At 66.4% G+C, this 55,407-nt stretch carries 57 protein-coding genes (1 of these 57 only partly in view); 24 read left to right on the top strand and 33 right to left on the bottom strand.

All coding sequences use genetic code 11. The features are described 5' to 3' along the window. Window positions 1-740 carry the 3' portion of a glycosyltransferase family 2 protein gene (locus ACMX2H_RS05630; RefSeq protein ID WP_414959611.1) on the top strand. Its footprint begins 43 nt before the window's first position, so only the last 740 of its 783 coding nucleotides appear in the window; the start codon falls outside the window, past its left edge; the stop codon is at window positions 738-740. Here the strand turns inward: ACMX2H_RS05630 and ACMX2H_RS05625 are convergent. Next, window positions 706-1,017 (bottom strand): MerR family transcriptional regulator, encoded by a 312-nt coding sequence (locus ACMX2H_RS05625; RefSeq protein ID WP_414959501.1) that lies wholly within the window; start codon window positions 1,015-1,017, stop codon window positions 706-708. The two genes, ACMX2H_RS05630 and ACMX2H_RS05625, sit on opposite strands and share 35 nt — an antisense overlap. A 117-nt stretch (window positions 1,018-1,134) precedes the next feature. Between ACMX2H_RS05625 and ACMX2H_RS05620 the strand changes: the two genes are divergently transcribed. From ACMX2H_RS05620 to ACMX2H_RS05610, 3 genes are all read left to right on the top strand, one after another. After that, a complete protein-coding gene (locus tag ACMX2H_RS05620; RefSeq protein WP_414959500.1) occupies window positions 1,135-1,557 on the top strand; it encodes an Hsp20/alpha crystallin family protein in 423 nt (140 codons plus the stop codon). Window positions 1,558-1,720: 163 nt separating this feature from the next. Further along, the gene (locus ACMX2H_RS05615; RefSeq protein WP_414959498.1) at window positions 1,721-2,257 is read left to right on the top strand and encodes a J domain-containing protein; all 537 of its coding nucleotides are present in this window, start codon (window positions 1,721-1,723) and stop codon (window positions 2,255-2,257) included. 31 nt (window positions 2,258-2,288) lie between these two features. Next, the gene (locus ACMX2H_RS05610; protein WP_414959496.1) at window positions 2,289-2,678 is read left to right on the top strand and encodes a hypothetical protein; all 390 of its coding nucleotides are present in this window, start codon (window positions 2,289-2,291) and stop codon (window positions 2,676-2,678) included. A gap of 75 nt (window positions 2,679-2,753) precedes the next feature. Here the strand turns inward: ACMX2H_RS05610 and ACMX2H_RS05605 are convergent, their stop codons facing one another. Continuing rightward, on the bottom strand, window positions 2,754-2,957 hold the full coding sequence (locus tag ACMX2H_RS05605; protein ID WP_414959494.1) for a YegP family protein: 204 nt from the start codon (window positions 2,955-2,957) through the stop codon (window positions 2,754-2,756). Window positions 2,958-3,110: 153 nt separating this feature from the next. Here ACMX2H_RS05605 and ACMX2H_RS05600 point away from each other — a divergent pair, with 153 nt between their 5' ends. Together ACMX2H_RS05600 and ACMX2H_RS05595 are read left to right on the top strand one after the other, a co-directional pair. After that, window positions 3,111-3,335: a hypothetical protein gene (locus ACMX2H_RS05600; protein ID WP_414959492.1), complete on the top strand. Its 225-nt coding sequence runs from the start codon at window positions 3,111-3,113 to the stop codon at window positions 3,333-3,335. A gap of 1 nt (window position 3,336) precedes the next feature. Further along, on the top strand, window positions 3,337-3,516 hold the full coding sequence (locus ACMX2H_RS05595) for a hypothetical protein (RefSeq protein WP_414959490.1): 180 nt from the start codon (window positions 3,337-3,339) through the stop codon (window positions 3,514-3,516). 67 nt (window positions 3,517-3,583) lie between these two features. Here ACMX2H_RS05595 and ACMX2H_RS05590 read toward each other — a convergent pair whose 3' ends face one another. From ACMX2H_RS05590 to ACMX2H_RS05565, 6 genes are all read right to left on the bottom strand, one after another. Next, on the bottom strand, window positions 3,584-4,207 hold the full coding sequence (locus ACMX2H_RS05590; protein WP_414959488.1) for a class I SAM-dependent methyltransferase: 624 nt from the start codon (window positions 4,205-4,207) through the stop codon (window positions 3,584-3,586). A gap of 113 nt (window positions 4,208-4,320) precedes the next feature. Beyond that, window positions 4,321-5,430: a CapA family protein gene (locus tag ACMX2H_RS05585; RefSeq protein ID WP_414959486.1), complete on the bottom strand. Its 1,110-nt coding sequence runs from the start codon at window positions 5,428-5,430 to the stop codon at window positions 4,321-4,323. Between the two features lie 194 nt (window positions 5,431-5,624). Further along, complete coding sequence (locus ACMX2H_RS05580) at window positions 5,625-7,037, bottom strand: NAD(P)-binding domain-containing protein (RefSeq protein ID WP_414959610.1); 1,413 nt, start codon at window positions 7,035-7,037, stop codon at window positions 5,625-5,627. A gap of 415 nt (window positions 7,038-7,452) precedes the next feature. Then, a complete protein-coding gene (locus tag ACMX2H_RS05575; protein WP_414959484.1) occupies window positions 7,453-8,262 on the bottom strand; it encodes a gamma-glutamyl-gamma-aminobutyrate hydrolase family protein in 810 nt (269 codons plus the stop codon). A gap of 139 nt (window positions 8,263-8,401) precedes the next feature. Next, on the bottom strand, window positions 8,402-9,871 hold the full coding sequence (locus tag ACMX2H_RS05570) for an aldehyde dehydrogenase family protein (RefSeq protein WP_414959482.1): 1,470 nt from the start codon (window positions 9,869-9,871) through the stop codon (window positions 8,402-8,404). A gap of 39 nt (window positions 9,872-9,910) precedes the next feature. Then, on the bottom strand, window positions 9,911-11,083 hold the full coding sequence (locus ACMX2H_RS05565) for an acyl-CoA dehydrogenase family protein (protein ID WP_414959480.1): 1,173 nt from the start codon (window positions 11,081-11,083) through the stop codon (window positions 9,911-9,913). Between the two features lie 280 nt (window positions 11,084-11,363). Between ACMX2H_RS05565 and ACMX2H_RS05560 the strand changes: the two genes are divergently transcribed. Next, on the top strand, window positions 11,364-12,938 hold the full coding sequence (locus ACMX2H_RS05560) for a PucR family transcriptional regulator (RefSeq protein ID WP_414959478.1): 1,575 nt from the start codon (window positions 11,364-11,366) through the stop codon (window positions 12,936-12,938). A gap of 3 nt (window positions 12,939-12,941) precedes the next feature. Here ACMX2H_RS05560 and ACMX2H_RS05555 read toward each other — a convergent pair whose 3' ends face one another. Beyond that, window positions 12,942-14,072: a CaiB/BaiF CoA transferase family protein gene (locus ACMX2H_RS05555; protein ID WP_414959609.1), complete on the bottom strand. Its 1,131-nt coding sequence runs from the start codon at window positions 14,070-14,072 to the stop codon at window positions 12,942-12,944. A 544-nt stretch (window positions 14,073-14,616) separates the two neighbouring features. Between ACMX2H_RS05555 and ACMX2H_RS05550 the strand changes: the two genes are divergently transcribed. The 8 genes from ACMX2H_RS05550 (at window position 14,617) to ACMX2H_RS05515 (ending at window position 22,787) form a co-directional block, all read left to right on the top strand. Then, window positions 14,617-16,122, top strand: a complete 1,506-nt coding sequence (locus ACMX2H_RS05550; RefSeq protein ID WP_414959476.1) for an APC family permease — start codon at window positions 14,617-14,619, stop codon at window positions 16,120-16,122. Between the two features lie 80 nt (window positions 16,123-16,202). Further along, complete coding sequence (locus tag ACMX2H_RS05545) at window positions 16,203-17,402, top strand: cytochrome P450 (protein ID WP_414959474.1); 1,200 nt, start codon at window positions 16,203-16,205, stop codon at window positions 17,400-17,402. Between the two features lie 61 nt (window positions 17,403-17,463). Then, window positions 17,464-17,655, top strand: coding sequence for a ferredoxin (locus ACMX2H_RS05540; RefSeq protein WP_136784494.1), 192 nt, complete (start codon window positions 17,464-17,466; stop codon window positions 17,653-17,655). A gap of 2 nt (window positions 17,656-17,657) precedes the next feature. Continuing rightward, window positions 17,658-18,908 (top strand): NAD(P)/FAD-dependent oxidoreductase, encoded by a 1,251-nt coding sequence (locus ACMX2H_RS05535; RefSeq protein WP_414959472.1) that lies wholly within the window; start codon window positions 17,658-17,660, stop codon window positions 18,906-18,908. Window positions 18,909-18,944: 36 nt separating this feature from the next. Continuing rightward, complete coding sequence (locus ACMX2H_RS05530) at window positions 18,945-20,372, top strand: glutamine synthetase family protein (RefSeq protein ID WP_414959470.1); 1,428 nt, start codon at window positions 18,945-18,947, stop codon at window positions 20,370-20,372. Next, complete coding sequence (locus ACMX2H_RS05525; RefSeq protein ID WP_414959469.1) at window positions 20,369-21,100, top strand: ABC transporter substrate-binding protein; 732 nt, start codon at window positions 20,369-20,371, stop codon at window positions 21,098-21,100. The genes ACMX2H_RS05530 and ACMX2H_RS05525 overlap by 4 nt, the downstream gene beginning before the upstream one ends. Then, window positions 21,097-21,834, top strand: a complete 738-nt coding sequence (locus ACMX2H_RS05520) for a gamma-glutamyl-gamma-aminobutyrate hydrolase family protein (protein WP_414959468.1) — start codon at window positions 21,097-21,099, stop codon at window positions 21,832-21,834. Before ACMX2H_RS05525 ends, ACMX2H_RS05520 begins: the two co-directional genes overlap by 4 nt. 134 nt (window positions 21,835-21,968) lie before the next feature. After that, window positions 21,969-22,787, top strand: a complete 819-nt coding sequence (locus tag ACMX2H_RS05515; protein ID WP_414959466.1) for a gamma-glutamyl-gamma-aminobutyrate hydrolase family protein — start codon at window positions 21,969-21,971, stop codon at window positions 22,785-22,787. A 12-nt stretch (window positions 22,788-22,799) separates the two neighbouring features. Here the strand turns inward: ACMX2H_RS05515 and ACMX2H_RS05510 are convergent, their stop codons facing one another. The 3 genes from ACMX2H_RS05510 to ACMX2H_RS05500 all read right to left on the bottom strand — a co-directional run bounded on the left by ACMX2H_RS05510 (window position 22,800) and on the right by ACMX2H_RS05500 (window position 25,220). Further along, the gene (locus ACMX2H_RS05510; protein ID WP_414959464.1) at window positions 22,800-23,516 is read right to left on the bottom strand and encodes a cache domain-containing protein; all 717 of its coding nucleotides are present in this window, start codon (window positions 23,514-23,516) and stop codon (window positions 22,800-22,802) included. Beyond that, window positions 23,513-24,274, bottom strand: a complete 762-nt coding sequence (locus ACMX2H_RS05505) for a FadR/GntR family transcriptional regulator (protein ID WP_414959462.1) — start codon at window positions 24,272-24,274, stop codon at window positions 23,513-23,515. The genes ACMX2H_RS05510 and ACMX2H_RS05505 overlap by 4 nt, the downstream gene beginning before the upstream one ends. 322 nt (window positions 24,275-24,596) lie before the next feature. Continuing rightward, the gene (locus ACMX2H_RS05500) at window positions 24,597-25,220 is read right to left on the bottom strand and encodes a LysE family translocator (RefSeq protein ID WP_414959460.1); all 624 of its coding nucleotides are present in this window, start codon (window positions 25,218-25,220) and stop codon (window positions 24,597-24,599) included. Window positions 25,221-25,335: 115 nt separating this feature from the next. Between ACMX2H_RS05500 and ACMX2H_RS05495 the strand changes: the two genes are divergently transcribed. After that, the gene (locus ACMX2H_RS05495) at window positions 25,336-25,791 is read left to right on the top strand and encodes an Lrp/AsnC family transcriptional regulator (RefSeq protein ID WP_414959458.1); all 456 of its coding nucleotides are present in this window, start codon (window positions 25,336-25,338) and stop codon (window positions 25,789-25,791) included. Window positions 25,792-25,827: 36 nt separating this feature from the next. Here the strand turns inward: ACMX2H_RS05495 and ACMX2H_RS05490 are convergent, their stop codons facing one another. From ACMX2H_RS05490 to ACMX2H_RS05480, 3 genes are all read right to left on the bottom strand, one after another. Beyond that, window positions 25,828-26,739 (bottom strand): cation diffusion facilitator family transporter, encoded by a 912-nt coding sequence (locus ACMX2H_RS05490; protein ID WP_414959456.1) that lies wholly within the window; start codon window positions 26,737-26,739, stop codon window positions 25,828-25,830. After that, on the bottom strand, window positions 26,736-27,113 hold the full coding sequence (locus tag ACMX2H_RS05485; RefSeq protein WP_414959454.1) for an ArsR/SmtB family transcription factor: 378 nt from the start codon (window positions 27,111-27,113) through the stop codon (window positions 26,736-26,738). Before ACMX2H_RS05485 ends, ACMX2H_RS05490 begins: the two co-directional genes overlap by 4 nt. A 134-nt stretch (window positions 27,114-27,247) precedes the next feature. Next, the gene (locus ACMX2H_RS05480) at window positions 27,248-28,585 is read right to left on the bottom strand and encodes an MFS transporter (protein WP_414959452.1); all 1,338 of its coding nucleotides are present in this window, start codon (window positions 28,583-28,585) and stop codon (window positions 27,248-27,250) included. A 71-nt stretch (window positions 28,586-28,656) separates the two neighbouring features. Here ACMX2H_RS05480 and ACMX2H_RS05475 point away from each other — a divergent pair, with 71 nt between their 5' ends. The 3 genes from ACMX2H_RS05475 to ACMX2H_RS05465 all read left to right on the top strand — a co-directional run bounded on the left by ACMX2H_RS05475 (window position 28,657) and on the right by ACMX2H_RS05465 (window position 30,319). Beyond that, window positions 28,657-29,151, top strand: a complete 495-nt coding sequence (locus tag ACMX2H_RS05475; protein ID WP_414959450.1) for a winged helix-turn-helix transcriptional regulator — start codon at window positions 28,657-28,659, stop codon at window positions 29,149-29,151. Between the two features lie 213 nt (window positions 29,152-29,364). Further along, window positions 29,365-29,895 (top strand): isopentenyl-diphosphate Delta-isomerase, encoded by a 531-nt coding sequence (gene idi, locus ACMX2H_RS05470; RefSeq protein WP_136784481.1) that lies wholly within the window; start codon window positions 29,365-29,367, stop codon window positions 29,893-29,895. A 43-nt stretch (window positions 29,896-29,938) separates the two neighbouring features. Next, window positions 29,939-30,319 carry a DUF1801 domain-containing protein gene (locus ACMX2H_RS05465; protein ID WP_414959448.1) on the top strand — a complete coding sequence of 127 codons (381 nt, stop codon included), beginning with the start codon at window positions 29,939-29,941 and terminating at the stop codon, window positions 30,317-30,319. Between the two features lie 72 nt (window positions 30,320-30,391). On the opposite strand, the gene ACMX2H_RS05460 is transcribed toward ACMX2H_RS05465, so the two are convergent. The 14 genes from ACMX2H_RS05460 to ACMX2H_RS05395 form a co-directional block, all read right to left on the bottom strand. Beyond that, a complete protein-coding gene (locus ACMX2H_RS05460) occupies window positions 30,392-32,707 on the bottom strand; it encodes a putative bifunctional diguanylate cyclase/phosphodiesterase (protein WP_414959447.1) in 2,316 nt (771 codons plus the stop codon). 310 nt (window positions 32,708-33,017) lie between these two features. Continuing rightward, entirely contained in the window at window positions 33,018-33,356 is a 339-nt protein-coding gene (locus tag ACMX2H_RS05455; RefSeq protein ID WP_414959445.1) for a PRC-barrel domain containing protein, read from the bottom strand. Next, window positions 33,343-33,717, bottom strand: coding sequence for a hypothetical protein (locus ACMX2H_RS05450; protein ID WP_414959444.1), 375 nt, complete (start codon window positions 33,715-33,717; stop codon window positions 33,343-33,345). The genes ACMX2H_RS05455 and ACMX2H_RS05450 overlap by 14 nt, the downstream gene beginning before the upstream one ends. Further along, window positions 33,714-34,940 (bottom strand): Nramp family divalent metal transporter, encoded by a 1,227-nt coding sequence (locus ACMX2H_RS05445; RefSeq protein ID WP_414959608.1) that lies wholly within the window; start codon window positions 34,938-34,940, stop codon window positions 33,714-33,716. Before ACMX2H_RS05445 ends, ACMX2H_RS05450 begins: the two co-directional genes overlap by 4 nt. A 56-nt stretch (window positions 34,941-34,996) precedes the next feature. Continuing rightward, window positions 34,997-35,440, bottom strand: coding sequence for a hypothetical protein (locus ACMX2H_RS05440; protein WP_414959442.1), 444 nt, complete (start codon window positions 35,438-35,440; stop codon window positions 34,997-34,999). Between the two features lie 88 nt (window positions 35,441-35,528). Next, window positions 35,529-36,074, bottom strand: a complete 546-nt coding sequence (locus ACMX2H_RS05435) for a hypothetical protein (RefSeq protein WP_414959440.1) — start codon at window positions 36,072-36,074, stop codon at window positions 35,529-35,531. Between the two features lie 46 nt (window positions 36,075-36,120). Continuing rightward, entirely contained in the window at window positions 36,121-36,609 is a 489-nt protein-coding gene (locus ACMX2H_RS05430) for a pyridoxamine 5'-phosphate oxidase family protein (protein WP_414959439.1), read from the bottom strand. A gap of 220 nt (window positions 36,610-36,829) precedes the next feature. Beyond that, window positions 36,830-37,315 (bottom strand): SRPBCC family protein, encoded by a 486-nt coding sequence (locus ACMX2H_RS05425; RefSeq protein WP_414959437.1) that lies wholly within the window; start codon window positions 37,313-37,315, stop codon window positions 36,830-36,832. Continuing rightward, window positions 37,312-37,614 (bottom strand): ArsR/SmtB family transcription factor, encoded by a 303-nt coding sequence (locus ACMX2H_RS05420; RefSeq protein WP_414959607.1) that lies wholly within the window; start codon window positions 37,612-37,614, stop codon window positions 37,312-37,314. The genes ACMX2H_RS05425 and ACMX2H_RS05420 overlap by 4 nt, the downstream gene beginning before the upstream one ends. Before the next feature lie 567 nt (window positions 37,615-38,181). Continuing rightward, on the bottom strand, window positions 38,182-39,819 hold the full coding sequence (gene abc-f, locus ACMX2H_RS05415) for a ribosomal protection-like ABC-F family protein (protein ID WP_414959435.1): 1,638 nt from the start codon (window positions 39,817-39,819) through the stop codon (window positions 38,182-38,184). A gap of 133 nt (window positions 39,820-39,952) precedes the next feature. Next, complete coding sequence (locus ACMX2H_RS05410; protein ID WP_414959433.1) at window positions 39,953-41,809, bottom strand: DUF7800 domain-containing protein; 1,857 nt, start codon at window positions 41,807-41,809, stop codon at window positions 39,953-39,955. 178 nt (window positions 41,810-41,987) lie between these two features. Further along, window positions 41,988-42,803: a hypothetical protein gene (locus tag ACMX2H_RS05405; protein ID WP_414959431.1), complete on the bottom strand. Its 816-nt coding sequence runs from the start codon at window positions 42,801-42,803 to the stop codon at window positions 41,988-41,990. Beyond that, window positions 42,800-43,351, bottom strand: a complete 552-nt coding sequence (locus ACMX2H_RS05400) for an RNA polymerase sigma factor (protein ID WP_414959429.1) — start codon at window positions 43,349-43,351, stop codon at window positions 42,800-42,802. The genes ACMX2H_RS05405 and ACMX2H_RS05400 overlap by 4 nt, the downstream gene beginning before the upstream one ends. A gap of 73 nt (window positions 43,352-43,424) precedes the next feature. Beyond that, a complete protein-coding gene (locus ACMX2H_RS05395) occupies window positions 43,425-44,015 on the bottom strand; it encodes a hypothetical protein (protein ID WP_414959428.1) in 591 nt (196 codons plus the stop codon). A 740-nt stretch (window positions 44,016-44,755) separates the two neighbouring features. Here ACMX2H_RS05395 and ACMX2H_RS05390 point away from each other — a divergent pair. Further along, a complete protein-coding gene (locus tag ACMX2H_RS05390) occupies window positions 44,756-46,351 on the top strand; it encodes an HNH endonuclease (protein ID WP_414959426.1) in 1,596 nt (531 codons plus the stop codon). 111 nt (window positions 46,352-46,462) lie between these two features. On the opposite strand, the gene ACMX2H_RS05385 is transcribed toward ACMX2H_RS05390, so the two are convergent. Together ACMX2H_RS05385 and ACMX2H_RS05380 are read right to left on the bottom strand one after the other, a co-directional pair. After that, window positions 46,463-48,148 carry a thiamine pyrophosphate-dependent enzyme gene (locus ACMX2H_RS05385; RefSeq protein ID WP_414959425.1) on the bottom strand — a complete coding sequence of 562 codons (1,686 nt, stop codon included), beginning with the start codon at window positions 48,146-48,148 and terminating at the stop codon, window positions 46,463-46,465. A gap of 500 nt (window positions 48,149-48,648) precedes the next feature. Then, window positions 48,649-48,927 (bottom strand): DUF3040 domain-containing protein, encoded by a 279-nt coding sequence (locus ACMX2H_RS05380; protein ID WP_414959423.1) that lies wholly within the window; start codon window positions 48,925-48,927, stop codon window positions 48,649-48,651. Between the two features lie 303 nt (window positions 48,928-49,230). On the opposite strand from ACMX2H_RS05380, the gene ACMX2H_RS05375 reads away from it, so the two are divergent. From ACMX2H_RS05375 to ACMX2H_RS05360, 4 genes are all read left to right on the top strand, one after another. After that, on the top strand, window positions 49,231-49,761 hold the full coding sequence (locus ACMX2H_RS05375; protein WP_414959422.1) for a gluconokinase: 531 nt from the start codon (window positions 49,231-49,233) through the stop codon (window positions 49,759-49,761). A 47-nt stretch (window positions 49,762-49,808) separates the two neighbouring features. Then, window positions 49,809-51,215 (top strand): GntP family permease, encoded by a 1,407-nt coding sequence (locus tag ACMX2H_RS05370; RefSeq protein ID WP_414959421.1) that lies wholly within the window; start codon window positions 49,809-49,811, stop codon window positions 51,213-51,215. 62 nt (window positions 51,216-51,277) lie between these two features. After that, a complete protein-coding gene (locus tag ACMX2H_RS05365; RefSeq protein WP_414959420.1) occupies window positions 51,278-52,051 on the top strand; it encodes an SDR family oxidoreductase in 774 nt (257 codons plus the stop codon). Between the two features lie 145 nt (window positions 52,052-52,196). Then, window positions 52,197-53,252, top strand: a complete 1,056-nt coding sequence (locus ACMX2H_RS05360; RefSeq protein ID WP_414959418.1) for an L-idonate 5-dehydrogenase — start codon at window positions 52,197-52,199, stop codon at window positions 53,250-53,252. 188 nt (window positions 53,253-53,440) lie between these two features. Here the strand turns inward: ACMX2H_RS05360 and ACMX2H_RS05355 are convergent, their stop codons facing one another. Then, on the bottom strand, window positions 53,441-54,166 hold the full coding sequence (locus ACMX2H_RS05355; protein ID WP_414959416.1) for a FadR/GntR family transcriptional regulator: 726 nt from the start codon (window positions 54,164-54,166) through the stop codon (window positions 53,441-53,443). 406 nt (window positions 54,167-54,572) lie between these two features. Beyond that, window positions 54,573-55,407, bottom strand: an 835-nt coding sequence (locus tag ACMX2H_RS05350) for a Rossmann-fold NAD(P)-binding domain-containing protein (RefSeq protein ID WP_414959415.1), incomplete at its 5' end; no start/stop codon positions are given.

Raw genomic sequence — 55,407 nt, 5'->3', positions numbered from 1 at the left:
TATCCGTCGTGATTCCCGTACTCGACGACGCGGCCGCGCTCGCCGAGTGCCTGGCGCTGCTGGCCCGGCAGACACGTCCCGCGGACGAGGTCATCGTGGTGGACAACGGCTGCTCGGACAGCTCGGTGCAGGTGGCCCTCGACGCCGGGGCGCGCGTGGTGCGCGAGCCGGGCCGGGGCATCCCGGCCGCTGCCGCCACGGGCTACGATGCTGCCGCCGGTGAGGTGATTGTCCGCTGCGACGCCGATACCCGGCCGCCGGAGGACTGGCTGGCTCGGATCGGCGCGGCGTTCGGCGCAGACCCCGGTCTGGATGCGCTGACTGGCCCGGGCAGGTTTTACGACCTGCCACGGCCGCTTGCCTGGCTGGCGTCTGCCGCCTATTCGTCCGGCTACCGCTACGGGGCCGGTGCTGCTCTGGCGGGCGTTCCGGTGTGGGGGTCCAACTTCGCCATGCGGCGCACTGCCTGGCAGCGGTGTGCCGCAGAAATCCACCGGCACCAGGCGGGAATCCACGACGACCTGGACCTCAGCTTCCAACTGGCACCTTGGGCGACCGTCCGGTTTGACCGCGGGCTGCGCGTTGGCGCGGCCGGCCGCATGTTCAACGGACCCGGAGCCTTTGCCCGCCGCTTCGGCTGGGCCTTCGCAACGCTGAAGCTGAACTGGGCAATCCAGTCACCCGGCCAGCGCTGGCTGGACCGAGTCAACGCTCGGCGGCCCGCCTTTCGGCGGACTTGAGCTTCTGCTGCAGCGCGGCGTTGTCCTCTTCCAGCGCCAGCACCTTGCCCACGCCGGCCAGATTCACGCCGTCGCCCACCAGCTCGCCGATGCGGCGTAGCCGGTCCACGTCATCCCGGCTGTACCGGCGGGTGCCGCCTTCCGTGCGCTCCGGTTCCACCAGCCCTCGCCGCTCATAGAGCCGCAGGGTCTGCTCACCCACACCCACCAGATCGCTGACCACGGAGATGGCGTACACCCCCTGATCGGCCCGGGGCTGCTTCTTTTCTGCGGCCAAAATTCCTCCCACTTCAGACTTGAAAAACATTCTAGCCCGGAGTCATAATATCTGTGCCGCCAGACATAGATTAGCTGAGCGGACAACAAGAGAATAAGACTGAAGGAGGCTGCTGCAATGTTGATGCGAACTGATCCGTTCCGCGAGCTGGACCGCTTGACCCAGCAGGTCTTCGGCAACCAGGCGCGGCCCGCTGCCATGCCGATGGACGCGTGGCGGGAGGGCGACGAATTCGTCGTCGAGCTGGATCTGCCCGGCGTCGATCCGTCCACCATTGACCTTGACGTGGAACGGAATGTCCTGACCATTGGCGCGGAGCGCACATCGAAGATCGGCGACGGCAAGGACGTCGTGGCCGCCGAACGGCCGTCGGGAACCTTTAGCCGCCAGCTGGTCCTGGGCGACACGCTGGATACGGAGAACGTCACCGCCAGCTACGAGGCCGGCGTGCTGGCGCTGCGGATTCCCATCCGGGAGCAGGCCAAGCCGCGCAAGATCGAGATCAGCAGCGGTGACGGCAAGCAGATGATCAACGCCTGATCGGCAACGGCGGGCCGGCGGCTCCGTCAACCCACGGCGGAGCCGTCGGCCACGCCGCATTTTCTGTGGTGCACCAACCGCGGCCTGTCATCGCGCCGCTTCATCAGGCTGCCGCTGAAGGGCACCACCGCACCGGTCACGCAGGGCGGAAGGGAGGGCTATCGTGAACGAAACCGATCTCTATGCCGTGCTGCAGGTTGCCCCGGACGCCAGCAGTGACGACATCCGCCGCGCCTATAGGGCCTTGGTTCGCACTCATCATCCGGACCTGAAGCCCGACGGCGGGGGATCGGCACCGGGTGATGCGGAGTCTCGGGCGGGGGAGCGGACGACGGCGGCGATCCTGCACGCCTACATGGTGCTGGGCGACGCCGGGCGGCGCGCGGACTATGACCGGACCAGCTCCCGACGCGGCACGGTCCGGCATCACCAGCAGCCCGCGGAAGCCGCTGCGGCTGAGTCCGGGGACGTCCGTGCGGCCGATCCCGGGGAAGCCCGTGCGACCGAACCCGGGGAATCCGGGGCACCCAAAGCCGGGACGCCGGAGCCCGCGGACCGCGCACAATCCCAGCGGCGGCCGAACCGCAGGCCGGCCGTGCCCGCCGGCCGCCCGGTGTATCTGGGCTTTGACGAACCACTCTCGCCGGACGCCGTCCGACTGGGTGAGTCTCCGCCGTCGTCCCCAGGGCACTACCGCTGATGGATTGTTCTTGACCGTTAAAGGAGGGCTCATGCCTGCCACCAGTTGGCGCCGCTACGACCATCATCTGTTTCCGGTGTTTCATGAACGGTTCGAGGAGCGGTGGGGGCCGGGAACCGCTCCGTTCCTCGACCCCAGCGTCTTCGAGGAGGGCCAGCCGCGGCCCCGGGCGCAGTGGATCAACGTGGACACCGGCGCGGCCGCGGCCGTGGTTCCGGTCTGGGAGGACCATGCGGAGCACCGGTCCTTCGCGGTTTTCTACTTGCCGCCGGCTGGCGGAATCTGGGTGCTGCGCCCGGGGATCACCGAGTACACGGAGAGCGGAGGGCCCGACCAGTTGGCACTGCGCAACGACTCGTTTAAGAAGGCCGTGGCCCACGCGGAGGAATTCCTGTTCGGCCCGGAAAGCGGCCGTTCCTAGCCGGCGGTCCGGAGGTGCTCGTCTGCTGAACTCCAGCGGGCGCGACCGCTCCTGTACCCCATTTCGCGGATGCCGCTAGGAGTCAGACTGCGCGGCCGCACTCGACCGGTCAACCACGCGACCGGTGCCGGCAATTTCACGGGCTCGTTCGATGCCGTCCAGGGCTTCCCTGACGGACGGAAAGGTCACCGACTCGGCCATCAGCGATCCGTCGCCGTCCAACATCCTGACCCGAAACCCGCCGTCGGGTCCATCAATGAGTTCGAAATGACCAGCCATATTTTGCGCTCCTGTCCGCTCGGAGACGCCACGGCGCTGTGGCGTCCAAACAGTATGCCACCGGGAGCCGCGGACGTCTTGGGGGTTGCCACACTTTGGCCGAGTGAGGAGAGTGGACAGTGCGCTGACCATCAACATGGATCGGAGAACACCATGCAGATCGACAAGCAGCAGATCATCGACATCCTCAAGCAGATGGGCAACCAGGACCAGGCAGCCAAGGCCGATTCCGAACTGCCTGAGAAGGTGGACACGCAGAAGGATGCGGGCCTGCTGTCCAGCCTGGGGATCGACGTCGACGCCTTGCTCAGCAAGATCCCCGGCGGCCTGGGGGAGAAGCTGGGCGGACTGAGGGACAAGCTGGGAGGGTTTGGATAAAATGACCACCGACAACGGCGAAGAGCCCCGCGACCCGCAGGCGAGCGAGGACAGCCAGGAGCAGCAGCAGGATCCAGGGCAGCAGGATCCTCTACAGTCAGGGGCCGGTCCTGACTCCACGGACGTAGACGGCGAAGCCGAGGCTAAGAACGCCGAGGAATCCGGCGGCTACGGCTACTGACCGGCTAACAATCTGGCTCCGCCCGCAGCGGCCAAGCCAGAGCCAAACTCCACGCGCCCGGAGCGGCCTATCGGCCGTCTTCGGGCGTTGCCGTGCCTGTCACCATCGGGTTGACCGGAAGCCAGCCAGGCCCCACCGCGAACTCTTCCTGCACAGTCACGTTGAACCCTGCCGCGGAGATGGCGGCCACGGTATTCCGGTTGAGCTGGCAGCCTTGCGCCGCGAAGGACCACACGGGCCGCAGCAGGTCCTGGAACGTGGCGTGCGCGCCGGTGCCGCGGACATGCTCCAGGAACAGCAGCCTTCCGTCCGGCTTGAGCACGCGCCTGGTTTCGGCGAGAGCGGTGGTCTGGTCAGGGACGCTGCAGAGCACCAGTGTGAAGACGACGGCGTCCACGCTGGCGTCCTCGGCCGGCAGCGCTTCGGCTCCCGCAGCGACCACGCGGACGTTGCCGACTGATCCGACCTTGGCCTGCAGACGCTTGCGCATGTTCGGATCGGGTTCCACCGCCGTCACTTGGCAGGACGGCGGGAAGTGCCGCAGGTTCGCCCCGGTGCCGGCACCGACGTCGTACACAATCCCGTTGAGGCCGGACAGCAGCGACGCGCGGCGCGAGGCGAGTTCCTCATGCTCGGCCTGGCGCATGGCAGCGTCATACTGTGCCGCGAACAGCGCGCTTCTGAGTCCCATGGGCATGATCCTGTCCTCGATCGGGCGGTCGGGCACCACCGTACTGCAGCGGACGGTGAAGCGGGGTGGTTCTTGCGGGCCGGGTGGGCGGGCGGCGGAGTCGCCCGCCGTCGTTACGGCACCCCGACAGTCAGGCTGCCGTCTTCGGCCAGGCTGATCCGGGTGCCGAAGCCGCTGCTGGCGTCGCTGAGCACGTGACCGAGCCACTCGCCGTCGTTCTTGCTGGCCCGCTCGAGGCGCATCCGCCGGGCCTCTACCGGCACCAGGCGCAGCTCGGTCAGTTCCCGGGAACGGGCGTCCAGCGTGGCGAAGTAGAGCAGCCGCAAGCTGTCGCGGAACTCTCGGTAACCGCCGATGCCCTCATAATCGTTGATCAGGTCGCCGCAGCCGTAGAAGATGGGGTGGCCGCGGTAGATCTCCAGCGGGCGCGGATGGTGCGATGAATGCCCGTGCACCACGTCAATCCCGCCATCCACCAGCCAGCGGGCAAAACGTACGTGCCCTGGCGGAACCTCGTAGCCCCAGTTGGTACCCCAGTGCAGCGAGGCCACGGCCAGATCGCCGTCGCGCTTGACCGCGTTGACATGGCCGATGAACCGTGCGGCGGTTTCTCCAGACAGGTCCGGCAGGAAGACCAAACCGGGGCTATCCGGCCCTGCGGTGTTCTTCGGCGAAATGCCGCTGGAGGCCAGCCCGGCGGAGAACACCAGCACCCGCCAGTGGGTTGATTCCACCTGGGCGGGTTGCCAGGCCTGCGCTGCATTGCGGCCGGCGCCCGCGGTGCGCAGGCCTGCGGCGTGCAATACGTCCAGGGTCTCGGCCAGGCCGGCGACGCCGAAGTCCAGCACGTGGTTGTTGGCCAGCACACAGATGTGCAGGCCGGCGGCGGTGAGGCAGCCGATGTTGTCCGGATGCATGCGGTAGTGGATGCCCTTGTCCGGGGCGAAGCTGCCGTCGCCGGTGACGCTGGTTTCCAAATTGACCAGGCGTACGTCCGGTCCAGCCTCGCCGATGATGGCCAAGGCATCGCCCCAGGGCCAGGCCGGGACCACCGGTAGCGGGATGGGGCCGTTGACCGCTTCGGCCAGCGACACGTAGTCGTGGGCGTCGCGGATGTAGCCTTCGCGGAGCTTGGCCGAGCCGGGATGCGGCAGGATTTGATCCACGCCCCGGCCGGTCATCACGTCGCCGGCCAGGAACAAGGTGATCGTGCTGGAAGCCATCGCCGCCACTCGTCTCTTACTGCTGGCTCCACTGTAGACCCGCCAGGCGGCCGCCGGCAGCGGAAGCGGTTTGCACGGATCTCCGCGCAGGCCTGGCGGCCTTTGGCCGACCAACGAGAGCCTAAACGACGGCGGGTGGCAACGGAGACAGCGCTCCGGTGCCACCCGCCGTCGTACGCGGGGTGGGGCTGGCTCTACCGCCGGGCGGCAGCCTGCTCGGCGTCGCCGGTGAGGGCGGCCAAGGCTCCCGTGTCCATGTCCTCGGAGGGGCCATTGAGGTAGCGTTCCAGGCTGTCATCCATGGCATTGATCCAGCGTGTGTGGTGCCGGGTGGCCATGGTGCCGGTCATGACGGAACGGTGGATGCTGTCCCGGTAGCCCAGGATGTTCTCTTCCTTGTCCTTCATCCACTGCTTCAGCAGGCTGCAGACGGTGTCCAGATCGAACTCCGGGTAGTCCGTCAGGCTGATCAGTTCGCGCAGGTACTCGGTCTGGAACTCGGCCTCGGCGTCGTGGTCGGTCAGCGCGGCCTGGCGGTCCAGCCAGGCCTGGATGTCCGCCTCGCGTTCCTCGACCGATGGCAGCTCGATCCGGTCCAGCATCACGTCGCGGGCGAACCATGCCTGCGCGTCGAACATGTTGAAGGTGTAGTACTGGTCCTGCGCGCCCAGGTAGAACAGATTGGTGTTCTGCTGCCAGACCACGCCCTTGTAGAGGTTGCCCGGGTAGAGCAGGTTCGGTGACTGCAGCGACAGTTCGGTAGGCAGGAACGGGTACTTGTGCAGGTAGCCGGTGCAGAGCAGGACGGCGTCGAACTCGCCGGTGGTGCCGTCGCTGAAATGTGCGGTGCGGCCCTCGAAGCGGGTCACCAGCGGGCGCTCGACGGCGGACTCCGGCCAGTCGAAGCCCATCGGGGCACTGCGGTAGCTGAAGGTGACGGACCTGGCGCCCATCTTGTGCGCCTGCATGCCGATGTCCTCGGCGGAGTAGCTGCTGCCGATCAGCAGCAGGTCCTTGCCGGCGAACCGTTCGGCGCCGCGGAAATCGTGGGCGTGGAGCACCTCGCCCGGGAAGCTGTTGATGCCCTCGAACGCCGGCACGTTCGGGTAGGAGAAGTGGCCGGTGGAGACCACGAGCTTGTCGAACACATGGGTTTCGGTGCGCTGCGCCGCGAGGTCCTCGACCGTGACGGTGAATTCCTGGCTGTCTTCGTTGTAGTCCACCCAGCGGGCCACGGTGTTGAACCGGACGTACTTGCGGACGTCGGATTTCTGGACCCGGCCGGCAATGTAGTCGAACAGGACTTCGCGCGGCGGGAAGGAGGAAATGGGTCGGCCGAAGTGCTCGTCGAAGGTGTAGTCGGAGAATTCGAGGACTTCCTTCGGCCCGTTGGACCACAGATGCCGGTACATGCTGCTGTGGACAGGCTCGCCGGCGGCGTCCAGGCCGGTGCGCCAGCTGTTGTTCCACTGTCCGCCCCAATCGGACTGCTTCTCAAAGCACACAATATCCGGGATCTCGGCTCCCTTTTGCCGGGCCGATTCGAACGCGCGCAGCTGTGCCATGCCGCTGGGTCCTGCGCCAATGATTCCGACTCGCATATAAATGCATCTCCTCATCCATTGGATCTGTCCGTCAGGTTCGACGCTCCGAATCCACAGAACGGCCGTAGTGGCGCACCGGTGGCGGTGGAAAGGCGCATGGTGCGCGGCGGTAACACTGGCGGCGCGAGAGCGCGCCGGGCCCTGAGTAATCAATCCCGAGTGGGAGACGGGCACCGTGTCCGCGGGCAGGCGAGGGGCCTGCACGATCGATTCGGAGCGGTTCACCGAAGATCCAGTAACACCGGTGAACCTGCATTCCATGGCAACACCTTAGGGAGATTAAGTCAAAATGCCACCGGGATTTAGCGCTCCTCAACAATTCTGCTACCGAGGGAGAATCCGAGTTCGCCGGCGAAGCCCAAAACGGCCCGAACCGAGCCGGCTCAACGGGCGGCCGGGTTCGTTCAGACGCGGGAAATCAGGCCGCGATCGTCCGCTCGCCGGGAAGCGGAGCCGGAGGCTCGCTGGGCCGGCACTGGTCGGTGAAGGCGCGCATCAGGGCGGCCAGTTGCCCGGGGATCGTGTCAGGATCCTCCGGGTGCCACTGCACGCCCAGGATCCAGCGGTCCTCGTGCTCAATGGCCTCGATAACTCCGTCCGGGGCCGCTGCTGTGGCGAGCATCCCGATGCCCAGCTCCTGGACCGCCTGATGGTGGCCGGAACGCACCGTCGCGCTTCCCGCCCTCAAGGCCGACGCGAGGAGCGTGTCCGGCTGGATCACTACCTCATGGTCGCTCATGCCCGGAGCTTCGGTATGCACCTGATGGATGGACTCCGGACCAAGATCCTGAATGAGTGTCCCGCCGAGAGCCACGTTGATGACCTGCATGCCGCGGCAGATCCCCATCACCGGCAGCCTTGCGGCAACAGCGCTTCGAACCAGGGCAATCTCCGCATCGTCGACGCGCGCATCCACGCCGTAGCCGGGCGCCGCTATCGGGTGCTGTCCGTAGAGCGATGGGTGGATATCCCCGCCGCCGAGGACCAGCAGGCCATCGAATCCCTTGAGATGGGTGGCAGCGTCCATCGTCCAGGATGCGGCGGCGCCCACGTCCAGGAGCTCGAAGTCCGCCTCCTGGGAGTGCAGCTCGCGGCCGATGTTGTCGGCGTAGGCAGTGAGGTCATCAATAAGCCAGGCGTCATTCTCGGGACCGCTGAGCGAGCAACTGACAAGGATGCGGGGGCGGGCGGACTGGGTTGTCAGGACATCCGCGACAGGTGCGGGCACTTTGACCTCATCGTCTCTGAAGGAATGGGACTGTTGGTGCTGGTTGATCTAGATGCTACGTCGGCCACGCAACTTTCCGACGAAGGGGGAAGCAAGGTGTTCTTGGTGGCTCTGAAGGAAACCACGACGGCGGCGGCCGCTACGCGGCCGGGGTGCCGCCGCGCAGGTACACGGTGGTGGTGTGCGTGAAAAAGTCCTTCGCCGCGGCTCCCTGTTCCTTCGGCCCGTAGCCAGACTTCTTCGCTCCTCCGAAGGGCACATGCGGGTCCGCTCCGGCGGTTTCGGAGTTCACATGCAGGATCCCCACGTCGAGATCCTCCATGCCTTCGAGCACACGGCTGAGGTCCTGGGTGAACAGCGCGGCCGATAGCCCGTACTCGCCGTCGTTGGCGAGCTCGAACGCCTGCTCCACGCTGGCGGCGCGCCGCACGGACAGCACCGGGCCGAAGAGTTCCTCGCGCCAGATGTCTAGCTCGCGCCCGGCGGGCAGTTCCAGGATGGTGGGCGGCGCAAAGTACCCGGTGGCGAGGTCGCCGTTGTCGTACGGCTCCCCGCCGGCCACCACCGAGGCGCCTTGGGCCCGGGCGGTGGAGAGGCCTTCCAGAATGGACTTGCGGGCGCTGTCATTGACCACCGGCCCCATCTGCACCGCCGGGTCCGTCGGATCGCCGACCACGAGGGACTCGACGCGTTCTTTCAGCCTGGCCAGGAACTCGTCGGCGATGGATTCCGCCAGCACCAGCCGGGAGGTGGCGGTGCACTTCTGGCCGGTGGATCGGAAGGCACCGAGCATGACCTGTTCGGCGGCGAGTTCCAGGTCCGCGTCCGCAAGGACGATGGCCGGGTTTTTGCCGCCCATCTCCGCCTGCACCGGCACGCCGCGGTTGGCAGCGGCCGCTGCCAGTTGGCGGCCGACGCCGGTGGAGCCGGTAAAGGTCAGGCCGTCCAGCCCCGGGTGGTTCACCAGGGCGTTGCCCATCGAGCCGGGGCCGATCAGCAGGTTCAATACCCCGGCGGGCAGGCCCGCAGCCTCCAGCGCCTGCGCCAGCCGGAGGGCCAGCAACGGCACTGTGCTGGCGGGTTTCCACACCACCGTGTTGCCGTACGCCAGCGCCGGGGCGATCTTCCAGGCCGGGATGGCGATCGGAAAGTTGAAGGGCGTGACCACGCCGACCACGCCGAGCGGTTTACGGGTGACCAGGATCTGTTCGCCGCGCCGCGGGGAGGCGAAGATCTCCCCGGCGCCGCGGTCGCCGTCGTTCCCGTAGTAGTGGAAAATCTGTGCGGCCCGGAGCACTTCGCCGCGGCCCTCGGCGCGCGTCTTTCCCTCCTCGCGGGACAGTTCCAGCCCCCACTCCTCCGCGTGCTCTTCCATCACGACGGCGGCGCGCAGCAGCACGGCGCCGCGGTCGTGGGCAGGCGTGCGCGCCCATTCCCGCTGGGCGGCGGCAGCCGCGACCATGGCCCGGTCCACTTCCGCCGGACCGGCCTGCCGGCCTTCCGCCACCACCTGGTCCGGACGGGCCGGATTAGTGCTGGCGATGCGCGGGCCGTCGCCGTCGCACCAGGTGCCGCCGATGTAGTGCTGCAGTTGAACCGGAGTGCTCATGATGCTCCTTGCTCGGTCGCCGAATGTTTACGCCAATGGTCAGCGGAAGGCGGGGATGCCGGTGATCTTGTTGCCGAGGACCAGGGTGTGGACTTCGTCGGTGCCTTCGTAGGTGCGCACGGATTCGAGGTTGTTCGCATGGCGCAGCGGTGAATAGTCCAGGGTGATGCCGTTGCCGCCGAGGATGGTGCGGCACTCACGGGCAATCTCGATGGCTTCGCGGCAGTTGTTGAGCTTGCCCACGGAGATCTGGTGCGGCTGGAGCTGGCCGGCGTCCTTGAGCCGGCCCAGGTGGAGGGCGAGCAGGAAACCCTTGTTGATTTCCAGCGCCATGTTGACCAGCTTTTCCTGGGTGAGCTGGTAGCCGGCCAGCGGTTTGTCGAACTGCATCCGTTCCTTGGAGTAGTCCACGGCGGCCTGCCAGGCGTCGCGGGCGGCGCCCATTGCACCCCAGATGATGCCGTAGCGGGCTTCGTTCAGGCATTCGAATGGCCCGCGCAGGCTAGTGGCTCCGGGCAGCAGCGCGTCGGCGGGCAAGCGGACGTCGGTGAGTTCGATGTCGCACTGGATGGAGGCCCGCATGGAGAGCTTGGGCTCGATCGGAGTGGCCGTGAAGCCGGCAGTGTCGGTGGGGACGATGAAGCCGCGCACGCCGTCGTCGGTTTGGGCCCAGATGATCGCGACCTTGGCTACCGAGGCAAGGCCGATCCAGCGCTTGGAGCCGTTGAGTACCCAGTCGGCGTCGGGGCCGTCCCCGTCGCGGCGGGCGAAGGTCTTCATGTTGGCGGGGTCGGAGCCTGCGGTGGGTTCGGTCAGGCCGAAGCAGCCGATCGCTTCGCCGGCCGCCATCTGGGGCAGCCATTGCTGCTTCTGTTCTTCGGAGCCGTGCTTGTGGATGGCGCTCATCGCCAGCGAGCCCTGCACCGAGACGAAGGTGCGCAGGCCGGAGTCGCCGGCTTCGAGTTCGGCGCCGGCCAGCCCATATTCCACCGCGGAGCGCCCGGCGCAGCCGTAGCCGTGCAGATGCATGCCGAGCAGCCCCAGCTTCGCCAGCTCCGGCACAATCTCCAGCGGGAACACGGCGTCCTCATACCAGCGGGCAATGTTCGGCTTGATTGCGCTGTCCACAAAGGAGCGGACGTCCTTCTGCAGCATCCGCTCCTCCTCGGTCAAGAGGGAATCAAGGGCGATCAGGTCATGGTCCTGGGACATGTGCTTTCCTTCTGTCAACGACGGGGGATGGGGGACGACGACGGCGGTGCGCTGAGCGTGCCCGGCGTCAGCTCAGAGACGGGGATGCGGCCATGACGCTGTGGTCGGATGCGGCGCTATGCCCGGTCGTGACGATGCGCCCGGAAGTGGCACGGTCAATGGCGGGCACGCTGCCAGCGGAGAGGCAGCAGACGGTCATAACGCAACGCTAATCGCCGGACCTGTCCCGAGTCATCGGATGTTCTGCCCAAAGTGTCGGGACCTGTTGGATAATCAGCCCATGGTTTCCCTTGCCCAGCTCAGCAATGAACTTGGAGAGTCGCTCCGGCCCGCGGTGCCTGGCCCCGTGCCGGGCCTCCAGCTTTCCGGTGTCCACGTCTCCGAGCTGACGGATCCCGGCGCCTATCTGGAGGGCGGGGAGTTGCTGCTAACTACCGGCATACCGCTGGGCGGGACCGCCGATGCGGTGGACGAATACGTGCAGCGGCTGGCTGCCAAAGGGGTGGCTGCCTTGGGGCTGGGATTGGGCGAAGGGCTGGACAGCGTGCCGCCGGAGCTGGTCCGCGCGTGCTCTGCCGCAGGGGTGGAGTTGCTGGTAGTCCCTGACGGTGTGCCGTTCCTGGACGTCTCGAGGATGTTCTGGGAGCTGGCCTCGCGCAGTGATCAGGCCGGGCTCATTGCGAACTTGGGAACGCAGACCGCGCTGGCCCGCGCGACGATGCGCGTGGATGCTTTGCCCTCCGTGGTGCGCGGCTTGGCGCAGGCCTTGGGCGGCTGGGTGGCCTACCTGCCCGCCGGCGACGGCACGGAAGCCACCGTCTGGCCGGCGAATGCGCTCTCGCTGCTGCCGCATCTGAAGCAGGAAACCGCCCGGCTCAACATTGCCGGCACTCATTCTGCCGCCACCTTCTGGCTGCACGGCACACCCGTGGTGGAGTATCCGATCCTCGTCCAAGGGCGGATCGACGGCTTCCTGGCCATTGGCTCCGGCCGGACGCTGACCAAAGCCGACCGGCAGATCATCATGACGGTGTGCGTCTTGCTGGCCTTGAAGGCCCAGCAGCGCGACGAACTTCGGGGCACCACGGCGGCGCTGGGCTCCGTCGTCGCGAAGCTGATTGCCGGAGGCCAAGTGGAGGCCGCACGCCTGGTGGCCGACGACGGGAAGATCGGACCGCTGCCGGAACGCGTCCGCGTCCTGGCACTGCGCAGCCCCACGGCGGACGTTCTCCCTGCGCTTGCCGGCGTGCTGCCCCGGCTCCAACGGGCCGAGGGCAGCCCGCTGCCGGCTGCGGCGGTGACCACCTGCATGCTTCGCTATCACGACGACGCCGTGGGCTACTTCCTCTTGGATGCCCGGCAGGTTGAACTGGCAGCAGGGAGCCAGCAGGAAGCCGGGAAGGAAGATGCGGAGTTCCTGGCCTGGACAGGAGGCAAGGGATCCGCCGGTCCGGCCGCGGCGGATCCGGGGCCTGCGGCGACCGACATCGAGACTGCCGCCGCCTGGACTGAACCGCTGACCTTGGAGGACGTCGCCGGGGCGATGTCAGCGGTGCACCGTGCTGCCGTTGCCGCTCCCGCCGGCACGCTGGTGGATCTGGATGCCGACGACGAGGCGCGCGCCGACGCCTGGGTGGCAGCGCTCGCGGGGTACTCCCGGGCGGAGCTCTTGGAGACGGTGGCAGCCTACCTTCGGCATCAGGGCCGCTGGGAGGATGCCGCCCGCCACCTCAAAGTCCACCGCAACTCGCTGCGCCATCGCATGGCCGTGGCCGAGCGGCTGCTGGGTGTTGACCTCGACGATCCGGATGTTGCCGCGCTCCTCTGGCTGGCCCTGCGCCGGCATGGGCTGTGAGGGCTAATCCAGCGTTCGCAGCCACTCCAGCACGGATTCGGTATGTTCGCCCAGCGCGGGAGGGGCGGCCGTACGCGCTTCAAACGCGGGGCTCCAAGTGACCGGGTGGCGGACCTGTCGGCCGACGGGCCGTCCGGCGGCATCATGGACTTCGATGGTGGGCGACAGCCCGAGTGACTCGGCGAAGTTGATGCCCTCGTCGATGCTGGCGACAGGACCGGCAGGAACACCCACGCCGGTCAGCTTGTCCTGCCACACGGAGGCGGACGACGAGGAGAGAGCCTGCTCCAACAGCGGAATGAGTTCCGTGCGGTGTTGGACGCGCGCGCTGTTGGTGGCGAAGCGTGCGTCGTCCGCCAACCGGGGCACCCCCAGGACGTTGGCCAGTTGGCGGAACTGCCCGTCGTTGCCGCACGCCACCGCCAGCGGACCGTCGGCGCAGGCCAGCAACTGGTAAGGCACGATCGAGGGGTGTTCATTGCCCATCCGCCGGGGAACCGTGGCTGCACCCAGCCAGGCCTGGGCCTGGTTGGCGAGGGCACCCTGCAGGCTGGACAACAGATTGACCTCGAGGCGACGGCCCTGACCGGAGACGGCACGGGCGTTGAGCGCCGCCAGGATCCCGATCGTCGCGTCCTTCGCGGTCAGCACGTCGACCAAGGCGACACCCGCTTTGTAGGGTGAACCGTCGGCGTCGCCGGTGATGCTCATCAGGCCGCCGACCGCCTGGACAATGAAGTCGTAGCCGGGAAGTGAGGCGCCCTCGGCGGAACCGAAACCGGAGATGGAAGCGTAGACCAGACCCGGGTTCGCCGAAGCGAGCTCCTCGTACCCGAGCCCTAGCTTGTCCATCCCGCCGGGCTTGAAATTCTCCACCACTACGTCCGCAGCCAGCGCCAGTTTCTTCGCCAGCAGACGGTCCCCGCTCGCGGTCAAGTCGAGGCAGATCGATTCCTTGTTGCGGTTCACACTTTCGAAGTATGTTGCGCCGGTAGCGGAGTACGGCGGCCCCCAACTGCGGGTGTCGTCACCGGTGCCCGGGCGCTCCACCTTGATGACCCGCGCGCCGAGATCGGCCAGCGTCATGGTGGCCAGCGGGCCGGCCAGCACGCGGGAGAAGTCGGCGACCAGCAGCCCCTCGAGCGGCCTGTCTGCCGCAGCGGGCGCCGAAGCGCTGGATGGGTCAGGCACTGTCGTTCCTCCCTGCGAGCTTGGTGTGCGCTTGAGCTTACGGCAGCGCGGGCAGCCTGGGCAGGGATATTCCATCCGGTACCTTGGCGGTTTCATCCAGCCGTACACGCCGCGGCTTGAGCTGGTTCGCAGGCTCTGGAAAGTATCCGCCGTGGCGAACGTGGATCCGCAGCGGTCCCAATGGCCCGGCATGCTCCCGAGTGCTTCCTGCAAAAGCTGTGCCGCTGAAGCTTTTTTCGACAGCGCACGGCGGGCAGGACGGACGAAGGGTCCAGCGCGGACGTCCGGCCGACGCCTCTGTCAATAGATGAACCAGGCAGGCATCTGTAGGGCGGGCCGGAAGCGGGCCGGAAAAAGCCCTTGCCAAATAAAACATTCATTTGTAGGGTTTTTCCGAGATCGACTAGATGTGATCTCAATCACAAGCGGGGGCAGCAGACTCCTGTGCAGCGTCCACCGCACGGACTATCCGTTTTGAAGGAGCGCAATGTCAGCCGAAATGACGAGACCCGCTGGCGGTCCGGGCGTCGATGAAGACGCCGAACACCTTGCCAGCCTTGGTTACTCGTATGAGAAGCAATTCAAGCGCGAAATGACTTTTTGGGGGAACGTCTCCCTCGGGTTCACCTACCTCTCCCCGGTCGTGGGGATCTACTCGCTCTTCGCTGCATCGCTCGGCATGGCCGGACCGCCGATGTTCTGGTCCCTGGTCATCGTTGGCGTCGGGCAGTTGCTGGTCGCCACCGTGTTCGGCGAGATTGTTTCCAATTACCCGGTGGCCGGTGGCGTCTACCCGTGGGCCCGCCGCCTCTGGGGCCGCAAGTGGGGATGGATGAACGGGTGGATCTACCTCTGCGCGTTGCTGGCAACCATCGCCAGCGTCTCCTACGGGGCCGGGCCGTTCCTCAGCTTGCTCTTGGGGATGGAAAGCACCGTTGACTCGGTGATTATCTCCGCGCTCGTGGTCATTGCCCTCGCTACCGTGTTGAACCTTGGCGGCACCAAGGTGCTGAGTAAGGTTGCCATGCTCGGTCTCTTGGCGGAACTGGGCGGAGCGATCGCCGTCGGCGTTTGGCTGATGACCACTGCCCGCGAACACGACCTCAGCGTGCTGTTCCAGACCTTCGGGGCAGGAGAAGGCAGCAACTACTTCATCGCCTTCGCCGCGGCCGGCCTCATCGGCATCTACCAGTACTACGGTTTCGAAGCCTGCGGCGACGTGGCCGAAGAGGTGCCGAACCCGGGAGTGCGGATTCCCAAGGCCATGCGGATGACCATTTACATTGGCGGATTCGCGGCAATGTTCGTCTGCTTGTCGCTGATCCTGGCCGTGCCGGACTTCGGTGCCGTGATCTCCGGTGAGGACACCGATCCGATTGGCAACGTGCTGCTCTCGGCCTTCGGACCGGTTGGCTTCAAGGTGGTCCTCGGCATCGTGCTGATCTCCTTCGTGTCCTGCGCCCTGAGCCTGCAGGCAGCATCCTCACGGCTGGCCTACTCAATGGCCCGTGACGGCATCCTGCCGGGCAGCAAGCTTCTGAGCAAGTTCAGCGAAACCCGTCACGTGCCACCGTACGCCCTGCTGCTGGCTGGCCTGGTTCCGGCCATCATCGTGGTTGGCTCCAAGGTCTCCGAAGACGCGCTGGTCACGATCATCTCGTTCGCGGCGATGGGGATGTACATGGGCTTCCACATGGTGGTCCTCGCCTCGCTGCGGGCCAAGCTCAAGGGCTGGAAGGCCAACGGTGCCTTCCGGCTCGGCGGCTGGGGGATCCCGATCAACATCGCAGCCCTGACCTGGGGCGTGATCGGCATGGTCAACATGGCATGGCCGCGGACTCCCGAAGCAGGCTGGTTCGTCAACTACCTGGTGCTGATCTCCGCCGTCGGGGTGGTGGTTGTGGGCCTGGTTTACATGGTCTGGAAGAAGCCTTACCTCAAGGGCGACGCACCTGCAGGAGATGCGATACCTGCCGGGCCGCTTTCCGCCTAGCACCCCAGCGGCCGGCACCCCGGTCCGGGCCTTCCAGCCCAGCAATTCACCGAGAGCAAAACAAGGAAAAGGCTCCAACCATGAGTACGCCCACTGTTGACATTCCGTACCTGAACATTTCGGACCCGTCGTTCGCCATGCAGTCCGAAGAGCTGCGCAACGCACGCGAGGCCAGCTGGTACGCGAGGACCAATTACGGGATCGCCGTGCTGCGGTACGACGAGGTGAGCAAGCTGCTCAAGAGCCCCAAGCTCAAGCAGGGCAGTGCCCAATGGCCGGCCCACAACGGGGTGCACGGCGGCTTGTTCTACGACTGGTGGACCAAGAATCTGCTGGTGCTGGAAGGCGAGGACCACCACCGCATCCGCCGGCTCCTCAATCCGGCGTTCTCGCCCCGGCTGATCAAGGATCTGGTCCCGCGGTTCCAGGCCTTGGCCAACGAGCTGATCGACGCGTTCATCGACCAGGGCGAGTGCGAGTTCATCCGTGACTTCGCTGAGCCATATGCCACTCGGGTCCTCACCATCCTGTTGGGCATTCCGGAGAGCGAGTGGCCGAAGATCGCCCGGCTGGCTTCCACCGTGGGCCTGGCCCTCGGAGTGACCTTCAAACGGGATCTGGACAAAGTCGAGGCGGCCGTTGCAGAGCTGTACGAATATGCCGACGAGCTGATTAAGGACCGGCAGGCCAACCCGGGGGAGGACTTCGTCAGCCGTTTGGTGTTGGCCAGCCGCGACGGCGACCGGCTCAGCGACGAAGAGCTGCGCAACGCGCTGGTACTGCTGATCTTCGGCGGCATGGACACCACTCGCAACCAGCTGGGCCTGGCGATGCAGTCCTTCATCCGCAACCCGGAACAGTGGGCACTGCTGGCGGAGCGCCCGGAGCTGGGCGCGAAGGCCGTCGAAGAAGTCATGCGGACCAATCCGACGGTCACGTGGGTCACCCGGGAAGCCGTGGAGGACTTCACGTATCAGGACCTCTTCATTGCCCAGGGCACCACGGTGCATCTCTTCACCCAGTCCTCGGGCACCGACCCGCTGGCCTTCCCCAACCCGGAGATGGACTTGCTCGGCGAACACGCGCCGCACTACGGCTTCGGCGGCGGTGTGCACCACTGCCTGGGCCACTTCGTTGCGCGGGCAGACATGAGCGAGGCCCTGCCGCTGCTCGCCAGCCGCCTTGCCGACCCGCAGCTGATCGGGGGAGACGAATGGCTTCCGGATTCCGGCAATACCGGACCCACCCGCCTGCCGATCGGCTTCACGCCGCGCGGCTGACCCAGCCTTCCACCGCACTACAGCTCCCCGCACTACAGCGCCAACAGAAAGCAGGATCCCCATGAAGACCGTTGATGTCGATCGCAGCTTGTGCGACAACCATGGCCAGTGCGCCATCGCCGCTCCGGAAGTATTCCGAATGAACCCGGACGGCGTCCTTGAATACGAGCCGACCTTCGACGACTCGCTTCTGGACGTGGTCGAAGAAGCCATCGACGTCTGCCCTGTCCAAGCGATCTTCCTCAAGGACTGATCGTGGCCCGCAGGATCGCCGTCGTCGGAGCCTCGATGGGAGGTTTGCGAGCCGCAGAACAACTACGCTCGGCGGGCTGGCAGGAGGAGATCACTGTCATGGGCGGGGAGGCCCACCCTCCGTACAACCGGCCGCCGCTCACGAAGGAACTGTTGAAGTCGCCCGGCTCGTTCCAGGAAGCGCTGGCGACGGTGACGCTGCGGCAGCGCCGCAGTGCCGCCGACATCGAATGGAAGCTCGGCGCCCCGGTCACCGGCGCAGACCTCACCGCCCGGACCCTGACCCTCTCTACTGGCGAGCGTGTGGGCTACGACGGCCTGGTGGTGGCCACCGGGCTGCGGCCGGCACGCGTCCGGGTTCCCGGACCGCTGCACGGCCGGCACGTCATCCGCACCCTGGAGGACGCGCTGGGGCTGCATCGTGACTTGCAGCCTGGCGCCCGGATTGTGGTGGTTGGCGCAGGATTCATCGGCTGCGAGGCAGCGGCCACCGCCACGCTGCTGGGCTGCCGCGTGACGCTGATCGAGGGGAGCAGCGGGCCGATGCAGCTCACCCTCGGCCGCGAACTGAGCGAAGGCATGCGCAACTTCTTGACCGAACGCGGCGTCGAGTGCCTTTCAGGTGAACGCGTCGCCGCGTTCACCTGGCAGGACGAAGGAACCGACGGGCAGCAGCGCTGCACCGGGGTCCGTTTGACCGGGGGCCGCGAGGTGCGGGCCGACGCCGTGATTGAGGCTGTTGGTTCGAAGCCAAACGTCGAGTGGCTGGCCGGCAACGGTCTGGACCTGACCGACGGCGTGCTCTGCGACGGGCACCTGAGGGTGCTCGGAACGGAGCACGTCGTGGCAGTCGGCGACGTGGCCCGCTACCCGGACCGGCGAGCCGGCACCGGACCCCGGCGGGTAGAGCACTGGACCACCCCGGCCGACACCGCCAAAATCGCGGCGCCGGCACTGGTCGCGGGCCTTAACGGCACCCCTGCGGCAGAACCGGCTGCGCCGCTGCCCTCCTTCTGGACCGACATCTTCGGCATCCGCGTCCAGGGTGTGGGCAGCCCCGCCGTCGCCGACCGAATTGAGGTTTTGGAAGGGGATCCGTCCCGGCCCGCTGAGGGCGTCGCTGTGGCTTACTACCTCGGCGGTCGGCTGATCGGCGCCGTTACCTCCGCGCTGCCCGCGGACCGCCAATTGCATTACCGCAAGCTCGTGACCGACGCCGGCCTGCCCGCCGGCTCCCAACTGGCAGCTGTCTAGACGGCCGCGAGGCCACCGACCCGAAAGAAGACAGAGATGACATTGACACCCGTACGGCCTGACCCGGCCGCCGTCGAGATGCTGGCGGCCTTGAACGACCGCGATGCGTTCGCCCGCCACCAAGAACGCAACCTGCGTCCTGAAACGGTCCGCGAACTCGGCCGCAAGATCGAAGAAGCCGGCGTGGAATACGTCTACTACGCGCTGCCGACGATCGGCTCGCGCATGGTGGCGAAGATGGTTCCCGCCAACCACTTCCGCCGCAATCTGGAAAAGGGCATCTGCTTCCACCGCACTGCGTTGTCCGATCTGCAGAACGACCGGTACGGCAACCTGATCGGCGGGGGCATAGAGGCCCGCGAGTTTTGGGCACTTCCGGAACCGGACACCTTCGTGGTGCTGCCGTGGGACACGAAAGTGGCGCGGATCTTCTGCACCGCCTACGAGCCGCCGCACCTGCCGGAGGTGGGAGGCCGGCTGATGCCGGTCGACACCCGGTCCCTGCTGATCCGCTCCCATGAGGCGTTCACCGCCCGGACTGGCTTCGAGGTCCGATCCGGCACCGAGCCGGAGATGACCTGGGAGGGCCCCGGCCTGGAAGTCGTCAAGAAGCCGGGCACCAGCCCCGCCTACCAGGTGGAGAACCTGGAGCGGATGCGCCCCATCTACAAGCAGCTGGTGACCTACGCCACCGCCATGGGCCTGGACATGATCGAGGGCGACTACGAGGACGATGGCCAGATCGAGTTGAACTGGATGTACGACCGGGTGGAAAAAACCGCCGACCGGTTGGTCACCTACCGGCAGATCTGCAAGCAGGTGGCCCGCGAATTCGGTGTGACCGCCAGCTTCATGCCCAAGCCGTACAACGGGCAGATGGGCAACGGCTGCCACCACAACCTCAGCTTGTGGGACGGTGACACCAACGTCATCGAGGACGCCGGCCGGGTGGAACTGCACGTCTCGGAGACGGCGAAGCACGCCATCGGCGGCCTGCTCGCCCACGCGCCAGGTTCCATGGCCGTGATGGCCTCCACCGTGAACTCGTATAAGCGGTTCTGGGATGCCGGCCAGTTCGCGCCAAGCCTGGCCAACTGGGGACTGGACAGCCGCGGCTGCCTGATCCGCATCTCGTCGAACGGCCGGATGGAATACCGCGTGCCGGATGCCGCCGTGAACCCCTACCTGTCCCACACGCTGCTGATCGCCGCCATGCAGGACGGGCTGGACCGCCAACTGGATCCCGGGCTGCCCGACGGCGGTGCCGACGGCCCGGTGGGCGGCCAACTGCCGCTCACCCTGGGCGACGCCATCGACGCGTTCGTCTCCGACACCTACCTCACGGCGGCGCTGCCCGAGGACCTGGTGGCGATCTACACCCAGCTCAAACAGGAGGAATGGGCCCGCTACTGCGGCGCCATTACCGAATGGGACCGCGAGATGTACTGGGAGACCATCCCGTGAGCGGCGTGCAGACATTCACCCCGGGAATCCTGCGGCTGGCCTGCATCGACTCCGAGGCCCCGCCCCTGTTCAGCCGGGCCGATGCCAGCGGCAAGCGCCGCGGATATGAACCCGCGGCTGCCGAACTGGTGGCCTCCGCGATGGGCCTGAACATCGAGTGGGCATGCATGGCCTGGGACGACATGCTCCCGTCGGTGCGCGACCACAAGGTCGACGCCGTCTGGTGCGGCCAGGGCATCATCCCCGAGCGGCAAGCGGTGGTGGACTTCACCGAGCCGTACGCCGTGTTCGACGAGACGGTCCTGGTGCGCAAGGGCGATCCGGCCCGTGCCCCGGAAGACCTCTCCGGCTACCGCGTCGGGGCCATCGAAGGCAGCGCCAACATGCGGCTGGCCTCCACGTTCCCCGGGATCATTCCGGTGGCCTTCGGCGCCACCGAGGACGTTTTCGGCGACATGCTCGCGGCGCTGCGGAACGGCGAGGTGGACGCGATGATCGACGACGACGTCGTGACCGTCCCGCTAGGGGAGGACCCCGCCTACGATGTGGCCTTCACCGCCCGGACCGGCAACCACTGGGGCGTCGGCGTGGCGAAGGACAACCCACAGCTGCTGGCCGGGCTCAACAGCGCGCTGGCCGCCGTGATCTCGGACGGCCGGCTGGCCGCAGTCTGGGACGAGTGGATGCCGCACCTGCCGTTCCCCTTGACCACCGAGGTCCGGGCATGACGCGTCCTCTGATCGGGGTGCCGGGCATGTGGTCAACCTCGGTCCACGGCCTGCGCTACGACGGCGTCGCGGTTGCCGCCGCAGTGCTCCGTTGTATCGTCCGGGCCGGGGGCGAGCCGGTGATCCTGTTTCCGGGAACCGGTGATTCCCCGAGGGAACAGCTCGCCCGGCTGGACGGTGTGGTGCTGCCGGGCGGGGCGGACGTGTCGCCGTCGTTGTACGGAGCGGAGCCGGACGAGCACCACTGGCCCACCGACTATGAGGGACAGGACGCGTACGAGGCCGGGATCATCGAAGGCTGCGTCGCCGCAGGCGTCCCGCTGCTGGCCATCTGCCGCGGTCTGCAGTTGCTAAATGTAAGCCGCGGCGGCACGCTGATCCAGCACCTCGGCCCGGGGGACGTGCAGCACAAGGGTGCCATCCATCCGGTTGGAGTCGCCGCCGGTTCGCTGCTTGCCGAGGTCGTCGGCAGCGAGACCGTGGACGTCTCCTCCTATCACCACCAGGCCGTCGATGTTCTGGGCGAAGGACTGACCGTCACCGCGACGGCCGCGGACGGTGTAGTGGAAGCGGTGGAAGTACCCGGAGCGCCGCTACTGGCGATCCAGTGGCACCCGGAGGACACCGCGGAAACCAATGCCAGCGACCACGCCCTGTTCCAGTGGGTGGTGCAGGCGGCTGCACGGCGCCGTTCCGTTACCGAGGACGGTCTGGCCGGGGCAGGTGCGCGGTGAGCGGCCGGCCGGGACGCTCCGGCAGTGCTGGCTCCGCCGCCCGTTCGCAGCCTGCCCCGCACGCTCCGCGCACCGGGACCCCAGGCAACTCTCTTACGGGGCTTTCGCGCCCCGCCCTGATGCGGGTGGAGCCGGTGCGCGTGCTGCCCGCCGGCTTTGCCGACCTGCCGGCGGATGCGGCGCGCATCGCCGTCGTTGTGTCCCTGACCTTTCCCGGGATGACGGACCAAACGCTGGAACTGATGGAGCGCTTTACCCGGACGGCTCTTGACACCCTGTTGGCCGCGGGTGCCCGCGCGGTGCTCGTGGACAGCGCGGCCGCCGAGCTGCTGCCGGCAGCCGAACTGGACGCCTTCGATGGCGTGCTGTTCCTGGGCGGTGGAGACGTGGACGGTGCACTGTACGGGCACTGTGAGCCGGTGCCAAACTCCTACGGCGTGGACCGCCGCGCGGACGAGTACTGCCTTGAGCTGATCCGGGGAGTGCTGGAGCGGGACCAACCGTTGCTGGCCATCTGCCGCGGTTCGCAGCTGCTGAACGTCGCCTGCGGCGGGACACTGATTCCGGATCTGGACCCGTGGCACCTGCACCGCGGCGGGCCGGGGGAGCCGATGTTCTTGGACGAGACCATTCGATTGCTTCCCGGTTCCAAGGTCGCCAGGATCATGGGCAGCGAACGCATTACCGTGCGCTCGGGCCATCATCAGGCCGTCGGGATGGTGGGTCCAGAACTCATCACGACGGCGGTGGCCGATGACGGTGTTGTCGAGGGCACCGAGCATCCGGGCAAGACCTGGGTGGTCGGCGTGCAATGGCACCCGGAGGATTCTGACGGGAACGAGGCCGACCGGATGGCCTTGTTTGCGGAGTTCGTCCGCTCAAGCCGAAAGGATCAAGGCCGGAAGGGAGGTGTCAACGACACGGTGCGACTGGCTGGCAGCGTCCATGGCTGACGCTGCTCGGCGCTACTCCGTGGGGCAGATCAACCGCAGGTTCAGGTTCGGCACGTCCAGCGGCAGGAAGGTGAAACCTTCCGGGTCGGACTTGATCCGTTCGCCCACGATAAAGCGTCCCGAGTTGCCCAGGATCACGCGGTTCTGGTCGTTCAAGATGGCGGCATCGCCCGGGATCCGCCGGACGATGGGGATCAACTTGTTCTCCAGGTCCCGGATGCGGATGTCGCAGCCGGTGACGCCGATGAACGAGCCATGGACGTAGGTGGGAACGGCGCAGGTGACGATGTATTCATCGAAGCCCAGGTAGTCCACATACGGGCCGGCGATCGATTGCTGTCCGGTTTTCGCCGCTATGGAGAACCAGGGGAGCTTTTCGTAATCGTAGAACCGGTCACCTTCCGGGGCTAAATCAAAACCGAATTTTTCGATCTGGTCGAAATCATTCCGGATCCACCATTCCAGAACGCCTTCGGCATCCTTGATGGCGGAGAGCGAGAATATTTCGCCGGCGCCCACGGCAGTGTCGTGTGAATTTAGGAATGCTTCGGCCATTTCGCGGATTCCGACAATGTTGGTGGGGGATATTTTGCTGCCTGGGGAAATTTTTTCCTCAAGCTGCTTTTTCACCTCTTGGGATGAGGCATGAAGGTCACCGTACAGCCCGTTGAGCCACGCCTCGATGGCGGCGGCACTGGCGGCGGCAGGTGAAGTTGCTGGCGCGGTCATGAAATCTCCTGTTCTTCGCCGGCATGCGTAAGGGTCAGCTTCGTGTCGATCAGGTGGTACGTGTTGCGGCGGATGTGTTCCAAAACCAAGCGCTGCGCCCGTTCGGGATCGTCCTCCCGCACGGCGGCCACGATGTCCAAGTGCTCACGTGCCGCGAGTTGCTCGTCGAAGACGCCTGCCAGCGGGGTCCACAGCAGCTGTCCGACTTCGGCTTGCAGCCGGATTTCCTGGCTGGTGAGCCGGGGCGATTGAGCTACCACCGCTAGTTCGATGTGGAAGCGGCTGTCGGCCCTCGCTTGGGTCTCCGGCGTCGTGGCTTGCTCCAGCCCGCGGGCGAGCAGTTCCAGCCTGTCCAGGTCCTTGGGATCCGCCCGGTCGCAGGCCAGCCGCGCCGCGGCGGCAGCCACCGCTGTCTGCTCGTCACCCAGATCGCGAAGGTCGGCGATGGACGTCTCACATAGGTACTGGCGCAGGTTTTCTTCCTGGGTGGCCGGGAACTTGACCACGAACGTGCCGCCGTTTCGGCCCCGTCTTGTCTCAACGACGCCCTGGTCCCGCAAAGCGGCCAGGGCATCCCGAAGGGTGGCGCCGGCTACCCCGAACATCTCGGAGAGTTCGGCCTCAACAGGGAGCCGCTCGCCAACCCGGAGCATGCCCAGCGAGATGGCCGTGGAGATCCGGCGGACGATGGCTTCCGAACGTTCCATCTCGGGCAGCGATCGATAGATCTGGGACTGCAGCGCCAGCGGTGAAGCCACGAGTTGCTCTCCTAAAGATCCGCGCAAGGTAGCAGGTTTATGCGTGTGTTCTCGATCACGGATATTCTACCCTCCCGACTGCGAAGAGCCATCAATCTAATGCGCCCTAATGTTCAGGGCTGGTCCTGGGCGGGGATGCTGAATACTGATCGGTGAATTGGGAATCCTCAGTCTTTTTGCCGGTGCTTGTCTTTAATCCCGGACGTGCTCAAGGGAATATTCGAATTTTGCAGACGGAAATGAAGCGATCGCCGACTCAATCAAAGATAGTTCCGGATCGCGGCGGCCCGATGGTGCCGGCCGTTGATGCCGGCCCGACCCTTTAGAGTAGTTCGGCTGCCTTCTCCACCAAGATGCCCAGCCCGATCAGGACCATGATCACGCCGGAGGCGCGGGTCACGATGGCGCTGGCGCGTGGCTGGGAGCGCAGGATGCGTCGGGCCAGCAGGGCGACCGCAAAGTAGATGTAGAGGCAGTTGGCCACATGCAGTCCGCCCAGGACCAGCATCTGCGCTGCGGATGGCCAACCGGTGGGCGAGGTGAACTGCGGCAGCAGCGCCAGCAGCAGGAGGAGCCCCTTGGGGTTGATCCCGCTCACTCCGGCGCCGCGGAAGAACTGGGCGGCCGCGGCGCTGTCCAATGGCGCCTCGCTCGCTGTGGCGGCTTCGGGCTTACTGGTCAGGGTGTTCACGCCCAGGTAGATCAGGTAGGCGGAGCCGACGATGGTCAGCACCGTCAGAGCCATGGGATACTCAGCGACCAGTGCTCCCACGCCGATGGCGACGACGCAGACCACGATCAAGTAGCCGAATGCCATTCCCAAGACCGATGGGATCACCGAGGGGGCCCGCAGGCCGGCGCCGATGGCGTACGCCCAGTCCGCTCCCGGGGTGAGGGCCAGCAGCAGCGCCACCACCCAGAACTGGACCAGCAGCGACACATCCATGGAGCTTCTTCTTTCCCGCAATCTTTCCCAACAGCCGTAAATGCTACGCGGAAAGGGGTGAAATGTTCTGCGCTTCTTCTGCTAAACCGCCGCTCATCGTGCAATAATTACCGCCGTGGATGCATTAAGTCGGGAGATTCTTTCACTGCTCCAAGAGGACGGGCGGATGAGCGCCACCGACCTCGCCAATCGGGTGGGGCTCAGTCTCTCCTCATGTCACCGAAGACTGAAGGATCTCGAACAGTCTGGAGCGATCGAACGCTACCGCGCCGTCGTTTCCCCGGAAGCCGTTGGGCTGCACTTCGAGGCGATTCTCTTCGTGACCTTAGGGCGGACCGATCTGGAGACCATCAGCGCGTTTGAGGCGGCGGTCACTGCGGTGCCGAACGTCGTCGATGCTCAACGGCTGTTCGGCGAGATCGACTACATGCTGAGGGTCCTGACCCGCGATCTGGCCGCCTACCAGGAGTTGTACGACACCGCGCTCGGTGGCCTGCCCGGCGTCCAGCGGCTGACGTCAACCATGGTGATGAAACGCTTCGGACCGATCGGGACAGTGCCCATCCCGTAGCTGGCTGTCGCCTGAGCTGCGTAGCAACCGCGGGTTTCAGTCGTGGCCCGGGTGCTCGTGTTCCAGATGCCCAGCAGGCTCCAGCTGGAAGGTGGAGTGCTCCACGCTGACCACGAAATGTTCCGCCACGCACTGCTGGAGTTGGTCCAACACCTGCGGTGCATGGCCGTCCACGAAGCATGAATCCTCGATCACCACGTGCGCGCTGAGCACCGGAACGTTGGAGGAGATCCGCGAGGCGTGCAGGTCGTGCACAGCCAACACGTGCGGGACTTCCAGAATGTGCTGGCGGACGTCCTCCAAGTCCAGGCCCTTCGGTACGGTTTCCAGCAGAATGCTGCCGGCTTCCCGCAGAATCTTGATGGTCCGGGGCACAATCAGGATGGCGATCAGCATGGCCGCCAGCGCATCCGCTTGGGTCCACCCGGTGGTGGCAATGACGACGGCGCTGACGATCACGGCCACCGAGCCGAGCGCATCATTGACCACTTCGAGGAAGGCGGCCCGCAGGTTGAGGTTGGCATTGCGGCCGGCGCTGAGCACCAGCATGGACGCAATGTTGCCCAGCAGGCCGATGATGCCGAAAATCAGCAGGCCGTCGGCGTTGACTTCAGGCGGGGTGAACAGCCGCTGGACCCCTTCGACCAACGCGTAGATTCCCACGGCCAGCAGGATCGCGGCCTGCGCCCCCGCGGCCAAGACTTCCATCCGGAGGTAGCCCCACGTCCGCCGCGGTGTGTGTGGCCGGACCATGAGTGATGCGGCCATCAGCGCGATCAGGAGACCGCCGGCGTCGGTCAGCATATGTCCGGCGTCCACGAGCAGCGCAAGGCTGCCGGTGAGGAAGGCGCCGATTACTTCGGCGAACAGGATGGAAGCCGTGATGGCGAAGGCTATGGCCAGCCGGCCGCGGTGAGTCGGTCCGGCATGGTGGTGATGACCGCTCATGCTGGCGCCTCCGCCTCGGCGCGGCTTCCGGCAACAGTGGGGCACAGTTCGACGGCGTAGCCCGTCGCTTCCAGCAAGCGCTCGGCGGCAGCAAGGGCGGCCAGTAGTTCGGGCTCGGTGGTGAGCGAGTACAACGAAGCCCTTCCCACCGGGCGCGAGGTCACCAGGCCGCAGTCGCTCAGGCAGGCCAGATGCGCGCTGACCGTGGACTGCGCCAGGCCCAGGTGTTCGGTCAGATCGCGGACTCTGTGCTCGCCGGTTGTCAGGTGCTGCAGGATCGTCAGTCGCGTGGGATCCGAAAGGCTGTGGAACAGCGCAGCAGCCGGCGCCAGGTCACCGGTGCGGTCGGCTGCACGTTCCCGTTGCATCGTCATGCGACGATGATATCGGGTTGCCGAAATAGTTCCACTTACAGGGCACCCTGGTTCAGGGCCGAGCCGGTCGCTGCTTCCGGCGAGACGCGTGAAGGCCCGCCGAACAGGCTAGTCGGGCGTCCTCGGGGCCAGTTTTACCGCCGCCCCTCTGGGGCTGCTTCCTTTTCGCCAACGGCCACGGCCGCCATCCGCGTGTTTGCGCGGGTGCGCTTGACGACGATGGACAGTATGGCAGCCAGAACGCACATGGCCGCGCCGCCCCACCATGCGTAGGTGTAGGTGCCGAAGACGTCACGGATCACACCTGCGCCCAGCGCGGCGGCCGCGGCGCCGATCTGGTGTGAGGCGAATACCCAGCCGAACACGATCGTGCCGCGGTCGCCGAAGATCTCGCGGCACAGCGCGGCGGTCGGCGGGACCGTCGCGACCCAGTCGAGACCGTAGACCACAATGAACAGGATCATGCTGGGGTGCACCGTCTCCGCCAGGAGCCAGGGGAGCATCAGCAGGCCGGCGCCGCGGAACACGTAGTAAGTCACGAGGAGTTTGCGGGGGTCGAACTTGTCCGTGAGCCAACCGGAGGCGACGGTGCCGGCTATGTCGAAGATCCCGACGACGGCCAGCAGGCTGGCCGCGGTGGTGGTGGGCATGCCGTGGTCGTGTGCGGAGGGGATGAAGTGGATGCCGATCAGCCCGTTCGTCGTGGCGCCGCAGATCGCGAACGCTATTGCCAGCGCCCAAAACGAGCGTTGCCGGGCAGCGTAGGCGAGGCCCTCGAACGCCCGGCGGGCCGCGCCGCCGCCGGCACGTGCCGGCGGGGCGTAGGATGCAGCGTCAGCACCGTAGGGAAGGGTGCCGCGGTCTTCGGGGTAATCGCGCAACACCAGGCAGACGGCAGGAACAGCTATGAGTGCTGCGGCTGCAACCACAAGGGAAGCCTGGCGCCACCCCACTTCTTCGGCGATGGCGGCAACCGGTGGCAGGAAGACGAGCTGCCCGGTCGCGGAGCCCGCGGTCAGGATGCCCATGACCAGGCCGCGGCGCCGGACGAACCATCGGTTGGCGATGGTGGCGGCGAAGACCAATGCCATCGAACCGGTGCCCAGGCCGATCAGCACCCCCCAAAAGACCAGCAGCTGCCACGAAGCAGTCATGAATACGCTGCCGCCCGCACCCAGTGCCACCATTGCCAGCGCCGTCGCGACGACGCGGCGGACACCGAACCGGTCCATCAAGGCGGCAGCGAACGGAGCAGTCAACCCGTACAGCAGGAGGTTCACGCTGACAGCGAGCGACATAACGCTCGTCGACCAGCCGAATTCGTGGTGCAGCGGCATCATCAGTGCACCGGGCGCAGCCCGGAAACCGGCGGCACTGAGGAGCGCGAGGAAGGCGACCGCGGCGACCCACCAGGCCGGATGGATGCGAAAGCGCTTGGGCAGGTGGGAGGTGCCGGACAAGGGGCGGGCCATGAGCTGACTTTCTTGAAGGAAGCTATAATGTCAGCAGCAGTGTAGCCGACGAATCGATGGGAAGGAACGATATGCCGCTTCGATCCGACTGGTCAGAGGAGCTTTGTCCGATCCGGCGCTCACTGGACGTGTTGGGCGATCCGTGGATCCTGCTGATCGTTCGCGACGTCCTTCATGGACGCGGACGGTTCGACTGGCTACGCGAAAACCTGCGCGTCTCCGAGGCCGTGCTCAGTCGTCGGCTCCACTCGATGGTGGATGTTGGGCTGCTGGTCCGCGTCGACTACCGCGACGGAGGCCGGACCCGCCAGGGGTACGCCGCCACCGAAGCCGCGGCAGAACTGCTGCCGGTGCTGCAGCAACTCGCCCTCTGGGGCGAGCGGCATACCGACATGCCTGCCGGCGGGGGACGCATGACCATGATTCACGAGGCCTGCGGCAACGAGACCACCCAGGGTGAAACGTGCAGCGCCTGCGGCGGAGTGCTGGTCCCGGAAGAGATGGTTTGGGTGAAGCCCTGGAAGAACGCCCGGGACAAGCTTCAACCGGCCGGCGTGCTCGTGTGAACCTAACGGGTGGACTGATCCCCAACAACTCACCCTTGGTGATCCTGATGGAGCAGCGTCCGTCGGCACGATGTTGCGGTGGAAGTACTTCAGGTACGGTTGGCGGCGGTCCACCGACTTCGGGTCAGTTCGCAGCCCCCGTACGATGGGGGACATGACGACGATTGACCGCTGTGCGCCCGCTAGCCAGCGGCCCGGAACCGGCGGGCGACAATGACCGCACAGGAAACCGAACAGGTAGTGCTGCTGGACGAGAAACTGAAGCCGTCCGGCGTGGCCGACAAGGCCGCAATCCACACAGGGGAGACGCCACTGCACTTAGCGTTCTCCTGCCACATTTCCGACGCCGAAGGCCGCGTGTTGGTCACCCGACGCGCGTTGAACAAATTGACCTGGCCGGGCGTATGGACCAATTCCGCCTGCGGGCATCCGGCGCCGGGGGAGGAGATGGCCGACGCCGTGCGGCGCCGCGTGCGCTATGAGCTGGGGCTTGAACTCGAGGACCTGAAGCTGGTGCTGCCCGACTTCCGCTACCGGGCTGTGGACGCTTCCGGGGTGGTCGAGAACGAGTTCTGCCCGGTCTACACCGCGCTGGCCGTGGGGGAACCAGACCCGCGGGATGACGAAGTGGCCGAGTACCGCTGGGTGCTGCCGTCGGACCTGCAGACAGCCGCCACCGCTGCCCCTTGGGCATTCAGCCCCTGGATCGTACTGCAACTCCAGGCCTTGGAGCAGTTGCAGTAGCTTCGTCGTAGGAAAAACCACCAGCCACTAGGGGAGCCGTGTGATGGCAGCTGAATCCAAAGCCACCGAGAAACAGAAGAAAAAGGCAGCCGCCGACGAGGCACCAGTGCTGTCAAAGATCGCGGAGATGCCGATGCCGGACCGCGACATGGCGGAGCGGCTCCACAAGATCGTGACCACTGCAGCGCCGGAGCTGCTGCCCAAGCTGTGGTACGGCCAGCCGGCCTACGCCAAGTCCGGGAAGGTCGTTTGTTTCTTCCGCAGCGGGCAGGGGGACAAGGTGCGCTACTCGACGTTCGGCTTCAACGAGGACGCGAATCTCGATGAGAATGACGGGATGTGGCCGACGTCGTACGCGCTGTCGCAGCTCAGTGAAGCCGGGGAAGCCAGGATCGCCGAGCTCGTCAAGCAAGCGGCGAGCTGAGCCGAGCTCCGCCGTCGTCAGTCGACACGGCGGGATGGAGATGCCAGCCGGCTGAGCCGAGCTCCGCCGTCGTTAGTCAACCATGGCGGGGTAGGACTGCCTGACCGACTCCGGACGCGCTGCCTTGCCGGAGGTTTCCAGGCGGGCGATGAGCTCATCCGGCCACATGGGACGGCCGAAGTAGAAGCCCTGTACGTTCAGGTCCGGGCAGCCGGCCAGCCACTCCACGGCCTCGGCCGTCTCGATGCCTTCTATCACCACATCAGCCTTCAGCGCGGTAAACATGGCGATCAGGTGGCTCACCACAATGTTCCGGGCGCTGCCATCGTGGCCGCTGACCAGGGCGCGGTCCACCTTGACGATGTCGAAGGCGAACTCGGTCAGCGAGTTCATCGACGAGTACCCGGAGCCGAAGTCGTCCACGGCGATCCTGAAGCCCTCGCTGCGCAGCTGCGCCAGCATGATCCGGCACTCCTCGGTCATGGTGTCCAAGGAGTTTTCGGTCAGCTCGATGATGATGTTCAGCTCTGGCCCTTCGGCCCGCATCCGGCGCAGCCGGTCCACCACGGTGGAGCCCGGGACGAGCTGGCCCAGCTCCACGTTGACGGAGATGGAGCGGAGGTCGCTGATCTCGGATACCCTGGCCATCGCCGCGGCCGCGCCGTCGATCACCTGGATGGTCAGCTCGTTGAGCAGGCCCAGCCGGTTCGCCTCCTCCACCAGCTGGTCCGCCGGAATGGTGCCCAGTTCCTCGTCTTCGTAGCGGGCCAGCGTCTCGAAGCCCACGATCGAATCCAGATCCAGTGCAATGATGGGCTGCAGCGCCACCCGCAGCCGATGCCGGCGGATGCCGCGCTCCACTGCTGCGGCCAGGCTGGTTTCGAAGCCGGACCCCGCGCGCTCGGATTCGCGCAACCGTTGCTGCAGCCGCTTGGCACCGTACATGCAGGCATCGGCGCTGCGCAGCAACTCCTCGATGTCCTTCGCCGGACTGCCGGAGTAGGCCACGCCGAGGCTGGCCTGGACCTGCAGCGTGCTGCCGCGGGCGGGGAGCGGCCGGGCAATCGCGGCGGCAATGCGCTCCGCGGCGGCGCGGGCGTCCGCTTCGGTGCCCACGTCGCGGAGCACGACGACGAATTCGTCGCCGCCGATGCGCGCGGCCACGTCCTCCTGACGGATTTCCGAGCGGATGCGCTGCGCGGTGGCGGTCAGCAGCAGGTCGCCGACGTCGTGGCCGTGCTGGTCGTTGACGGACTTGAACTCATCCAGATCGAGGTAGACGACGGCGATCGCCTCGCCGGGGCTGCGGCCGGTATTGATTTCGGCCAGCCGGTGCCAGAGCGTGCGGCGGTTTCCCAACCCGGTCAGCGCATCCGTGTCCGCCTGCAGCCGCAGTTCATGCACCAGCTCATCGTGGCGGACCATGATGCTGCCTACATGCGCCAGTGCGTCGAGGACCTGTTCGTCTTCTTCGGTGAACTGGGCTCCGCCGTTCCGGGAGGCCACCAGGTATTTGTCGCCGTCGTCCCAGCGGCGCATCCGGACGCCGATCTCCTTGTCCATTGGAGCCTCGGACTGAAGGGCCACCTTGTCCGCGCGCACCGAGGAGCTGGCGGCGGCGAGCAGGGTCTTGTCCAGGCCGTCCGGGTTCCACGGCAACTCCAGCGAGGCGTCCACTAAGCCGGTGAGCCGGCGGCGCAGGTCGCGGTTGCGCAGCCAGCCGGTGACAGCCAGCGCCAGGACAGAAGCGAAGACCAGGAAGAACGCCTGGACGCCGTCGCGATGGAACTGCTGCGCGGCATGCTGCCCGGCCACGCACAGCACAAGGTTGATGACCAGCGTGCCGAGTGCCGATGGCCAGCCGATGCCGTTGCGGAACGTGCTGCGCCGTTTCGACGACGTGGCGAAGGCTCCCTCGACCGCAATCGCGGTGAGGAAGAAGGCCAGCCAAGCAGCCAGCAAGGCGACCGGCCAGATGAAGCCGGCCGCGTGGGCAGTCTGGAAGACTGCCACCAGGATGGCGGCGGCAAGCAGGCGGCTGATGAACCAATACAGGTCGGCCCACCGGAAACGCCGGAACACCACCCGGGTGGCCAGCAGCCCGACACCCACTACCGCCACCGTGTGGTGCAGCGGGGCGGTGAGGTCGTTGCAGACAACGACCATGGCGGTCATCGCCGCAGTGGTCTGGCGCCGCATCAGCGGCGTATCCACGCGCAGATGCCAGGCCAGGACCAGGACCAGCACGGAAATAACCGACACCAGTCCAAGGCGCGGCGGCGAGACGAGTGAGGCGGTAACAACCTGCGCTAGTACCAGCAGTCCCGCAGCCGAAATACCGGCGATAGCAGCCCACGACAATGCGGCCGCCGCTTTCGCGGCCGTCATGATGCTGCCGGCATGCCCGTTCCCCCACTTCAGCCGTCTGATGTTTTCGTTTCACCAATGGTAGCTGCGACACACATGCGATCAGCGCTGACTCTCCGCGTGGCGCCGGTGATCCACAAGGCCCGCCGGTGATCGACCAAGGCCTCCGGTGATCGACCAAGGCCGCTTGCGGCCGCGTGGAGATCCGGCCGCGTGGAGATCCGGCCGCGTGGAGATTCGGCCGCGCGCATCTGGTCTCCACGTGCTCGCTGGCGCTCGCGTGGTCGACCACCGGTGGTGCTGGCGCTCGCGTGGTCGATGACCGGCGGCCCTACCCTAGCCGGACGTCGTTGCGGGTGAATCCCGCACGGAGGTGCACGCCGTCGTCGTCAATGCTGTGCAGGTCCTCCCACAGCACCAGGAACGACCCGCGATGCCGCCATCGCTCCAGCTTCGCGATGGGCCACGGAGCGTTGAGGTCCCGACGTTCGTAGCCCAAGTAAGAGCCACGCGAATGGGGGCTGACCAACAGGCCCACTAGCCGGGCCTGCGCCAGCGACGCCTCCGCTTCCGGCTGCCCGTCAAGCGCGAACCTGGCGTCGATCACCCGGCCCAGCCGGACTCCGGCGTCGTCGAACACCTTCGCGGTCAGCAGGTCACTCAGGATCATGGCGCCCTCCCGGAATCCGGCCAATGATCCGATTGCGCACCCAGCGTTCGGTCCAGAGCACATCCAGTTGATCGCCGCGGATGTTCAGCCGGAGCGCGGTGCCGAGCTCCGCGACGTGCCGCCAATGGATCCGGTTCAGCCGGGAGGACGGCGGACGGCCGCCGAACATCCGCGTGCCCAGCACCGAGCCGGCCAGCAGGTTGGTGATCACCGGCGCGGCAGTGCCCGGCGGAATGCGACCGGACGGGATGTCGGAGAGTTCAACGTCGTCCGCCACGGTCACCGGCATCTTGTCCACGTCCAGAACCTGCCGGTCCAGCAGGTGCATGACGGCGTCGAACATCTTGCCAGCCGGAGTCATGCGCCCGCTCCTGACAGCAGCATAAGCGGGATGGCGGCAATGGCGGCCAGCAGGATGATGACCATGAAGATGAGGGCGCTGAAGTTCAGCAGCCTCCCGTTGACATGTTGGCCCATGTAGTCGGGGTCGTTGGCCACGATCAGGATGGGGATGTAGGTCAGCGGCAGCGCGACCGCGGAAAACACCACGGAGTACTCGGTGACTTTGATCGGGTCCACGCCCGTGGCCAGCACGCCCATGCCCACCAGCAGGCACAGGATCATCACCAAATGGAACCGTGCCGCGCGGACTGGACGCCGGAACTTTCCCCAGGACCAGCCGAAGAACTGCGAGAGCGTGTAGCCGCTGGAGAGCGTGGTTTCCAGCGCCGCACCGAAGGTCGCCGCCAGCACGCCCACGACCACGAACGCCAGAGCCAGCTTGCCGCCGGCCTCGGCCACTGGCAGCACCACCTGGGACAGCGAGGTGACGCCGATTCCGGCCGGCAGCAGCACGACGGCGGCGCACGCGGCGATGGCGACGGACAAGAACCCGCCCAGCGGGAAGCCCACCAGCACGTTCAACCTGGACTGCGACAGGTCCTTCACCGTCCACTTCTCCTCCACCGCGCCGGAGGAGAAGAAGAACACCTCGTACGGCGTCATCGCGGCGCCGAACAGTGCCACGGCGTAGTACCAGTACGTGGCCGGTGCCTCGCCTTCCGGAACCGCCGGCCGCGTGGCCTGGTTGAACAAGTGGTTCCAATCCGGGTTCAGCAGGAACAGGCACACCGCGAACACAGTCAGCGTCAGGCCCAGCAGGCCGGTCACGTTCTCCAGGATCTTGAACTTCACCCGCCACACCACCAGCCAGACGGCGAGACCGGCCACCGGCACCCACGCCAGGTAGTGCACGCTGCTGGCCAGCTGCAGTGCCAAGGCAACGCCGCCAACCTCCGCGGTGAGCGTCATCAGGTTAATGAAGAACGATGCCAGCAGGTTGAGCAGGGACGCCCGCGGCCCCAACCGCTCGCGGATGATCTCGAAGGTGGCCCGCCCGCTCACCGCCGCCACCCGGCCGGACATCTGCGCGAAAATGCAGATGCCCACCACGCCCAAAACGGTCACCCAGACCAGGCTGAGCCCAAAGCGGGACCCGACGACGGCGTTGGTCACCAGATCGCCGATGTCCACGAATCCGCCGATGGCGGTCAGGATGCCCAGCGCCACGCCGAGGATGCTCAGGTTGGCGGACGACTTGCCCGTGGCCTGGTCCGCGACCGAACCGGCGTCCTTGCCGCTCACGGCTTGAGCTCCTTGCCCAGTTCTGCCAGCTCGGCAGCCTGTGCCTGCAGTTGGTCCACGACGGCCTGAAAAGCGGAGTCGTCTCCGGTTTCCTGAGCCACCTCGGCGCTGTGCAGACTGCGCAGGGCCTCGTCCAGGTTCTTTAGCACGTTCTGCTGCAGTGCCAGATCGCCGGGCGTCTTCGGCGTCAGTTCGGCGGCACTCTTGTAGGCCGCCGAGCTCTGGGCGACCATGTCCCCGAGGGTGGTCTGCGCCAGCGCGTCCGTGGCCTTGCCCTCGGTTTCCAGCCGCAGCACCATGGCCGCCGATCCCACTGCCGCCGAGGCCTCCTTGGCGGACTGTCCCAACGGATCGGCCAGCCCGCTGCTGCAGCCGGTCGCGAGCAGCAGGAGAGCGGCCAGCATGGCGAACCTGTTCAGACCTCGGCCCAAGCGGCTCATTGCCCTCCTGACGGGATCGGCGGATGCCTCAGTATGAAGCGAGTCCGGCGCACGGGGTCAGGAACTCGTCCCGTGCGCCGGGAGGTGTTTAGCGCCGGTGCTTCAACAGCCCCTCAAGGAAGGTGGTAGGCCGCTGCATCTCGCCGTGCTTGGCGCCGAGCACGACGACGGTGCCGGCAAAGGCCGGGATGACCCACTGCAGCGCTTTCAGCTGCGTCTGCGCGGCCGCCAGTTCCGGCGACGCCGAGGGTGAGGGCTCCGTTGCTCCTTCGGCTCCTTCCTCCGCCAGCCGCTGCACCTTCTTCCCCAGCATGCCGGCGTAGAGCGTGGTAGCTGCACCGGCCAAGGTGACGGCGGTCTTGATCACGGTGTACCGCATGACCCCTTCCTGCTTGATCACCCGGCCCTTGTTGCCCATCAGTAAGGGCACGCCGGAAGCAAGGTGTGCTCCGAATGCGGCGGTCTGGACCGGTGCCCATTTCATCCATCCGGCGCTGGACAACCGGGTGCGTTCGCGTGGATCCTTGGCGGCGGCGGCCGCTCCGTTGAGACCTATGGCTCCCATCAGCGAACCGCCAAACCAGGCGGCGGCAGTGAGGTCGTGCACAGAACGGGCCAAGAGATTTCCGGACATTGCTGACTCCTCGAATGTGTGGTTTGTGCCGTGCGGCAGGCCCGCACTAAAGTTCGACGACGTCGTTCTTGCCGACGTCGTCAGCTTTCTTGCCGGTGACCATTCCCTTGGCCAGCTTGAAGAGCGTGACCACCTTGGGGGAATCCGGCCTCCAGTATTCGGCTGTGTGCGCCTCGACGTGAATCAACGCAACTGTCGGGTCGTCCTTGCCGTGCTCGAACCACGGTTCCATCGTGGGGCCCCAGAGGTCGTCGATCTTCGCCTTGTCACGGACGATCCGGGCCGTGCCCGAGATGGATAGGTAGCCGTCCGATCCGCTGACCGAGACATTGACGTGGGGGTTGCCGCGGATCTCGTCGGCTTTGGGCGAGGGATCCTGCGTCACGAACCACAGGTCGCCGTCGAACTCGGCTTCCTGCAGCGCCAACGGGCGGCTGAACAGTTGGCCGCTGGCATTGACCGTGGTGAGGACGCCGATGTCCGCGTCCTTGAGGATCTTGGCGACTTCCTTGCGTCCTTCAGCATCGTTGGCCATGGAACCACCTTCCGTATCGGGTGCAGGGAATCCTCAGCATACTTTCTAATCTCGGGCACGCCAATGGTCGGAGGAGGAATGACGGTCCTTGTCGAGAAGCGGCCGGAGGCGTGTGGCGGTGCGAGGAGGGTGGGGCGGAGGGTGCGAAAAGCACGTGCCGACGGGCGCGCGAAGGGCCGGAGCCAGCGGGCTCCGGCCCTTCGCCGAGCTAGTGCTTGTCTTAGGCCGTCCGGACGCCGGCCAGGAGTTCGTCGAGCCGCTCGTAGCCCTCGCTCATGCCGGATTCCATGCCGGACTGGGCCATGCCGTCGCGTGCCTCGAGCGTGGGGTAGACCGAGTGGCCGATCAGTTTACAGCGCCCGTTGCCGAGATCCTCGAAGGTCATGAACTCGATGCTGACAACGTCCGGGTAGCCGCCGAATTCGAATGTTTGCACGGCGAACTCGTTCTCGCGCACGGTATGGAAGACGCCGGTGAAGGCGTACTGGACGCCGTCGGGGCCGGTGTGCAGGTACTTATAGCTGCCGCCGGAACGAAAATCGTAGTGGTCGATGTCCATCTTCATGCCGCGCGGGCCCAGCCACTGCTTGATCAACTCGGGGTCCTGGTGGGCGCGGAAAACCTCGGCGACCGGATAGTCGAATTCCCGTTCCGTCTCGATAAACGGGACGCCGTCGGGGACGGTCACTTGGAGTGCATTGCTCATGGTTTGTCCTTGGATTGTTGGCTGAGCACGGCATCCAGCCCGCGGTACTGCGCCTCGCGGACCAGCCTGTACTGGTCGATCCACGCCGTGAGCGCTTCGAGCCGTGCAGCGTTCAGGTGGACGGGCCGGCGCTGGGCATCCCTGGTGCGGGTGACCAGTTCCGCCTGCTCGAGGACCTGGATGTGCTTCGAGACCGCCTGCTTGGTGATTTCGAAGGGCTCGGCCAGCTCGTTGACCGTTGCCGGTCCGCGGCTGAGCCGGGCGATGATGCGGCGGCGGGCGGGATCCGCGAGAGCCATGAAGGCCCGGTCGAGAAGTGCCTCGTCGCTGCGATCAGTCACGGTATTCAACTCTTCCTTTGATCAACCTTTCGGTTGACTAAGAACCTACTCCCATGCCTCCAACTGGTCAAGAGGTATTAAAAGCAGGGGCCGACGAGCCTTCCCGCCGGATGCCGTGGTCCTCTTACCGAGGTTCTCTCACCGTGGCCGGGACGGATGTTTGGGCGGCCGATGGAAGCGCGTTCCCGTGTGCCGCCGGGCTGGCCGCAGCCGCACAGACGCGTGGGTCCCTCCAGCGGGACCTGGCGTAGGCGGGAGAGTTGAAAGCCCGGTCCCGTCCGGAGCTGCCGTCATCCTGGCCCGCCGGTACGCTGCCAAGCCGGAAGCGGAGCGGCGGCGAGGTGCAACGCGCCGGTCCATCGGCCGATCGGGAGCGACCGCCAGCACCACAAAAGGAGTGAAGGCAAGTACGACGTCGATAACAAAAAGGGTGACTTGCATGGCGAACTCCTACCCCTTGGCATCAGGTTAAGCGCCGAATGGACCATGCACAATGGGAAATTTTCCGGGTGCCAACCCGTCAAATCACCTCACGGAGACTTGGCCGGCGTCGACGTCCCAGCGGGTGTCCAGCCGGACGTTCTCCAGCAGGCGGCGGTCGTGGGAGACCAGAAGGAGGGTTCCGTCGTAGCTGTCCAGCGCCTGCTCCAACTGTTCGATGGCAGGCAGGTCCAAGTGGTTGGTGGGTTCGTCGAGGACCAGCAGGTTCACGCCGCGGGCCTGCAGCAGGGCCAGCGCGGCACGGGTGCGCTCGCCGGGGGAGAGGGCACCGACTGCGCTGGCAACTTGGTCTGCCTTGAGCCCGAACTTCGCCAGCAGGGTGCGGACCTCGGCCTGGCTGTAGTCCGGCACCAGCGCTTCGAAGGCAGCGCCGAGCGGCTGGTCCTCCGCGAGCTGGCCGCGCGCTTGGTCAATCTCGCCGATGGCGACGCTAGCCCCCAAGGCAGCAGCGCCGTCGTCGGGCTTTTGGTGCTCCAACAGCAGGCGGAGCAGGGTGGACTTGCCCGCGCCGTTGGGCCCGGTGATGCCGATGCGCTCGCCGGCGTTAACCTGCAGCGAGACCGGGCCGAGCGTGAAGCCATCGCGGCGGACCGTGGCCTGGTTCAGCGTGGCGACCACCGAACTGGAGCGCGGGGCGGCGCCGATGCTGAACTGCAGTTGCCACTCCTTGCGAGGCTCCTCCACCTCGTCCAGTCGGGCGATCCGGGACTCCATCTGGCGGACCTTCTGGGCCTGCTTCTCGGACGACTCCATGCTGGCCCTACGGCGGATCTTGTCATTGTCCGGGTTCTTCTTCATGGCGTTGCGGACGCCCTGCGAGCTCCATTCGCGCTGGGTGCGTGCCCGCGCCACCAGGTCCGCCTTCTTCTCCGCGAACTCGTCATAGGCCTCGCGGGCGTGGCGGCGGGCTACGGCACGCTCCTCCAAAAAGGCGTCGTAGCCGCCGTCGTACACCGCCACTTTGTTCTGGGCCAGGTCCAGCTCCACCACGGTGGTGACGCAGCGGGCCAGGAACTCGCGGTCGTGGGAGACCAGCACCACGCCGCCGCGCAGGCCCTGCACGAAGGACTCCAGCCGGGCCAGCCCGGCCAGGTCCAGGTCATTGGTGGGCTCGTCCAGCAGTACCACGTCGAACCGGCTCAGCAGCAAGGCCGCCAGCGCCGCCCGCGCGGCCTGGCCGCCGGACAGGCTGGTCATCGGCGCGTCCGGGCCAACTTCCAGCCCGAGTTCGGCGAGCACCGGCGGAATCCGATCCTCCAGGTCCGCAGCGCCGCTGGCCATCCAATGGTCCAGCGCCGCAGCGTAGGCGTCGTCCGCCTGCTTGGAACCGGAGCCCAGCGCTTCGGCAGCGGACTCCATGGCTTCGGTGGCGTCGGCCGCTCCGGTGCGCCGGCTGATGTACGCGGCGATGGTCTCGCCGGGAATCCGCTCGTGTTCCTGCGGCAGCCAGCCGATGAACGCATCCGAGGGCGCGGTGCTGACCGTCCCGGCCAGCGGGGCATCCACGCCGGCGAGGATTCGCAGCAGCGTGGTTTTGCCGGCGCCATTGGCACCGACCACGCCCACCACATCCCCGGGCGCGACGGTGAGGTTCAGGTTGGCGAACAGGGCGCGGTGGCCGTGGCCGCCCGAGAGGTCTTTGGCCACCAGCGTTGAAGTCATGCCTACCAGTCTAAGGAGCGACGGCGGTGCGTCGGGTTCGGCTGTGAGCCAGGGCTCTGTGGTGTACGACGGCTGTGGCGAAGGTGACAGCGGTCCGTGTCGGTGGAGGCCCGGGTCGGCTGTGAGCCGCTGCTCAGCGGCCGGCAGGCTCCCGCGGGGCGATGGTCATGGCGGCGACCTCTTGAAGCCGCGGGTGCAGGTGATCGCCGTCGTCCACCACACCTGTTTCCCACCGAATGCTCAAGCCATCATCGGAAACCTGGAGGCTGGCCAGATTGTTGTCGAACCAGGGGCGTTTGAGGCCCTTCCAGTCGAATGGCGGTTTCGGTACTTTGGCTCCTTTGGCCACCAGTGCGCCCACCGGGGCGGCCACGCCATAGGACATGACCGCGGTAAAGTAGCGCAGAAGCCGCGGCAGCGGGTTGCGGACGGGGGAGCAGACAGCCTGAACGATCCGGCTGCCCGAGGAGCGCTGTACCTCGGACACGTAGGAAAAATGGACGTCGCCCGAGAGGAAGGTGACGGTCTCCGGCGCGGGCCCGCGTTCGCCGTCGGCCACTTCCTGCACCATCTCTGCCACCTTCCGGAAGCTGTGCTGGAAGGCCGCCCAATGCTCCAGATCCACGGCCTGCCGAAGCTGCTCGCCGATGGCCGCCGGGAACCTGCCCCAGGCTCCTTCACTCAACGCCTCGTTCCATGACTCAATGTGATGCAGGCCTTTGGGAAGCAGGAACGGCAGCGAAGTTCCGATCAGCAAGTGCTTGAAGCCGCCCTGCAGTTGGCCGTCCAGCCAGGCCATCTCCTCCTTGTCCAGCAATGAGCGCCGTTCCGGTTCGAGTTCCCGGGCCGCGCGCGAATCCAGCACTACCAGCCGGGCATCTCCGATATCGCGCGTGAAGCTCCACCGATAGGTCTCCGGCTGCTGGTCCGACCGCTCAGCGAACGCCTCCAACGCGTCCGTGAGATCAAGCTCGTTTGGTTCCTCGTCTTTGACGTCGCCGTCGCTGGCCTCGCCGTCGCTCTCGCGGGCCCCGCCGTCGCTCTCGCCGGCCCCGCCGCCATCACTGTTGCCGGAGTGGTTGGCCACCAGCTGCCAGATCTCGTCCTCGGCGCGCTGCTCCGGGGACAGGTTGCCCAGATGCTGGTAGACCCAATAGGACGTCAGCCCGGAAACAATCCGCCCGTGCCACCAGGACGTTTCCTCCATCTTCCGCTTCCAGGCCAGCGACGCGTTCCAGTCGTCGCGGATGTCATGGTCGTCGAAGATCATGGCGCTGGGCACGGTGGACAGCAGCCAGCGGTTGGCGCCGTCCGACCACGCCAGCATGTAGAGGTGCGCGTACTCCTGATAGTCCTTGAGCTCCTCGCCCGGCGGCTCTTTGATATCGCGCCGGGAGCGAATGAAATCCTGCATCGCCTCTGAGGTGGAATCCGCATAGACCTGGTCGCCCAGGAAGAGGATCAAATCCGGCCAGCCCGAGGCGCTTTCGGCTGGGTCGGAACCGCTGCTGTCCCGGCCGGAGCCGCTTTCGACTTGGACGGAGGCTTTACCGGCTTGGCCGGAGTCGCTTTCGGCTTTGCCGGCGGCCGCGCGGTGCAGCGCATAGGCCCGGAGCGCGTCCACTCCGTGCTTCCGGTTGCCCGCGGCGTCGTGCTCGATGCTGGTGCGGCAGGACCCGAAGGCCAGGCTGAGCGGGCGTCCCGGTTCGAGGGTGCGGATTACTGGATCCGGGTACGGCGAGTCCGGCTCAGGCCAAACTGACACGCCGTCGAGTTCAAGCCGGTACGGCGTAACGCTGCCGGGTTCCAGCCCGTCGACCTCGACCAACGCATAGTGGTGGCCGTGCACAGCAAAGGTGCGTGCCTGCCAGGATCGACCTGCAACCACGACGGCGATACGGGCTGCTTCGGCGGTTTCCACCCAGATGCTGGCCGTGGTCTGATCCACGTAGCGCAACATCGGGCCGAGTACCAGCGGCGATAAAGCCATGAATCCACCTGCCTGCTCCGACAGAACGGTTTCCCCTGGGCGACACTCTGCCATTATCCCCTGTGCGCCGGAAGAGCAAGCCGCGAGATTGCCCGAGGTTGGTTGTCAGCAGGCCGCGGCAGTTCGGCCAGTCAGTCAGCGTTGCGGCTCCGGCACCACCGGCAGTTCGGCCAGTCAGTCAGCGTTGCGGCTCCGGCACCACCGGCAGCTCGGGGATCCGGGCCGGATCGTCCGAGGGCAGGGTGCCGTCCGGCAGCGGAAGAACCTTGCCGGATTTCTCCTGCGGGCGGTCCGGGTCGGACGGACTCGGCAACGTGCCGTCTAGTGGCGGAACTGCCGGCAAACCATCGCGGAACGGCGTTGCCGGAGTGTGTTCCGCGTTGCGCTCGCCATTGCCGGACCGATTGCCGCCGCCCGGATTCTCGGTTTGCTGTCCCGGGGCCAGGGACTTTCCGGGCGCGGCCGGGTCGGCTGATGCCGGGGCGGAATCTGTGTCTGCGGGAGTGTCTTTATCCGAACCGGTGTCGGCTTCTGAGCCGGAATCACTGTTGTTCGGCTGGTCCAGGCTCGGCGCAACGGGTCCACCGGCGGGCACGCCCGGCTGGGCCTGATCAGGGGCTTCGGCTTGACCATCGGTCGGCGCGAAGAATCCGACGACGTTTTGAACGGCCTGATCTGCGGCAGACCGGAAATCTGGATTGGCCGCCGCCACACCTGTGACGCCCAGGCCGGTCCCGGCCAGGGCGGCCGTGACCATCAGGGCACTACGGACGTTACGGCGCCGCCGCAGCGGGACTATCGGCGCAACTGCCGGCGCATCTACCGGAGGCGTCATGAAGGCCAGCAGCTCGGGCGACGGTTCAGGGGCCGGAATGTCTTGGCCGGCAGATCGGAATGCCAGCAGCGAGGATGTGAGCCGGTCAGAAGGGGCCACTTCGGCTTCGTCCAGCAACCGGCGGACCGCATCGTCGTCGGAAATCTCATGGGGTTTCACAGCAGGGCCTCCTTCCTTTCCACAACGGATTTCAGTTTCAGCAGCGCGCGCCGCTGCAATTGCTTGATCGAGCCGGTGCTCCGGCCCATGATTTCGGCGACCTGTTCCAGCGACAGGTCGGCCACCACGCGCAGCAGCAGCACTTCCTGCTGGTCGGGTTTCAGTTCTTTGAGCTGGCGGCCCACGTCGCTCTCGCCGAGCGTATCCAGCAAGGCCGTCTCGGCCGATTCCACCGCGCGCCGGTCGGCGTCGGGGTCGTAGGGCGTCAGCTGGGGGTGGCGGGCACGGTGCCTTACATCGTCCACATAGCGGGCGTGGGCGATGGAGTAGGCCAGCGTCCGCAGTCCCTGGAAGCCTCCCCGGACAGATCCGATCCGCGAGAAGAGCGCGAGGAAGACCTCCTGCACGGCGCCTTCATGGTCTTCCAGGCCACGCACTTTCAAGTAGCCTGTGATCCCGGGCGCCAGCGCTGCATAGATCTCGCTGAACGCCTCGGCTTTTCCGGACTGCGCCGCATACACAACGTCGTCGGAGAGCGCGTGCAGCAAACTAAAAGTCCTTCTTTGCGGGCGTCGGGTGCGGCGCCATCAGTGTAGGCACCGCACCCGACACCTTGCGAAATTACTGTCCGGCTTCGACCTCGAGCGAAGCTGCGCCGCGGAGTTCGGCGCGGGCTTCTGCGGCGTCCGTGCGGGCATCGATCTTGGCCTGCGCGTCGGTGTTAGCGTTCTTCGGCAGTTCCGGAACGGCCGGGATGGCGGGGACCGCCGGGATGGCGGACTCACCGTCGGCGCCCGGTACGGCCGGAGTTGCCGGAACGGCCGGGGTCACCACGGCACCGGAACGCAGCTCAGCGGCGGCGCCGGCCTCGTCGCTTCCGGCCTCGGCTTCTACACCAGTCTCGGCGTCAGCCTGTGCGTCGGACTCAAGCCCGTCTTCGCTCACGCCTGCCTCAGCATCAGCTTCAACCTCGGCAGCAGACTTGGCGCCCGGCACCGCGGGGGTGGCCGGAACTGCAGGGATGGCCTGCTCGCCGTCAGCGGCGGGAACAGCAGGAGTCGCCGGAACGGCGGGAGTGGTGATGGCGTTCTCGGTTTCCCCCGCAGTCAACGCGGGGGCGGCAACGGCAGCACCTGCTCCGCCAACGGCGATGATGGCGGCCAGAGCGGCTCCCTTGGCGGGCAGGCTCAGGGTACGGAAACGATTCGTCATGGATCTCCTCGGTTGTTGCTTGGCGCGCGGCTGGCGGAAGTCCGCAGCGCGCCCGTACACTTGTCTAATCGAGCCGGGAGGGTGAAAGGTTACGCTTTCGTGATTTCTTTTCGGTTCCACTACCGACCTGGGCTGACGACGACGGCGGTGCTCACCTCTTCTTGCTGTGGGCACGTTGAGCCGACGACGTCGGCGGTCTGCGGCTCACTTCGTGCTGTTCCGCCTTTCCCCATGGGTCGACGACGGCGGTGCTCAGCTCAAGCGCCGACGCCGGCTGGGTGGGTGCTGCGGTGGCTCACAACGAGGCACCATCGTCGAAGGGTCCCTCTCGTCCTCCACAGCCCGTGTAGAAGGGCGGTTTGGCCACAACCGGGACCTTGCGCCGGCGACCAGCCGGAGCGATCCATAGGCTGTAGTTACTAGCAGTACCGCCGGCTCTAAGACTGTCAGTGCCAGCGGATAGCCTGTTTTGAGTAGTTCAGCACCACATGTTGGCCGTCAGGTTTCGTGTTTCCTGGCGGCGTCCGTGGACTTGTGTTCCACGACCGCTCGTGTTCGATGTTGTGCCCCCTGGGCATGCTGACGATTGAGACGCTGAGATGTTGGATCCGGCAGCACCTGAAGGCCCGCCCGCCGCGCCGCCCGGGCCATTGGCCCAGACTGGCGATTCCGCCCAGCCCGGCCAGCTCGGCGATTCCGCCCAGCCCGGCCATCCCGGTGCGGGTTCTGTTGATGCGGCCATGATCAATGCGTTTGCCGATGCTCTGGTCTGTCCTGATGCGGACGTTTCGGACGCGGAGCGGATTAATCAGATCACCGCGCTGGAGAATCTCAAGGATGCTGCCGCTGCCGCGCAGGCCAAGATCGAGGTCGAACTGGATGCATCGATTCGTGCTCGCCGTGCCGCAGCCGGGGTGCCGAAGGAGCGACAGGGCCGCGGGATCACGCAGCAGGTGGGGCTGGCGCGCAGGGAGTCTCCGCATCGGGCCGGACTTCTGCTTGGCATGGCGAAAATCCTCGTCAACGAGATGCCGCATACCCTGCGCGCGTTGGAATCCGGGGCCTTGAATGAGTTCCGGGCTGGGATTCTGGTTAGTGAAACCGCGTGCCTGACACGGGAAGACCGGGCGCGAGTGGATGCGGAACTGTCAGGGGACCCGGAACGTCTGCGAGGCCTGGGCAGCCGGCAACTGCAAGCCGAAGCCAAGAGGATCGCATATCGGCTGGACCCCCGCTCGGTGGTGCATCGAGCAGCGAAGGCCGAGGCCGACCGTCATGTCTCTTCCCGCCCCGAGCCGGACACCATGGTCTCCGTCCGCACTCTGTTGCCTGTAGTCCAGGGCGTCGCAGTGATGGCCTCGTTGAACCGGGAAGCGGACCGGCTGCGCAACGCCGGGGACCCCAGATCCCGGGGACAAGCGATGGCGGATACGGTGTTTGAGCGCCTTACCGGCCAATCCACGGCGAATCCCGCGCGGGTCGAGGTCCAGCTGGTGATGACGGACCGGGCGATGCTGCAAGGCGACAGTGAGCCGGCCTGGCTGACCGGGTACGGCATTGTCCCGGCCCAGTACGCTCGCGACCTCATCCGACTCCCGCAGGGCCCGACAGAAGACAAGTCGAATTCCCCGGCAGCGGCGGCCCAAAGCGCAGCAGGGCCGCCCGTCAGCAGCAAGGCGGCGCCGCCGGCGGGGACCGAGCCGGGATGGAAGACGGCGCGCGATGCGTCCCGGCGCGCGAGGCTAAAAGCCCTCAAGGTCGGCGGAGTGGAGGACATCTGGATCCGCCGCCTGTACACCGCTCCAGGTACCGGGCAGCTACTGGGGATGGATTCGAAGGCGCGGAATTTCCCCGACGGTCTCCGCCGGATGGTCCTGGCTCGAGATGCTTCTTGCACCGGTCCTTGGTGCGATGCGCCGATCCGGCATATCGACCACATCGTTGCTTGGTCCGAGGGAGGAGAAACCACGCTGGCCAACGGCCGTGGCCTGTGTGAAGACTGCAACTACGCCAGGGAAGCGGATGGATGGACCGGCAGGACAATTGACGGCGTCGGCCGCAGGGTGGAAACCAGGACCCCCAGTGGCCATGTCTACCCTTCCACCTCGCCGCCCCTGCCCGGCACCACATGGCCGGCCACGCTATCGCCCGAGCCAGGACACTTTCCCATCGATCCGGGGATGCCAGCCGAGGGGCCAACTGCAGCAGCCTGCTCACCGGAGACCAGACGTGCGGCTGGAGTGAATGGCACGAAGGACAGGCGAATCGCGCAAAAGCGCCGACGGACCCGCCTGATGGGCAGCCCTAGCCCACTGCTCGACCGACAACGGAGATGACGCACCAGATTGCGGAGAACCTCGAAATTGCATCCGCCAACAGAAAGCCGGTGGCCGGGACGAGACGTCCCGGCCACCGGCTCAAACAAGCTCTATCAAAGTTAGCCCGTATCAGTAAGCCTTGACTCGCTGCTCAACCACCAAGTGAATCAGTGCGAAGGTCTTCTCCTCATCGATGGCTTTCAGGGCAGCTTCGAGGGCTGCGGGCACATCGGCATCGCGCTCGACCTTCACGCCGAAGCCTCCGAAGGCCTGCGCCATCAGGGCGAAGTCGGGGTTCTTCAACTGGGTGCCGGAGATGCGCTCGGGGTACCAGCGTTCCTGGTGGGTGCGGATGGTGCCGTATTCCTGATTGTCCATAACGATGACCAACGGAGTGGCGCCGTACTGGGCAGCGGTTGCCAGCTCCTGGCCGTTCATGAGGAACTCGCCGTCGCCGGCGATGGTCACCACACGACGTCCGGGGTAGGCCAAGGATGCAGCGATCGCAGAGGGGACGGAGTAGCCCATGGACCCGTTACGTGCGGACAGCATGGAGGCGTAGTCGTGGGTGGGGAAATAGCGGTGTGCCCAGTTGGTGTGTTCGCCGGCGCCGAGGGTGATCATGGCGTCGCGCGGTAGGCCGCTCACCAGATTGGCCATCATGGTGTCCATCCGAGCCGGACCGTCAGTGGGCTCGGCCGGCGGCAGGGCCGCAAACTTCTCCTGCTCACCCCGCATCCGCTGGGTAAAGTCCTTCCACTCTTCCTTCAGCGGCAGGTCCATCATGACCAGGTCACGGACAAACACGTCCGGCTTGGCCACGATCTGGTAGGAGACGGGGCCGGAGCGTCCGCGGAGCGAAGGGTCAATGGTGACCAGGAAGTTCTTCTTGGACCAGTCCTGGCGTACCAGGAAGCCGTCGGTGATGACGTCGCCCGGAACGGTGCCGACGAAGACCAGCAAGTCGGTTTCTTCGAGCAGGTCGTAGGTGGGCTTCGGCCGGCCGTAGCCGATCGGACCAACGTAGGAGGGGGAGTCGAAGGGGATGGTGCCTTCACAGCGCCATTCGACCGCAGCTGCAATGTTGTGCTCTTCGAGCCAGGTGGTGAGGGCGCTGGCGCCTTCCTGGGTCCAGTCATTGCCGCCGACGACGAACAGCGGCTTTTCGGCTTCCTTCAGGGCTGCCTGCAGCGCCTTCCAGTCGGTGACTGTCATGCCGCCCTGGGCAACGGGAATGACCGGGTGCAAAGTGGCATCGGTTTCTTCGCGGATGACATCTTCCGGCAGGCCGACGACGACGGGGCCCGGGCGGCCACTCGTTGCCGCAAACATGGCTTCGGCGACGATTTCGGACGCTCGTTCCGGGTGGTCCAGAACCATGACGCGCTTGGCACCGGTGTCGAACCAGGATTTGATGTCGAATTCCTGGAAGGCTTCGCGGTCACGGTGCTCGAAGGGGATAAGGCCCACGAAAAGCACCATGGGGGTGGAGTCCTGCCATGCGGTGTGCAGGCCTACGTGGGCATTGGCTGCACCGGGGCCTCGGGTGACCATCGCGATGCCGGGCCGCTGGTTCATTTTTCCGTCAGCCTCGGCCATGTAGGCGGCGCCGCCTTCGTGGCGGCAAACAATGGTGTCGATGGTGGAATTGTGGAGCCCGTCCAGCACTTCCAGGTAGCTCTCGCCGGGAACGACGTAGGTTCGTTCGACGCCGTGCGCAATCAGCGAATCGACAATGACATGCCCTGCCGATTTGCGGCCGGGCTGCTGCTCAGCTGCGACTGCTGCGACCGCTTCCGTTTGAACCTGTGTCACAGGGAGACCTCTTTCACCTTTGAATCGAACTCAACCGCTGCATTCTTCTCGTGCGGATGCACGATCCACGACGAATGCGCTTGAGCAAAAGTACATGATGGCGTGTGTTATGCCACCGTTCCTGTGACACGGCGAGGTAACGAACGTGACGTGGTTCGCATCGGCGGATTCGCGTTCTCCCACGAGACAAGTTGAGCCAGCATGGTGCGCTGCGGGATCGACCGCGCGAAATGCCGCGCGAAAAGACACGGATTCGGGCGGTCAATCTGCGGCAACGTCCCGTCGGCGGGGTTGGTGAGCGCTGAGCTGCCCAGCCTGGACCGCGCTCGGCCGAACGCGCGGGGGAAGTTCATCCAAACAAAGCGTGCAAGCTAATCCGAACACGGAGGCGTGCTCGGCGCGTGGGGGAGTAGGAATTTAAAGCCTCGCTCAAAAAAGGGTAGGGGTGGCCGTCAGAAAGCTGCCTCGTCCTTCAAACGGTCAGCGGGCGCCCCACCAGTTCACAGGCGGCGGTGCCGAGACGTGAAGGCGGCGATGCCGCGGATGGCGCCGGCGGCGAGAGCAATGACTCCCAGCATGGCCAGAACCAAAGAGTTTCCTGCGACGCCGATAAACAGCAGAAGGGCGCCGGCGACCGCCCAGAGGGTCCCGGCGCTAATGATGTGTCCGAAGACCATGACCCCGCGTGCAGAAAGCGAGCGAGCCAGGCGAGGATCGTCGTTCTCCAATTGGTGCCCAAGCTTGTCCAGACGCCGCTGCTCTTCATCCGATAAGGACATTTCGACCTCCTCGGGCCCCGCGGCGCCGCAGTTGGTGCCGCGTCGGACACCGTGTATAGACCAATGTAGCCGGGGGATGCAGCCAGCGGTACGGGCCGGAGCAAGCGAAGGCCAATTCGTTATCGTCCCGGCAAAATCCGGTACCTGCCAGCGCCTTCCCGGCTGCCGCTGGTGCGCGATGCAACCTTTCTTGTTTTGCTGGAGTCTGTCTGCCAGTGGTACTTTGTTCCGGATAAATCTGATTTATTGGCGAGAGATTAGTCACCAAATCAGATGTAATGATGCGTCTGAGGAGTTTTGCCCATGTCTCTGCAACTTCCCCCTTTAGTGGTCATGGGTGTCCAAGGATGCGGAAAATCCACGGTGGGCGCCGCCGTCGCACAGCACCTGGGTCTGGAATTCATCGACGGCGATGATCTGCACAGCGCCGCCAACAAGGAAAAAATGGCCTCGGGGCACCCCCTTACCGACACCGACCGGCACCCGTGGCTGTCCGCCATTGGCCAGGTCATGGCGGACAAACTGGAGGAGGGAACCACTGCCGTTGTTGCGTGCTCCTCGTTGAAGCGCAGCTACCGCGACCTCATCCGCTCTTTCGCGCCCGGGACCAGGTTCATCCACCTCATTGGCAGCCGGGAACTGATCGCCGCACGGATCAGCGGACGGGACCACGAGTACATGCCGCCGACCTTGCTGGACTCGCAGTTCCAGACTCTGGAACCACTCGGCGAGGACGAGGCAGGGCTGGAAGTGCCCGTCACTGACTCACCGGAGGAGATCGCCGTGCGGGTGGAGAACTATCTGCAGGAAACAGCCGGATCCACCGGCGCCTAAGGCTCAACACACAACTAACGGATAACCATCCGACTCAACGAAGGACAATGATGACCGAACTCGAGCTCAACTGGACGTTGAGCACGCCCGGCCTCTTGCTCGTCGCCGTGGCAGCCATCGCGCTGTTGCTGGTGCTGATCATGCGGTTCCGGGTGCATGCTTTCCTGTCGCTGATTATCGTCAGCTTGCTCACCGCCGTGGCCACAGGCATTCCGGCCGGCGAGATCATGCCCACCCTATTGGGCGGCTTTGGCGGAACGTTGGCCAGCGTTGCCCTGCTGGTCGGCCTGGGCGCTATGCTCGGCCGCATGCTGGAGGTTTCCGGCGGCGCCGAGGTCATGACGCAGGCACTGATTAAGCGTTTCGGCGAGAAGCGCGCACCGCTGGCGCTGTCCATGGCATCGCTGCTGTTCGGCTTCCCGATCTTCTTCGACGCCGGCCTGGTGGTCATGCTGCCGATCATCTTCACCGTGGCACGCCGCCTGGGCGGTTCCCTGCTGTTCTACGCGTTCCCCGCCGCCACGGCGTTCTCCGTGATGCACATCTTCGTGCCGCCGCACCCAGGCCCCGTGGCAGCCACCGGCCTGCTGGGCGCCGACGTCGGACTGGTCCTGGTGCTGGGCCTGGTCGTGGCCATTCCCACCTGGTACGTGGTGGGCTACCTGTTCGGCCGTTACCTGGGCCGCCGGTTCGACATCCCCGTCCCGGACATTCTGGACGCGCCGAAGGGATCGGTCGAATCCGAATTCCGGTCCGCCCCGAAGCTGGGCACCATCTTCTTCCTGCTGCTGCTGCCGCTGGTGCTGATCTTCCTGAACACCGGTCTGAACATGCTGGCCACCGCCAAGGTGGTCTCGCTGGAGGACACCTGGGTGCAGATCCTGCGCATGCTGGGCGAGACCCCCGTGGCGCTGCTGATCACCGTGCTCCTGGCGATGTGGCTGCTGGGCAGCCGCCAGGGCAAGGAACGCAGCCTGATTGAGACCGTGGTGGACAACGCCCTCGGCCCGGTCTGCTCGATCATCCTGATCACCGGTGCCGGTGGAATGTTCGGCGGCGTGCTGCGTGCCAGCGGCATCGGCAACGCGATCGCCGAGTCGCTGGACGCCATCGGCCTGCCGATCATCGTGGCCGGCTTCGTCATCGCCGCCGTCGTCCGCGTGGCACAGGGCTCCGCCACGGTGGCGCTGACCACCGCCGCCGCGCTGGTCCAGCCGGTAGTGATGGGCAACCCGGAATACAACCCGGTGGAACTGGCCGCCATCGTCTTGGCGCTGGCCGCGGGTTCGGTCTTCGCCGGCCACGTGAACGATTCGGGCTTCTGGCTGGTCAGCCGGTTCTTCCAGATGGACACCAAGACCACGCTGAGGACCTGGACCGTGGGCCAGGCACTGGTGGGCGTCGTCGGCTTCGTGCTGGCGCTGGCCATCTTCCTGCTCGCCTCGTCGTTCTAGTACTAACCTGAGCATCATGGACGGGACGGCTGCGGCCGTCCCGTCCGCATTTGGAGAGATATATGACTATGAACCTGTTCGACATTTCCTCCCGGGTCGCCCTGGTGACCGGCTCCAGCCGCGGCATCGGCAAGGCCATTGCCCGCGGACTGGCCGCCGCCGGCGCGGTGGTGGTGCTCAATGGGCTGGACGAGGACCGCTTGGAAGCCACCCGCGCGGAACTGGCGGCGGAGTTCGGAGCGGAGAAGATCTTTGCCCGCGCCTTTGATGTCACCGATGCGCAGGCCGCGGCCGACGGCGTGGCTTGGGTCGAGCGCGAAGTCGGACCCCTGTGGGTGCTGGTCAATAATGCCGGGGTCCAGCACCGGGTGCCATTGCTGGACCTGGAGGTGGACGACTGGGAACGCGTGCTGCGCACCAACCTGACCAGTGCCTTCCTGGTGGGCCGCGAGGCCGCCCGGCACATGATCCCACGCGGCGCGGGCAAGATCATCAACATCGCTTCCGTGCAGACCGACCTGGCCCGCCCGACGATCGCCCCGTATACCGCCTCCAAGGGCGGCATCCGCAACCTGACCCGGGCGATGACCGCCGAATGGGCGGCCGAGGGCCTGCAGATCAACGCGATCGCCCCGGGCTACATCCACACCGAGATGACCCAGAAGCTGGTTGACGACGATGCGTTCAACAGCTGGATCTTGGGCCGGACCCCGGCTCACCGCTGGGGCACGGTGGAGGACATCGTGGGACCGGCTATCTGGCTGGCGTCGGACGCGTCCAACTTTGTCAACGGACAGGTGGTTTTCATCGACGGCGGCATGACCACCGTCGTCTGACCGTCGTCCGACGTGCGGACCGCGCAGCCGGACACACGCGCTCCAACCGCCGGTCGTCCGAGCGACGTCGTCCCACGACCGGCGGGCGAAGGCACCCAAGGCGGCGCACCGCCGTCGTACTTTTTCAGATTGAAAGGCAGCACCCATGACAACCCTTCCAGCACAATCCCTTGGCGTTGTGGCCCATGCGGCCGGAGACCTGCGGGTTGAGCCGGTGGCGCTGGCGCCCGCCGCTCCGGACGAAGCCGTGGTGGAAATTGCGTACGGCGGGATCTGCGGATCAGACCTGCACTACTGGCAGCACGGCGCGGCCGGCGAGTCCATCCTGAAAGCGCCGATGTTGCTGGGCCACGAAGTGGTGGGCACCGTCGCGGCAGCAGCGGCCGACGGCAGCGGCCCGGCAGCCGGCACCGCTGTGGCTGTGCATCCGGCGACGCCCGGCCCGGGGGACGGCTCCAAGTACCCGTCCGACCGCCCCAACCTGTCCCCGGGCTGCACCTACCTCGGCAGCGCGGCACGCTACCCGCATACCGAGGGGGCGTTCGCGCGCTACGTCAATCTGCCCACCCGGATGCTGCGCGAGCTGCCGGAAACCCTGCCGCTGCGCCGCGCCGCCTTGGTAGAACCGGCCAGTGTGGCCTGGCACGCGGTCTCGCGGGCCGGCGACGTGGCGGGCAAGCGGGTGCTGGTGATCGGCTGCGGCCCGATCGGTGCGCTGATCATTGCCGTGCTGAAGCGGGCGGGCGCGGCCGAGATCGTTGCCGTCGACATGCATGAGAAGCCGCTGGACATCGCACGGGAGGTTGGCGCGAGCCGCACCCTGCTGGCCACCGACGCGGAGGGGATTGCCGCGGTCGAAGCGGACATCTGCCTGGAGTCCTCCGGAAACCACTACGGACTGGCGTCGGCAGTGCGCGGCGCTGCCCGCGGCGGCCGCGTGGTGATGGTGGGGCTGCTGCCGTCGGGTGAACAGCCGGCGCTGATTTCGCTGGCCATCACGCGCGAGCTGGAGTTGGTGGGTTCCTTCCGCTTCAACGACGAGATCGACGAGGTCATTGCCGCGCTGGCGGACGGATCCCTCTACGCGGATCCGGTGATGACGCATGAATACGCCGCGGCCGATGCGCTGGAGGCGTTCGGGATGGCGCGCGACTCGTCGCAGAGCGGCAAGGTGCTGCTGCGCTTCAACGAGGCGCAGTAGCCGCCGGCATCCGCAGGCCTGGCTTCGGCTCGGAGCTCAGTATTCAACAGGCGCCCTTTTCGCACGCGGAAAGGGCGCCTGTTGAATAGTCGAGGCGGAAAGGGAGGGTGGGCGGGCGGCTGGGCGCCTGAATCGGCTGGCGGGCGGGCGTCGCTGCGCCTTAACCGGTTCGGGGCGGACAGCCTATCCTAGGCGTCTGCGTCTTCGAACAGCCGGGGCTCGTCCTCCCAGACGCTGCGGACTTCCTCAATGGTCCGGCGCATGATCTGGTCCATCGCCTCTCGGGCAGCTTCGGGCCGACCGGACTGGATGGCGTCCGCGACGTCCACGTGTAACTGCAGCGCTTCTTCGTGCGGATGCGTGGGCATCAGTCCGTAATCGGTCCGGCCGCGCAGCACTTCGGCGATCATCGAATGCATCTGTGCGAACATCTCGTTGCCGGAGGCGGCCAAGACCAGCGTGTGGTACTGGATATCCAGCTCCAGGAACTGCTGCAGGTCACCGGACCGGCCCACCGCGCGCATCTTCGCGGCGATGGCCATAAGCTCTGCGGCCATCTCCTCCGGCGAGTGCTGCGCCGCTAGTTCTGCGGCAGCGGGTTCGACGGCGGAGCGCAGTTCCGTGAGCGAGCGCAACTGGACGCCCTTGCCTTTTGCGGCAAGCCGCCAGCGGATGACCGACGGATCGAACTTGTTCCAGCGCTCGGGCGGGAGCACGCGGATTCCGATCCGTTTGACCGACTCCACCATCCCCAGCGACTGCAGCACGCGCACGGCCTCGCGCATCACCGAGCGCGAGACCCCGAGCTCGGACTCGAAGTGCTCGGAATGGGTGGTGTCACCGGCCGTCAGTTCTCCCGAGACAATACGCTTGCCAAGCGTCTCGATGACGAGGCTGTGCAGGCGGGAACTCATGCGGCCCGAAAAGTAGCGGTCACTCGCTCATTGTATGGTGGACCGCCGTCCGCTTCCGCTGTGTTGCCGGATGTTGCCGCGGGCAGCAACACGGAGCCGCCGCCCTTGCATGAGTTGGCGAAAGACTAGGGCCCGCGCGGCGGAACCATCGGCCCGGGATCCGGGAACGGGCCGGGCCCCGGGTCCGGCGGCGCCAAGGGATCCGGATTCGGTTCCGGCGGGGCCATCGGGTCCGGATTAGGTTCCGGCGGGAACGGCGGGTTGGGCCGGGGCTCGTTCGGATCGGGCCTGGGTTCCGGCGGCGGGGGAATCGTCACGGCAGCCTCCTCGGGAAGCGGCGGGCCTGTCGGCCTGCTGTCCTGTCACGCTACAACTGCCGCCGGGACGTCTCAAGGGCAGTCCGCTCTCAGCAGCGAGCGTGTGCGATGGTCAGAAGTCGGCGTTCTTCCTCCGGGGTCAGGCCAGCGTTGCGCGGGCGGTCGGGACCGGCCGCCAGTTCCCAGGCCAGCGTGTCCGCCAGAGTCTCCGCGAGCGGACGCAGGGCCAGTCCGGCTGCTTTGGCGGCCGCGTTGCTGCGGGAGGTGAAGCCGGCGAAGTCGGGCAGCGGCAGCCAGAGCGGCAGGGACCGCTGGCCAGCCCAGGGGTTGACGTCGGCGGCCGCAAGCTCCTCCTGGTCCAGCGCCATCACCGGACCGGAATGGCCAGCAACGCCCCGGGCAACCCCCAAGTGCTCGGCCAGCGCCAGGACGTCGCCTACCGCATTGAACTCCCCGGTCAGCCGCTGTTCGGCTGAGGCAACCAGCCAGGCCGCAAGGTCGCGGGCATCGATGACCTGGGCGTCCAAGCCAGGTGCATCGGGGACGAGGACGGCGCCGTCGTCGCTGACCGGACGGGCGAAACGCAGCGGCCAGTAGCCGGTACGGTCGGTGATGTCGCCGGGGCCGGCGATCAGGCCCGGCCGGACGATCAGGCTGCGGCCGGGGCCGAACGCATCCCGCGCGGCGTTCTCGCAGGCGACCTTCGCCTGGCCGTAAACATCCGGGGAGGTCATCACGTCCGACTCCAGGGGCGGCAGCAACGCAGCGGATTCATCGGCGCCCGGGCTGTCGTGGTCGGCGTAGGCACTGCACGAGGAAACGAACGTGAAATGCTCCGCCGCGCCGGCCAGCGCGGCCGCTGCCCGGCGGACCTGGCCCGGTTGACGGGACACATCCAGCACCGCATCCCAGTGCTGCCCCGCG

Origin of the sequence: Arthrobacter sulfonylureivorans, from assembly GCF_047607445.1 — a bacterium.
In the GTDB taxonomy this organism is placed as follows: Bacteria; Actinomycetota; Actinomycetes; order Actinomycetales; family Micrococcaceae; genus Crystallibacter; species Crystallibacter sulfonylureivorans_A.
This window is presented reverse-complemented; position numbering and strand designations above follow the sequence as displayed.

Coding starts and splice junctions, on each gene's coding strand:
- ACMX2H_RS05620 (WP_414959500.1), top strand. CDS start 1,135: ATGTTGATGCGAACTGATCCGTTCCGCGAGCTGGACCGCTTGACCCAG.
- ACMX2H_RS05610 (WP_414959496.1), top strand. CDS start 2,289: ATGCCTGCCACCAGTTGGCGCCGCTACGACCATCATCTGTTTCCGGTG.
- ACMX2H_RS05605 (WP_414959494.1), bottom strand. CDS start 2,957: ATGGCTGGTCATTTCGAACTCATTGATGGACCCGACGGCGGGTTTCGG.
- ACMX2H_RS05600 (WP_414959492.1), top strand. CDS start 3,111: ATGCAGATCGACAAGCAGCAGATCATCGACATCCTCAAGCAGATGGGC.
- ACMX2H_RS05595 (WP_414959490.1), top strand. CDS start 3,337: ATGACCACCGACAACGGCGAAGAGCCCCGCGACCCGCAGGCGAGCGAG.
- ACMX2H_RS05590 (WP_414959488.1), bottom strand. CDS start 4,207: ATGGGACTCAGAAGCGCGCTGTTCGCGGCACAGTATGACGCTGCCATG.
- ACMX2H_RS05585 (WP_414959486.1), bottom strand. CDS start 5,430: ATGGCTTCCAGCACGATCACCTTGTTCCTGGCCGGCGACGTGATGACC.
- ACMX2H_RS05570 (WP_414959482.1), bottom strand. CDS start 9,871: ATGAGCACTCCGGTTCAACTGCAGCACTACATCGGCGGCACCTGGTGC.
- ACMX2H_RS05565 (WP_414959480.1), bottom strand. CDS start 11,083: ATGTCCCAGGACCATGACCTGATCGCCCTTGATTCCCTCTTGACCGAG.
- ACMX2H_RS05560 (WP_414959478.1), top strand. CDS start 11,364: ATGGTTTCCCTTGCCCAGCTCAGCAATGAACTTGGAGAGTCGCTCCGG.
- ACMX2H_RS05550 (WP_414959476.1), top strand. CDS start 14,617: ATGTCAGCCGAAATGACGAGACCCGCTGGCGGTCCGGGCGTCGATGAA.
- ACMX2H_RS05545 (WP_414959474.1), top strand. CDS start 16,203: ATGAGTACGCCCACTGTTGACATTCCGTACCTGAACATTTCGGACCCG.
- ACMX2H_RS05540 (WP_136784494.1), top strand. CDS start 17,464: ATGAAGACCGTTGATGTCGATCGCAGCTTGTGCGACAACCATGGCCAG.
- ACMX2H_RS05530 (WP_414959470.1), top strand. CDS start 18,945: ATGACATTGACACCCGTACGGCCTGACCCGGCCGCCGTCGAGATGCTG.
- ACMX2H_RS05520 (WP_414959468.1), top strand. CDS start 21,097: ATGACGCGTCCTCTGATCGGGGTGCCGGGCATGTGGTCAACCTCGGTC.
- ACMX2H_RS05510 (WP_414959464.1), bottom strand. CDS start 23,516: ATGACCGCGCCAGCAACTTCACCTGCCGCCGCCAGTGCCGCCGCCATC.
- ACMX2H_RS05500 (WP_414959460.1), bottom strand. CDS start 25,220: ATGGATGTGTCGCTGCTGGTCCAGTTCTGGGTGGTGGCGCTGCTGCTG.
- ACMX2H_RS05490 (WP_414959456.1), bottom strand. CDS start 26,739: ATGAGCGGTCATCACCACCATGCCGGACCGACTCACCGCGGCCGGCTG.
- ACMX2H_RS05485 (WP_414959454.1), bottom strand. CDS start 27,113: ATGACGATGCAACGGGAACGTGCAGCCGACCGCACCGGTGACCTGGCG.
- ACMX2H_RS05480 (WP_414959452.1), bottom strand. CDS start 28,585: ATGGCCCGCCCCTTGTCCGGCACCTCCCACCTGCCCAAGCGCTTTCGC.
- ACMX2H_RS05475 (WP_414959450.1), top strand. CDS start 28,657: ATGCCGCTTCGATCCGACTGGTCAGAGGAGCTTTGTCCGATCCGGCGC.
- idi (WP_136784481.1), top strand. CDS start 29,365: ATGACCGCACAGGAAACCGAACAGGTAGTGCTGCTGGACGAGAAACTG.
- ACMX2H_RS05465 (WP_414959448.1), top strand. CDS start 29,939: ATGGCAGCTGAATCCAAAGCCACCGAGAAACAGAAGAAAAAGGCAGCC.
- ACMX2H_RS05460 (WP_414959447.1), bottom strand. CDS start 32,707: ATGACGGCCGCGAAAGCGGCGGCCGCATTGTCGTGGGCTGCTATCGCC.
- ACMX2H_RS05455 (WP_414959445.1), bottom strand. CDS start 33,356: ATGATCCTGAGTGACCTGCTGACCGCGAAGGTGTTCGACGACGCCGGA.
- ACMX2H_RS05450 (WP_414959444.1), bottom strand. CDS start 33,717: ATGACTCCGGCTGGCAAGATGTTCGACGCCGTCATGCACCTGCTGGAC.
- ACMX2H_RS05440 (WP_414959442.1), bottom strand. CDS start 35,440: ATGAGCCGCTTGGGCCGAGGTCTGAACAGGTTCGCCATGCTGGCCGCT.
- ACMX2H_RS05435 (WP_414959440.1), bottom strand. CDS start 36,074: ATGTCCGGAAATCTCTTGGCCCGTTCTGTGCACGACCTCACTGCCGCC.
- ACMX2H_RS05430 (WP_414959439.1), bottom strand. CDS start 36,609: ATGGCCAACGATGCTGAAGGACGCAAGGAAGTCGCCAAGATCCTCAAG.
- ACMX2H_RS05425 (WP_414959437.1), bottom strand. CDS start 37,315: ATGAGCAATGCACTCCAAGTGACCGTCCCCGACGGCGTCCCGTTTATC.
- ACMX2H_RS05420 (WP_414959607.1), bottom strand. CDS start 37,614: ATGGCTCTCGCGGATCCCGCCCGCCGCCGCATCATCGCCCGGCTCAGC.
- abc-f (WP_414959435.1), bottom strand. CDS start 39,819: ATGACTTCAACGCTGGTGGCCAAAGACCTCTCGGGCGGCCACGGCCAC.
- ACMX2H_RS05410 (WP_414959433.1), bottom strand. CDS start 41,809: ATGGCTTTATCGCCGCTGGTACTCGGCCCGATGTTGCGCTACGTGGAT.
- ACMX2H_RS05395 (WP_414959428.1), bottom strand. CDS start 44,015: ATGACGAATCGTTTCCGTACCCTGAGCCTGCCCGCCAAGGGAGCCGCT.
- ACMX2H_RS05390 (WP_414959426.1), top strand. CDS start 44,756: ATGATCAATGCGTTTGCCGATGCTCTGGTCTGTCCTGATGCGGACGTT.
- ACMX2H_RS05380 (WP_414959423.1), bottom strand. CDS start 48,927: ATGTCCTTATCGGATGAAGAGCAGCGGCGTCTGGACAAGCTTGGGCAC.
- ACMX2H_RS05375 (WP_414959422.1), top strand. CDS start 49,231: ATGTCTCTGCAACTTCCCCCTTTAGTGGTCATGGGTGTCCAAGGATGC.
- ACMX2H_RS05370 (WP_414959421.1), top strand. CDS start 49,809: ATGATGACCGAACTCGAGCTCAACTGGACGTTGAGCACGCCCGGCCTC.
- ACMX2H_RS05365 (WP_414959420.1), top strand. CDS start 51,278: ATGACTATGAACCTGTTCGACATTTCCTCCCGGGTCGCCCTGGTGACC.
- ACMX2H_RS05360 (WP_414959418.1), top strand. CDS start 52,197: ATGACAACCCTTCCAGCACAATCCCTTGGCGTTGTGGCCCATGCGGCC.
- ACMX2H_RS05355 (WP_414959416.1), bottom strand. CDS start 54,166: ATGAGTTCCCGCCTGCACAGCCTCGTCATCGAGACGCTTGGCAAGCGT.